Genomic DNA, 57,024 nt, shown 5'->3' with positions numbered 1-57,024 from the left:
CACTGTTGCAAGGTAGTCGGGTTTTTGAATGCCCGTTCCGGTGTAAATTGCAATCGTGTAAAGCAACTTCTCCCGAGGTGCCTCGATCGCCGCTGCCGGCGATGCATAACCCGGTCCGCAACATTCCATGCGCTATCCTCCCAATGACTGCCATGTTGGCGCGCGTTTTTCTATGAAAGCGCCAATGCCCTCTTCCGCGTCTGGTTTCATCATATTAGCGACCATAACACGCGATGCATAATCGTAGGCATCTTGTAGCGGCATCTCGGCTTGTTGGTAGAATGCCTCTTTGCCGATCCTCACGGTAGCTGGCGCCTTTGCGGCAATCTTGCTGGCCATGGCGTCCGTGTCTGCCGCCAATACCTCGGGCGCGGTAACTGTGTTGATGAGGCCGAATTCTACAGCCTGTTGCGCGGAAAACATGTCACCCGTCAACAGCATCTCCATCGCGTGTTTGCGTGACACATTGCGGCTGAGCGCCACCATCGGGGTTGAGCAGAACAGGCCAATGTTGACGCCCGGTGTGGCGAACCTGGCGTCCCGCGAGGCAATCGCAAGATCGCAGCTTGCGACAAGCTGGCAACCCGCAGCGGTGGCGATGCCGTGAACCTGGGCAATCACCGGCTTCGGGCAGGTCACAATCGTCTGCATCAACCGGGAACACAGATCCATGGTTTTTTCGAAAAACCCGCGTCCTGCGTCCTCGGTCGTACGGGCGGTTGTCAGCTCTTTCAGGTCGTGGCCTGCGCAAAACGCGGGACCGTTACCGGCGAGGATGATGACATGAATACTGTTGTCCGATCCCAGAGCGCAAATCGCGCTGTGCAGCCTTTCCAGCATCGCCATAGACAGACTGTTGCGTGCAGACGGTCGGTTCAGTGTCAGGCGCGCAACCTTGTTGGATGTTTCGCAAAGTAAAATATCGCTGCCAAATTCCATGATCTAGTCCTTTAACAATCCCCGTGCGATCACCAGTTTCATGATCTCGTTAGTGCCCGCGTAAATCCTTTCAATTCTATTGTCGCGATACATCCGTTCCAGAGGGTATTCCGCCATCACGCCATATCCGCCGAACAGCTGAAGACAGCGATCAATGATCTTCGCCTGCAAATCGGTCAGCCAGTACTTTGCCATCGAGGCTTTCTGGGTGGTCAACTGGCCAGCGATATGCTCGGATATGCAGGCATCCAGAAAGGTTTTGGCAATTGTCGCTTCGGTGGCGCATTCGGCCAGAACAAATTGGGTGTTCTGGAAATCGGCAAGCTTTCGACCAAAGGCGCTGCGCTCGTTCACATAGTCCAAAGTCACGCGCAGGGCCCGTTCGATCCGACCCATCGCGTAAACGGCAATCAACAGGCGTTCCTGCGGCAACTGTTCCATCATCTGAACAAAACCCTGTCCCTCTTCGGGGCCAAGCATCGCAGAGGCGGGGATACGCATATTGTCAAAGAACAGCTCGGACGTATCGTTTGATTTCATCCCCAGCTTGTCGAGATTGCGACCGCGCCGAAACCCGTCAAGCCCATCGGTTTCCACTAGGAACAGTGAAATGCCGGGCCCGCCAGCTTTGGGGTCGGTTTTGGCGGCAACGATGATCAGATTGGCAAGCGCCCCGTTGGTAATAAAGGTTTTCGAACCTGAAATGCGGTAGTGGTTTCCATCCTTCATCGCCGTGGTCTTGATATTCTGCAGATCTGACCCGGCGCCGGGTTCGGTCATCGCGATGGCGCCGATCAGATCGCCCGAGATCATGCGCGGGAGGAGGCGCTTTTTCTGATCTTCGGAACCGTAATGGATCAGGTAGGGGATCACGATCGAGTTGTGAAGACCACCCCCCCAGCCATCAACCCCAGCAAGATTACCTTGATAAGCAATGACCGCATCATGGGCGAAACTTCCTCCCAATCCACCGTATTCCTCGGGGATTTCGGCACCCAACAACCCCATCTCTCCGGCCTTCGACCAAAGAGCGCGCGGGAAGGATCCCTGGGCTTCCCAGTCGTCATAGTACGGCACGCATTCCCGTTCGTAGAACTGGGCACAGGCATCCGCCAGCAGTGTCAGCTCTTCGTCCATCCAGGGCGATGACGGCAGTTTTAAGTCTGGCATCAGGGGGCGCTCGTTTTCCGGCTCGTTTGTCAAAACGCTACCCAGCACCCATTGGCGAAACAAATTCAATTTGATATGCGAGTCATTCGGAAATCAAATGACCGAGCCAAGCTCATAGAAATTCCGGTTGTGTTTGAGTTGACCTTCGCTAGGCTTCTGGCGCGTAGGATGACAGGAAAATCAGATGAATTTGCGCCAATTGGAAGCCTTTCGCGCAACCATGCGCGCCGGATCGATTACGGAAGCGGCGGAGATGATGCACATCTCTCAGCCCAGCGTAAGCCGGTTGATTTCAGATCTGGAACGGTCGGTGGGTTTCCCGCTTTTCCTGCGCGCTGGGCGCGGCCTGACGCCGACGGTTGAGGCAAATACGTTCTATCATGGCGTTGAAGGCATGTTTGTCGGGGTTGACCGGCTTCAGGAACTGGCCAATTCGATCCGAACCTCAGCCGGCGGAGTGATTTCTATCGGGACCATTCAATCCGTCTCGACCTTTGAGCTGCCAAAGGCGATCAACGCCTTGTACAAGCGCTATGACGATATCCGTTTCATGGTGCACACGCGAAATACGCCGGCCATTCTGGATGAAGTTCAGATGCGCCAGCTTGATTTGGGCATTGTTGGCCGCCAGCCCCCGTATGAAGGTGTCGAAACACATTATCAGGCCGCGGCGCCTTACGTTTGTCTCATGCCCGAAGAGCATCCTCTGATCGGACAGTCCGGTGCAGTCGATCTGGAAGAGTTGGCCGAGAACGAGACATTTGTGACTTTTGGGGGCGCTTTTCCGGATGACATGCTGTCGATAGACAGCGCACTGTCCCAGCGGCTGCAGACAGCATCCAGACTGTCGGCAACCAATATGCACGTTGCAGCCGCGCTGGTCAGGGAAATCGGCGTCTGCGCCATAGCGGACCCGTTTACAGCAGAGCAGGCCGTGCGCATCGGGGGTGTCGCGTTTCGTCCCGTTCAACAGGACCTGACCTACTATGTATCGCTCGTATCGCCGGGAAGGGAGTACCTGTCGCGCTATGCGCTGGAGCTGGTTTCCATCCTGACGGACCGCCTGTCGCACAGGGTCAACACGGTGGAAAACTTCCTGCGCTGAATGGACCGGATTTCTGGCTCTCGGATTCCTGGTCTGGTTGAGGCGGTAGAAAATTCCGCGCTCGATTTCCAACAATTCATATAGTCATTCATCGCGGTTTTAGGCTGATTCATCCGATTTACGAATGAGTGCTGAAAAATTAAGTATTTGTCCGGAATGCGTGCCAGCAGAAATACTGGCGACGAAAGACCGATCAGGACCTGATCCAGATCCACGTGCCGTACTGGACCGTGACGCGACCGTCTTCAAGACATGCGCAAAGGCACCAAAAACAAGATCCGTATTCACAGGACAAAACCAATCAACGGGAGGAACACCATGAAGCACTTGTTTGGAATGACGGCGGCGGTGGCTTTGCTTGCCGCATCAGCAACTCTTGCCGAGCCAAGCGGTACTTTCCGCCAGGCTCATGAATACGGGTTCGGTGCCCAGTCGAGTCTGGACCCCATTTCAAAGGGCCGGGTGTTCCAGATCACCGAGAAGATCATGAACCGGTTGGTGCGGCCCGGGCTTGATGGCAAGCCATCGCCCGATCTTGCCGTAAGCTGGTCGTCGAATGACGATGCCACAGAGTGGACGTTCAATCTGCGTGAAGGTGTCACCTTTCATGACGGCAGCCCCTTTGACGCGGCTGATGTCCTTTATTCGTTGAACCGTGTTCTTGATCCGGACCTTGAGTCTCCTGCGCGCTCGGCCGTTAAGATGGTGCAAGCGGTCGAGATGATCGACGATATGACCGTGAAGCTCACGCTCGACACGCCTTTTGCCGACATGCCACTTCAGCTTATGGACTATCGGTTGCGGATGATCCCCGATGGGTCGGGGGACGATATCGCCTCAACCGGCATTGGCACTGGTCCATTCAAAGTCGAAACTTTTGATGCCGAAGGCACCACGGTGCTGGTCGCCAACACCGAGTATTGGGAGGGCGAACCCGGCGTCGCCCGGATGGAGGTGATCGGTATTCCAGACGGTCAGGCGCGCCTTCAGGCCCTTTTGGGTGGCCAGATCGACATGGAGCGAGGCATCACAGCCCAACAAAAGGTGATGTTGGACAGCAGTGACAAGTTCGCTGTACAGGAAATTCCAACAGGAAACTGGCGCGGCCTTGTGTTCCGCACCGATGTCGAACCCTATAGCGATCCGCGCGTGCGCAAGGCGCTGCGAATGGTCGCCGACCGGCAGGCACTGGTCGATCTGGTTCTGGGCGGTGGCGGTGTTGTCGCTTGCGACGCTCCGGTTGAACCCAATGACCAATACCGTGCCGAAATGACCTGCGAGCAGGATATCGAAGGGGCCAAGGCCTTGTTGGCCGACGCGGGCTATCCCGACGGGCTGGAGGTTGATGTGCATGTTGCAACGCTTGAACCGACCTGGCCCACATTGGCGGTGGCCTATCAGGCGCAAGCGGCAGAGGCCGGTATCCGGGTGAACGTCGTCCAAACCCCAACTGACGGGTATTGGAGCCAGGTCTGGATGCAGAAGGATATCTATGCCACGCGCTGGAATGAACGCCCTGCCGACCAGGTCCTGCACGAGGTGTATCTGAGCACTGCAAAGTGGAACGAATCCTACTTCAAGGATTCAGCCTTTGATCAGATGCTGGCCGATGCCCGTCGCGAGCTGGATTTTGACAAGCGTCGCGACCTTTATGTTGCTGCTCAGGAATACCTGCAGGAAAACGGCGGAACTTTGATCCCCTACCACGTGACACGCACGGTTGGCGTGGGGTCCCGGGTACAAAACCTGGACAATGTCAAGAATGACGCGGTGCGCTGGCACCTGATCACCGTCGAAGAATAGGCGCACAGACCCCCGGTCCTCTGCCCGGTCTACGCCGGGCAGAGCAACCCAACTTTGACAAGGTCCGCCCTCATGCTGCGTATGCTTATCCGAAGACTGTTTCTTGGATTCATCACCGTCGTCATAGTGTCGATGATCATTTTTGTCGGTGTTGAAATCCTGCCGGGTGACGCTTGTACCGCGTTTCTGGAACGTGAAGCCCATGGCAAGCTGCTTGAAAACTGCCGCGCGGATCTGGGCCTGAACCGGCCGGCAGTCGAACGCTATCTCGAATGGTCCGCGAATGCGCTTCGAGGGGATCTGGGTGTCTCGGCCAACGGCAAGGACAGCATCGCCCAACTGGTCGGAGCCCGCTTGGCGAACTCGTTGTTGCTGGCCTTCTGCGCACTGGCGGTTGGTGTGCCGCTGGCAATCACCCTTGGGGCAATTGCAGGTCTGTCGCGGGACAAACCGATTGACCTGTTGGTCTCGACATCAGCCATTTTTGCAATGACGATCCCCGAATTTGTTTCAGCGACCGTTCTGATCCTGATCTTCTCGGCGTGGCTGGGGTGGCTTCCGGGGATTGTCCTTGTCTCGGCAAACGCACCTGTCAGTGCGTTTTTCCCGGAAATCATCCTGCCTGTGGTGGTTCTGGCGATGGTGATGACGGCGCATATCCTGCGGATGGTCCGGTCATCCGTGATCGAAGTCATGAACAGCGACTATATCCAGATGGCGACCCTGAAGGGTGTTCCATACTGGCATATTGTTTTCCGCCATGCACTTCCCAACGCGCTTTTGCCCGCGATCAACGTGGTCGCGCTGACCATTGCCTGGCTTTTGGGCGGGGTTGTCGTGGTCGAGGTCGTGTTCAACTTTCCCGGAATGGGGCGGATGATGATCGATGCGATCTCTGACCGCGACCTACCGGTGGTGCAGGCGCTCGCGCTGATTGTGGCCTCTGTCTATGTCGGCGTGAACCTCTCGGCCGACATCCTGACCATGATCGCCAATCCGCGGCTGCGTACGATGTATACAAGGAAGTGAGTTTCGTGACCGTCACAACCGAAATTCCGCAGAACACCGCGATGGGACGCTTTCGCAGCGTTCTGCGCGATGTTCTGTCCCGCCCGTCCGGCGCCGTTGGTCTTTGCCTTGTCGTCTGTCACGTCGTGATGGCCCTGATCAGCCCTTATATCGCGCCTTACGACTTCAAAGAAATGAACTCGGCAATGATGCTGACAGGTCCTGAAGCCAGTCACTGGCTGGGGACGGATCATCTGGGCAGGGACGTTTTCAGCCGAACAATCCAGGGCGGGCGCGAAGCGATGCTTGTCACCGGTATTGCAACACCGATTGCTGTGCTGTGGGGCGGGATGCTGGGCATTTTCTTTGGGCTGATCGGTGGACGCACGGACGAAATCCTAATGCGGGTCGTGGATGCCTTTCTGTCCTTGCCGTGGATTCTGAAAATGCTGGTTCTGATCGTGACGTTCGGAACCGGTATCGAGGTTCTGATCCCGACGCTGGCATTTTTCTACGGAATACCCGTCATCCGCATTGCCCGTGCCGCAACCCATGATGTGGTGGCCCGCGATTTTGTCTCTGCCGCAAGGGCGCGTGGCCAGACTCGCTTTACCATCATGCGCAAAGAGATCTTGCCCAACGTCCTGGACACCCTGATGGTCGAAGGCGCGATGCGCTGGTCCTGGATGCTACTGGCCTTCTCGTCGCTTTCCTTCCTGGGGTTCGGGGTGTCTCCGCCCACACCTGACTGGGGCCTGATGATCGCAGATGCACGGGGTTTCATGTCCTTTGCACCTTGGGGCGTACTGGCTCCGGTTATTGCGCTTTCGTCGCTGATTATCGGTATCAACCTGACGGCAGATGCCCTGGCCAAGGCGCTTGGAATTGACCGCGCGCAGAAAGCTCCAGTGTAACATGACCAAAGCGCCCATCATTGACATCAGGGATCTGTCGATCGGCTTTACCGGCCGCGGCGGGTGGACCCTTCCGGTTCTGCGGAACATCAATCTGGCGGTGCGTCCCGGCGAAACTGTCGGGTTGGTCGGTGAAAGCGGATCGGGCAAGAGCACATTGGCGTTGGCGGCCATGGGCTATCTCAAGCGCGGCTTGCGCGTCTTGAACGGCAGTTGCCATTTTGAGGGTCAGAACCTTTTCGACCTCGGTCGAACCGAACTCGAAGGGTTACGCGGTGGTAAACTGGGTCTGGTGCCACAGAACTCCGGGCAATCGCTGACGCCTACGTTGCGGATTGGGGCCCAGCTGACCGAAGCGTTGCGGCTGCACAGCAACATAGACGAGGCAGAGCATCGTGACCGCGTACTGGCATTGCTGGCGCAGGTACGCCTGCCTAATCCAGAGGCGATTTTCGCCCGCTTTCCACATGAGCTGTCAGGCGGCCAACAACAGCGTGTCGCAATCGCTATGGCGCTGGCTGGAGAACCTGCCGCGCTTTTGCTGGACGAACCGACAACCGGGCTGGATGTGACCACCCAGGCCCATATTCTGGAACTGCTGCGCGATCTGGCCGCCGAAACCGGGATGGCAATGGTCTATGTCAGTCATGATCTCGGTGCCATCGCCCAGGTGTGCCACCGTGTTGTCGTGATGTATGCTGGCGAGGTTGTGCTGGAAGGGACAGCCCGGCAGGTTCTAAAGACGCCGACACATCCTTATGCCCGCGGGCTGCTCAGTTCGATCCCCAAACTCAGCGATCCACACTTGCCAACCGCGCTTCACGGCAGACCACCTGCCCCCGGCGGAGCAGGGGACGGGTGCGCCTTTGCCGATCGCTGCGTCATTGCAAGCGAGCTGTGCAGAACCACCCGACCCGCGCTTGAAGCGGGCCCCGGCGGGGCGTTGGTCAGATGCCATCATGCCGATCAGGCACACCGGCTGTCGATGGTGTCCGGCGGCAAGATCTCTCGCGGTGCCAAGCCTGATGCCTGCCCGGTGCTGCGTTTGGAAGAGGTTGCGATACGCTATGACAGACCGGGTCTCATTGACCGTTGGCGCGGGCGTGCCCAGACCAAACCCGCAACGGTCGATGATGTTTCCCTTGTGCTGCGCAGGGGTGAAACCCTCGGGCTTGTGGGCGAAAGCGGCAGTGGCAAGTCCACGATCCTGAAAACCGTTGCGGGTTTGCTGCCTCCGACAGAGGGCGTGATCGAATTTGGCGACAGTGAGGTGCTGCCTGCCGAGGTGGAAAGGCGCGAACCCGAGCAATTGCGGCGTATTCAGCTGATCTTTCAAAACCCCGATGAAAGCCTCAATCCTCGCCACACCATTGCTGAAATACTTGAACAGCCCTTAAAGCTGTATTTCGGGTTGTCGGGTCAGGCGCTATCTGATCGCAGCGCCGAATTGCTGGAGCGCGTGCGGCTCGGCGCGCATTATCTTGACCGCCTTCCAAGCCAGTTGTCAGGAGGGGAAAAGCAGCGCGTGGCCGTTGCACGCGCCTTTGCCGCCGAACCGCAGCTTGTCCTGTGTGATGAGGTGACATCTGCGCTTGATGTTTCGGTTCAGGCCGCCGTGCTGGATCTTCTCAATGACCTCAAACAGGATCAGGGCACAACCTATGTCTTTGTCTCCCACGACCTTGCCGTGGTGCGGGCCTTGTCGGATCGGGTTGCCGTGCTTTATCAAGGTCGGCTGTGCGAGATCGGCCCTGCCGAGGATGTCTATGCCGCGCCCTCGCATCCCTATACCGAGATTTTGCTGGGGGCGGTGCTGGAACCGGACCCGGATGTCAGGCCAATACTGAGCGCTGATGACGTCGTCGAACTGGCGCCGCCGGCGCAAGGCTGCCCGTTCCAACGTCGATGTCCGCATAAACTTGGGGCGGTTTGCGACACGGATACCCCGCCATGGCAGCAAAAACGCAATGGCCACGCCATTCGCTGCCATATCGCGTTGGATCAACTTGCGAACATGCAAGACGCTGTTTTGGGGGCAGAAGCGATCAATGGTTGAACCCAAATCACATAAACCGGATGAAAGATGGCTTTCCATAGCATTTCCAGATGTGTTGCAAATGAATTTCGATTGGAGGCGGTTTCGCCATTCCGGCTACAGTTTTTTCAGGCGTGAATTCAGACCGCAGGAGTAGGCAGATTTCGCAGGGCCCCGACATAGATGCCGGTTTCAGCAGGCGAATTTTCTCGACCGAGGATGCCCGGCACAGAGCCCAGCGGCGGCAGCCAAAAGTCATCTTCGATTTTGTCGAAGGCGGGGCAGGTCGCGAGGTCGCGACATCGCGCAATCAATCGCGCTTTGACGACATCACACTGCAGCCACGAGTGATGGAAAATGTTGGAAACAGACGTCTGAAAACCGGGTTTCTCGGGCAGAGCTTTGATCTTCCTTTCGGGATCGCTCCTATGGGGATGTGCAATCTGGCCTGGCCGCATGCGGATCGCGCAATTGCCGAGGCGGCGAGTATGTTCAACATTCCTGTGTGTTTGTCATCTGCTGCCTCAAGTTCGATTGAGGACATGCGCAGCTGGGCCGGAGAGAATGCCTGGTTTCAGCTCTATGTCGGGGGGCCTGTCGAACAGGCTTTCGAGATGGTTGAACGCGCACACGCCGCTGGCTATCGCAACCTGATCCTGACCGTGGACGTGCCGGAAGTTTCCCGCCGTGTGCGAGACCTAAGAAACGGGTTCTCCATGCCGTTTCGCATCGGCCCGAAACTGTTCCTGGACTTCGCCACGCATCCAAGGTGGTCCTTGTCCACGCTTTGGTACGGCGCGCCTAAGCCGGAAAACTTTGCCGCCGACAAGAACGGGACCCGGTTTGACCGCAGCGCCAGCCGGGCCGGTGCGGATTGGGAGTTCCTGGACCGGTTGCGGGCCAAATGGCACGGGAACCTGATTGTGAAAGGCGTCACGTCTGCACCGGATGCCATGCGTATAAAGGCTGCCGGCGTGGACGCGATCTATGTGTCGAACCATGGCGGGCGACAGTTGGACAGCGCTCCTGCGGCGATTGATCTGCTTCCGGCAATTCGAAAGGCAATCGGTTCGAACTATCCGCTTTTGTTCGACAGCGGTATCCGCAACGGCGAAGATATCGTCAAGGCGCTAGCCATGGGGGCCGACTTTGTCATGATCGGTCGACCCGCGCTTTACGCTTTGGGTGCGGATGGGATCAAGGGTTTGAATGCACTGATAAAAATCCTTGCGGACGACGCCAGCCTGACACTTGCCCAGATTGGTTTGAACGATATCTCGGCAGTTTCGGCCAGCATTCTGCATGGCGGTAGCACCAACCCCGTGACCGACAACGTGACCCAGATAAAATCCGTAGCAAAATAACGCCCAAGGCCGAAGGAGGCCGACCCACGAATGACTGCACAAACCAAAATCCGGGGCGGCGCGATACTGGCGCGAGCCTTCAAGGAAAAAGGGGTGGACCATGCCTTCACCCTTGCAGGCGGGTTCTGCAACCCTGCACTGGAAGGATTCATGGAATGCCAGATGCCGGTGATCAACTGTCCGCACGAACAAGTGGCGGGCCATCTGGCAGACGGGCATACACGGATCACCCGAAAACCCGCGCTGTGCCTGGTCGGACCCGAAGGCTTTGCCAACGCAGTGCCCGCGATGCTGGAAGCCTGGGGTGAACGCTCGCCTGTTATCTTTGTCACCGGGTCCTCGACGCTCAAACGGCAAGGGTCTGGCGGGTTCAAGGAAATCGACGACGTCGCAATTGCAGCACCGCTTTGCAAATACTCCGAACAAATTGTCGATGGCGAACGCATCAGCGAATTTGTCGACCGCGCCTGGACGGCGGCAACGACCGGCTACCCCGGCCCGGTGCATCTGGCGCTGCCGGTGGACATTATGTTTTCGTCCTTCGAGGAAGATGTCGGGCGGCAGGAACGCCCCTTTGACCGGTCCAACCGTCCGGCGCCGCGTGCCTGGCCAGACCCCACAGTGCTGACACTCGTGCTGGACACCATAAAAGCCGCCGAACGCCCGCTGATCATCGCCGGGCACGGCGTCTGGTGGTCGAAATCCGAGAACACGCTCGACGCTGCCTGCACGGCGCTGCGGATACCCGTCTTCAACGTTCCCTATCACACCAAGAACCTCGGCGAGGCGTCGGAATGCTATATGGGCCTGGCGGATTTTCACCAATTCCACCCCTCCAAGCCTGCGATACATGAGGCGGATGTGGTGATCATGGTCGGCTGTCGTCTGGACAATCAGATGAATTTCGGCAACCCGCCGTTCATTCCCGAGACCACCAAACTGATCTGCGTGAACGGCAGCCATGAGGAGCTGGAGTACAACTTCGGCGCCGACATGCAGCTTTTGTCCGACCCCGGTGCGTTCCTGGATGCGCTGGCGGGGATCGACAAGCGCTGGCCCAGCTGGTTCGACCTACAGGTTCAGCGGCGAAAGGACTGGGTGAAAGAATGGAGTGATCATCTTGAGACCGAAGCTGCCACCGATCTGGTCGAAGGACGCAAGATGCACCCGTTGCAACTGGGCGTCGATGTTCAGGCTGAAATGAAGGATGGGGACTGGCTGGTCTTTGACGGGGGCAACACCCATTTCTGGAACGAGATCGCCACCAATATCGCCGCCGCGCGCGGTCTCAAGCTTGGCGGTATCATGCATCCCGGCAACTACAGCTTGTTGGGGGTTGGTGTGTCCTTTGCGCTGTCCGCAAAAAACGTTCATCCAGACAAGACTGTGGTTCTGGTTTCAGGAGATGGGGCGTTTCTGTCCGGCGGCCTGTCGATCGAAGCTTGTTTTCAGGAAAACCGCCCCATTGTCGTGGTGATCGACAACAATGGCGGTCTTGATTGTATCAGCCAGCAGCAGGAAAAGCTGTTTTCGAACGGTCGGCACTATGCCACTGATTTTCGGGACATTCCATTCCACGCAATGTTCGAAGGCATGGGCGGGCATGGTGAGTTGGTTACCGAGCGCAAAGAGCTGCCGGGCGCAATTCGACGCGCGATTGCCAGCGGCAAAACGGCGTGTGTGAATGTCAAGGCGCGTGGCGTGATCAGTCCGATTGTGGCTGCCACAGCCGACAAACGTGACAAGGCCTCGATTGAATAATGGCGTTGATCAGTTCTCATACACTCAACGGTGTCGATGGCACCCATGCGGGTGGCATCCCAGTGCGCTTGACCCGGACCGGCGATACCGCCCCACTGTTTGCAATGGAAACGGATGCGGGCGGCCGGCTTTCACAGGAGGTTGAGCTGAGCGGTTCCGATCCGGGTGATATCTACGAGCTCGTCTTTCAAACCCGAGCCTATTGGGCCGCACGTGGCCTGCCAAAAGCGGAGGAGAGGATCATTGGTGAGATTGTACTCAGATTTTTAATGCCGGACCCGCAGGGCAGCTACCACATGCCTGTCATCCTCAACCCAAACAGTTACTCAACCTGGATGTCGGGTTGAAACCAAAGGAAATTCCATCATGGCTGACGGTCTCAACATGTCCCGCCGCATTCGCCGCACGCCCTACACGGACCGGGTCGAGCAGGCCGGTGTGCGGGGATTTTCGGTGGTCAACCACATGCTGCTCCCCAAGGCGTTTCAGCGATCCGTGGAAGAGGATTACTGGCATCTTCGCGCGCATGTGCAGATCTGGGATGTATCCTGCCAGCGTCAGGTTCAGATCACCGGCCCGGATGCGGAACGCCTGGTGCAACTGATGACGCCTCGCAATATCGCCAAAGCCCGCATCGGCGATTGCTACTACATTCCCATCGTCGACCATCAAGGCGGCATGATCAACGATCCGGTCATGCTCAAGATTGCCGATGATCGCTTTTGGTTGTCGATCGCTGACAGTGACGTATTGCTCTACGCGATGGGGTTGGCCATCGGAATGGGCCTGGACGCCAGGGTTGCCGAGCCTGACGTCTCGCCGCTTGCCGTGCAGGGCCCCAAAGCCGAGGATCTGTTGGCCGGTGTTTTCGGAGAAGACATTCGGAAAGTCGGGTTCTTCAAATATGCGCGTTTTGATTTCCGGGGCACCAGTCAGGTGATTGCGCGCTCGGGCTATTCACGCCAGGGCGGTTTCGAAATCTATCTGGATGACGCGTCGCTGGGTCCATCCCTCTGGGACGCGATTTGGGAGGCGGGGCAAGCCTTTGACATCTCGCCCGGATGCCCCAACCTGATCGAGCGGATCGAAGGCGGGCTGTTTTCCTATGGCAATGAGATGACCCGGGACAACAATCCGCTTGAACTGGGTCTTGGCAAGTTCTGCGCGCTGGATGGCAGCGTCGACTTCGTAGGCCTGGAAGCGTTGCAGAAGATCAAGGCCGACGGCGTAACGCGCGAGATTCGTGGCCTGAAATTCGACGGCAACCGCGTTCCGACCTGTTCGACGCCCTGGCCTGTTCTGGTTGGGGATGAACAGATTGGTCAGATCACCTCGGGCATTTGGTCTCCGCGACTTGAGACCAATATCGGTTTGTCGATGATCAAGCGTGGTTATTGGGGTATCGGCCAGGAGGTCAGGATCAAAACACCGGATGGGAGACCGCGTGTCGGAGAGATTGTGGCCTTGCCGATGGCATAGGTCGGGTAATAAAGGTAAAGACCGGCGCTGCAATTGCACAGCCACTGACTAAGCTGGTCCCAAGTTTTCTTGTCAGGTCCTCGACAGCACCCCAGATTCTCGGCGATAGTGTAGCAAGACTTCCACAGCCTGATCACGCGGCGAAATACTCGGCAGTTTCGAATTGGATTCTCGGTTGCCGGACGCCAATGCATCAGGAACCACGGACCGAACGAAACAGAGCCAATCATCGGCAACGTAAGCCATGCCTCTGACTATCCGACACGCCGCGTTCGACGTACTGTTGTTCGTATCGCAAGACTGGAATCAGTGCGTTGCAAGCGGCGAGACTTAAAACCGTGGTCGCCTGACGCAAGGTGTTGCACGGCGAACTAACCCGCGCTTGACGAATTGTGATGACGTTTCAAACAACACTTAAAATTGCAAATACTCGTCGCAATCGATCATCAAAAGCAAGTTTTCAGCCAATCCTGAAAAACACGGGCAGCACGTTTCTCTGCCGGATCGCTATTGTGCTGGACGATGTAGTGGGATTGGCCCGTTTCAATTGGGTCACCCACAATCCTAATCGGGCGGCCGCTTTTGATGGCTTGCTCAGCAAAACGCTCGACTATGATCGCGCAGCCCCCCTCCGCAGCAGCCAATTCACATGCGGCGACCGAGGTATCTACTACCAGGCAGGGTGAATTGGACGCGTGAGGCAGACCATGGGCTGACAAATAGCGGGCCCAATGATCATCAAATCCCAAAACATGGATTGTCTTGCACCTTGTCAATTCTTCGGGCGCATTGACTGCTTCGGCGGTTTGAATACCACATACCGGAACAATGCACTCGTCCGACAGCCTTACCATTTGGGCGTTCGACTGATTTTGCGATGCTAGCAGAATCTCGACATCCACAGGGTGCTTTTCCCGGTCGTTTTGCCAGAGCGACGTGACAAGTTTGATGCCGATGCCTGGATGTTCAATCTGAAATTTCGGCAGCTTCGGAGACAGCCAAATGATCATCGCTGCCGACGCACGCACAATGATCATTGTATCGAGGGCTGGTCCAAACAGGCCGTTCGTCGAAAAGTCTATGTGCGCAAGAGAGTCTCGGACGGAGACCACATAAGCTTGGCCAACTTCTGTCAATTGCAGGCTTTTTGCCCGACGAATGAACAACTTCTGCCCCAGCGTGCCTTCCAGCGCTTTGATATGTTGGCTGACTGCGGATTGGGTCAGCCCAAGTTCCCTGCTGGCGACAGTAAAGCTCAGGTGACGCGCGGCGGCTTCAAATGTTCGAAGCCAGTTCAGGTTCAGGTTGCTCTTCATTGCTCATTAATAAGTTTCTTATGTTCATGGCGGCAAATTATTTCGTTTTTCTTCGCTCCAAGTGACGCTTATCAAGACTGCATGCTCACCGAGAACGGCAGTTCATCGACAGGAGGAACCAGTGCTTCAAACTGAATTGGATTCAGAAACCGACCTTATTTCGGAGCTGGTAGACCTGTCGCGCTACCCCATCACGGATCTGGATAACGTCAAAGGGGCTGCGTTTCTCAAAAACTGTCAGATCCAGATGGAGGAACACGGGTGGTGCAATCTGGACGGTTTTATCCGCCCCGAGGCGCTCGCGGCCTTGACTCAAGAGGTCAACACCCTGCTGCCAACCGCAGAGGTTCTGACCATCCGGCGGAATATCTACCAGGGGCCAATAGACCCGACGCTGCCGAAAGATGACCCGCGCCGACGGGAATATGTACATGTCGCCACGCAACTGGCAGACGACCAACTGCCTCGGGAAACTCTAATCCAGCGCCTTTATCAATCAGAGCTTTTGACAGACTTTGTCCGACGCGTACAAAGGAAGCAGGTTCTGCATCGTTGCGCCGATGAGTTTCAAGCACTGAACGTTGTCGCCCTGCACCCTGGAAGCTGGCATGCTTGGCACTATGACACGACCGAATGCACGGTGACCCTGCTGTTGCAGGCGGCGGAAAATGGGGGTGATTTCGCGTTCCTGCCGAATTCGCGCACCGATGAATCCGAAGACCATGTAGCCGTAGACCGCCTGCTGTCAGGAGACATGTCCCACGCCCAGACATTTGATCGTGGCGCAGGTACATTCACGCTCTTTCGGGGGGGCTATTCCTTGCATGGCGTTACAGAGGTTCTGGGGTCGATCCCTCGCGTCACCGCGATTATGACTTACGACGAACAGGAAGGCCGTGTGATCAGCGACGATATCAACGTGCGTATCTATGGAAAACGGGTTGAAAAGATACTTGCGGATCGTGCCGCATCTCGGGCCGAAGCATAGAGGAAACAGAATGAAAACCGCACTCCTAGTAATTGATGTTCAAATGGCGCTGGCCCATGACGACGCGGCGGGGGCGGCACGATCCTGCCCGGAAGCCTCTGGAAACATTGAACGCCTGTTGACCCTGTTCCGCACAAAAGGCGACAAGATTATCCACGTCCATCACCATGGAACAGACCCGAAGGACCATTTCCATGCAGATGCACCCGGTGCAGCGGTTCAGCCCTTTGCGGCCCCCAAAGACGACGAGCAGGTGATCATAAAACACGTCTCAAGCGCCTTTGCAGGCACCTCGCTTGAGGCGGATTTGCGACAGGCAAACATAGACCGTGTGGTGATTTGCGGCGCGACCGCCAACCACTGCGCCGAATCTGCGGCGCGCGCCGCAAGCAGTCTGGGCTTTGATATGGTTTACGTTTCTGATGCCGTTTGGGCCTATGAGGCGACCGGACCGGACGGTGTAACCCACAGTGCCGATCAGGTTCACTCTGTTACCCTAGCCAACCTGCACGGCGAGTTTGGCGCAGTGCAGTTCACTGATGACATAGTCGCGGCCTAAGTGCCGCAAATAGCCAACAGCATTAGGATTCCTGACACATGTATCGGATTGACCGGGCGGAGCACCTTGGGCTTACCCACCGCATTGATCCTGATCTGTCCGTTGTCACAAAATCTGAAGGGCGGGGCTATCCCTGTCCTGAACCTTTACAGGAAAACCTCAAGCCGCCGAGAGTATACTACGCACTCGGGTAGCGAGACAAGATTACGGGTTTTTGCAAAAGCACGACAATAACGGCAGGTTCTAGAATAGGATCAGAATTCGCTGTCGCATTGGGTCAAAGTCAGATCGGCTTTCCGACTGTCTCTGAGGATTAGTTCGGCATTGGGCAAGTCGTTCATGGTCGCGCGTTGCAGTGCCGATTTTGGATCGAATCCGTGCTTGATCCAGCGATGTTGCAACCTGGATTTCAGTTCTTCCAAATCAGGGCTCACAAACACGGTTACAGTAAAGACATCTGCCAGTCCTTCCCATGGGGCGCTGTCCATCAGAAGATAGTTGCCCTCAACGACGACAGTTGGAGTATCAGGGTGAACGGCAATCGCGTTTGCGATGGCCAAATCCATCTGCCGGTCGAATCTGGGGTGAAAGGATTCATGTTGCGCTGATTGAAAGTCTTTGATTGCAGTGCAGAATCCGACCGCATCAAACGTCTCGGGCGCGCCTTTTCTGGTGAGCAATCCCCGCGGTTCAAGGATGCGGTTGTCCAGATGATAGCCATCCATGGGCACCAAAGTGGCCAAAGGAACCGCCGAACTCTGTTGCGCATTGAGTGACAACACAACGGCTTCCGCCAGGGTCGATTTGCCGGATGCAGGCGGACCAGCGATTGCGACAATCGTCCGAACGCCAACCTGCCTGCGGGACGAGATCAGGTCGCAAACGCGCTCTACATCCCGCTCGATCACACTGCGTCCTCTTTCGGGGGCTCTTTGGCTCCGGTCATGAAGGCCACGGCATCGGACATTGTGTAGTCCTTGGGATCGATCGTACAGAGCCGTTTGCCCAGTCGATGCACATGGATACGGTCAGCGACTTCAAATACATGCGGCATGTTGTGGCTGATCAGGATGATAGGAATGCCACGCGACCGCACATCCTGGATCAGTTCCAGCACTTTGCGGCTTTCTTTCACCCCCAAGGCGGCTGTCGGTTCGTCCATGATGATGAATTTGGTCGCAAATGCAGCCGCACGTGCAACGGCGACACCCTGGCGCTGACCGCCGGACAGCGTCTCAACCGCCTGATTGATCGACTGTACGGTCATCAGCCCAAGCTCGGTCAGTTTTTCCCGTGCGAAGGTCTCCATTGCCGGTCGGTCAAGCTGACGCAGGTACTTGCCCATGAAACCCTGTTTGCGAATTTCGCGCCCCATGAACATGTTGTCCGCAATCGACAGGGCAGGGGACATAGCCAGCTGTTGGTAGACGATCTCGATGCCCATGTTCCGGGCGTCGATCGGAGAGGTGAAGTTGACCTTTTTCCCCTCGATCAGGATGTCACCTTCATCGGGGATCGTGGCGCCGCAGATCGCCTTGACGATAGATGACTTGCCCGCGCCGTTATCTCCGATAACCGCAAGGATTTCGCCCTGACGCAGTTCAAAATCCGAGTGGTCGATGGCGGTGACGTGGCCGTAGCGCTTCACGATCCCCCGGCCCTGGACGACTGGTGTTGTATCTGTCACTAGCCCGATACCTTTCTGATCCACTGGTCAACGGCGACCGCTGCGATGATGAGAAGCCCGATGAGCAGGAAGGTCCACTGTGCATCTGCGCCCAGCAACCTTAACCCGAGGGTAAAGACACCCACGATCAGCGCGCCGAACAGCGATCCAAGTATCGAACCGCGCCCGCCGAACAGCGAGATACCTCCGATCACAACCGCCGTAATGCTTTCGATATTGGCCAATTGGCCGGAAGTCGGCGACACCGAACCGATACGCCCGATCAGAGCCCATCCGGCAAAGGCGCAAATCAGGCCGGATAGCATGTAGACCGACATCAGTGTTTTGTGGACGTTGACACCGGACAGTTCAGCGGCCTCAGGGTCATCTCCGACGGCATAGACATGCCGCCCCCAGGCCGTGTGTTTGAGCGCATAGGCCAACACGAAGATCAGGACCAGCATGAACATGACGCCAACAGTAAAGGTCGCTCCACCGATGCTGAACTTGGTTCCAAAAAACTGAAGGAACGGGGCGTTGGCCTCGATATCCTGACTGCGGATCGTCTCGTTTGCGGAATACAGGAAGTTTGTTGCCAGAACGATCTGCCACATCCCGAGTGTGACAATGAACGGGGGGAGCTTGACGCGGCTGACAAGCCATCCGTTCAGCGCGCCTATCATAGTTCCCATGGCCAGACCGCACATGACCGCGATAGGCACAGGAATGCCGTACCGGAAGGTGAACTGCCCCATGATAACAGAGGAAAAAACCATGATTGCGCCGACACTCAGATCAATGCCGGCGGTCAGGATAACAAGGCTCTGCGCAGCAGCCACGATGCCGACAATCTGAACCTGCTGAAGGATCAGGGTCATCGCGAAAGGCGAGAAGAATTTTGAACCCAGAAGCAGGCCAAAGATCACTATGGCACCGACCAGCACGATCAGGGGCACAAAGGACGGATTGACATGGAGAAGATGCTGCAACTTCCCCAATACGCCACGCCGATGGTCTTCAAACTCGGCAACGGATTCTGCCCTGCTGGCGGCGGTTTCGAATTCCTGGGCGCCTTGATTTGCGTCAGACATATCTTCCCCTTTTCGTGGTTGGCGTTGCGCCCACGAGATCAGTTTACCGGAATTTTCGATTTACTGGTGAAAGGAATGATGAGGCGCGCATTCACGCCTCATCCAGTTGGTCTTTGATCAGCCCCAGCAGAGCTCCAAGCCTTCTGCAACCGAAATCGAGTCTACGCCATCAACTGGTTGGTCAGTGATGAGGGCAACACCGGTATCATAGAAGTCTTTTCCCGGAGTGTTTTCGGGCTTTACGCCTTCCTCGGCCCATTTCTTAACGGCTTCCACGCCAAGCGATGCCATCAGAAGCGGATATTGCTGACTGGTCGCGCCAATCACTCCGGCCTCGACATTTTGTACGCCAGGGCATCCGCCATCGACCGAAACGATCAGAACGTCGTTTTCGCGCCCGATGGATTTCAGTGCCTCATAGGCACCTGCGGCGGCCGGTTCGTTGATCGTATGCACAACATTGATCGCGGAATCCTTGGCGAGAAGGTTTTCCATGGCGCGGCGGCCACCTTCTTCATTGCCGTCGGTCACATCACTGCCAACGAGCCGTGCATCGGTTTCATCTCCGATCACATTGGGATCTGCCAGTTCCACTCCAAAGCCGTCGAGGAAGCCTTGGTTGCGCAACACGTCCACCGTCGGCTGGCTGACGTTCAGATCAAGCGTGGCGATTTTTGCGTCCGCCGCGGCATCACCCATCTTTGCCTTCGCCCATTGTCCGATCAGCAAACCGGCTTTGTAGTTGTCCGTGGCAAATGTCGCGTCTGCCGAGTCAATCGGGCTTAGCGGTGTGTCCAGCGCAATGACCAGAAGGCCGGCATCCCGCGCCTGCTGAACAGCCGGAACAATCGAGCTTGTGTCGGACGCCGTCAGCAGAATGCCCTTGGCTCCGTCAAGGATGCAGGTCTCAATCGCCTGAACCTGGGTCTCGTGGTCGCCATCTATTTTACCGGCAAAGGCCTTGAGGGTCATGCCCAGCTCTTCCGCCTTGGCCGTCGCGCCTTCCTTCATTTTCACGAAGAATGGATTCGTGTCCGTCTTCGTGATCAGGCAGACGGTTTCGCCAGCCGCGTAGGCAGATGCAGCGACCATCGTCAGCGCGGTCGCAGATGCGGCGATCTTGAATAGATTTCTCATATTCTCCTCCCAGAATAATGTTGTTGCCCCACACGGCATGCCAAAAGGGGCCTGCCCTCATCCTCCAATGAAGGTCCTTGTCAGGAAACGGTGATTCTGGTCTCGCTGTCAATAAATAAATAAAGTTTATTTATTAATTTGCCCGGCTATCTTTCCATAAGAAAACAAGGTGGTTATGTTCAAACTTATGGAGAAAGAGGCGCTAAAAATATTGACCGGCGGCGTAAGTCAAAGCGGGGTTCGCGATCACAACGAACGTCTTATTCTGACGGTTTTACAACGGCATGGACCCGCCGCAGGGGCCGATGTGGCGCGGCTGACCGGTTTGTCTCCTCAGACGGTATCCATCATTTTGCGCAAGCTCGAAAAGGATGAGATTCTCAAGCGCGGAACGCCTTTGCGTGGAAAAGTGGGAAAGCCCTCGATCCCTATGGAGCTGAATCCGGACGGCATCCTGTCGGTTGGAATGAAGATCGGGCGGCGCAGTGCCGATCTGCTTTTGATCGACTTCAAGGGAACGCCACGCCGCCAACTTTCCACGACCTACGACTATCCGCTGCCGGATGTCATTTTCGGGTTTCTGGAGTCGGGTTTGGAAACGCTTCTGTCTCATGAGCCGCAGAGGTTGCGCGACCGCGTTTGCGGGATCGGAATTGGAACTCCGTTTGAACTCTGGAAGTGGCACGACCTGTCCGGTCTTGCGGCCAAGAAATTCAGCTCATGGAAAAACGTGAACTTCTTTTCCGAAGTTGCCAAATTCAGCGACCTGCCGGTTTTTGTGGTCAACGACGCGACGGCTGCATGTCACGCAGAGCATCTTTATGGTCGTGGCGCAGAATACCGAGACTATTTCTATTTCTTCATTGGCTCGATGATCGGCGGGGGTGTTGCATTGAACGGAACCGTGTTCGAAGGCAACCAAGGCAATGCCGGTGCGCTGGGCGCAATGCGAACGACAGGCCCATTGGGTGAAAGTCAGCAACTGATCGACACGGCTTCGCTGTTTCTGCTCGAAGACAGGCTGATCGAAGCGGATGTTGATCCTGCAATTCTCTGGAAGAAACCACAGGATTGGAACAGCATTTCGCGCTACGTTGAACCATGGATCGGGACAACTGCCCAGGAATTGGCCAAGGCGGCGCTTTCCATCTGTGCCGTTATCGATTTCGAGGCCATTTTTATCGACGGGGCATTTCCGCCAGATGTGCGCGATGAATTGGTATCCCGGGTGCGCCGGTATCTGGCCAATCAGGACAAACGCGGATTAATTCCTCCGGTCGTGGAATCCGCGGCGGTCGGAGAGAACGCGCGTGGCATTGGGGCGGCAAGCAGTCCGATTTTCCGCCAGTTCCTGTTGAACACAAACGCAGGGCTTTCCGGGATGTAGTCATCGGCCGGTTTGGTCTGGCGCGTGTGAGCCGGGCCTCAAACCACCCCGTGCTCGACAATCTGTTCAGGATGCGCTTCTGCCCAGTCGGCAAGAAAGGCTGACATCTCGGGAACCGTCGCGAATTGGGGGGCTTTTTGCGGAAGCGCAACACCCTTTTCCAGCGCCATACGCGCGCATTCGATGTGGTCGCGGCGCGCTTTATGCGGGCAGTTTTCTGACCCGTGGATGATAGTTGACAGCAGTGTGCCGCCGAAGGCGTTGGTGTGGCCGAGGTTCGGGTGCTGCTCAAGAAAATACGACATCACGTCGGACATCCCTTCCCATCCGGCAAGGTGCAGGGGCGGCATTCCCATTTCATCCGGCAGATTGGGATCAAACCCCATCCCTACCAGACGCTGCATATGAGGCAGGGTGCCTTCGCGCCAGACGAGGCGGCACAGAAGGAATTTCATCTCTTCCGATAGGGTATCCATGTCGATCCGATCATCCGGATTCGGTATTCCGTCTGCTGCCTGCGCAAGCACTTGCTCTGTCAACGAAAGCTGCGTGGAGCCACCTGCCTGTTCCAAAACGGTCGCCACATCCCGGTTTCCGAAAATGCGGGCAAAGGCATAGGGCGTATGGCCCCGACTGACGGCGTTTGGATTCGCGCCGTGCTCCAGCAATAGCTGTGCAATTTCGCCAGATGCCAGACGCCGGGCCGCTTGATGCAGGGCCGGGATCACCAAGGATGGTTCACCCGAGGGGTGCGGCGCAATGCCTTCATTTGGGTCCGCACCATAGTCAAGCAACAGGCGAACAGCTTCAATACTGTTGAAATCAATGGCTCGCGGCAAAGCATTGGTGCCTTTGGGGTTGGCGCCATGCTCCAGCAACAACCGAAGGCCCTTGGTTTGGCCGAGTTCGGTCGAATGGTAGAGAGATTCATTGTCGTCTGGAGACGCGCCATGATCCAAAAGCCATTTGGCCAATGGCATATTGTTGGCATGACCAATGGCTCCGTAGAGCGCGGACAGTCTGTGATCTGCGTCCGGTTCGAATGCAAAACTGTCGTTCACGTCCGCCCCGTGCGCCACAAGCAGGTCCGCCATGGCCAGCATGTCAGCCTCCTTGCCGGGCTCTGCCTTGATGTGTCTCGAAAATGCCAAATGGCACATGGGCCGTCGCGGAGGATATTCACGCGTCGCGGCATTTGCATCCTGCGCCAATATCTGTTGCATCGCCTTGGTATCGTACAGCGCCACGAGCAGGGGAACCTGACCTTCGGCAAGGTCTGGATCTTTCTCAAGCAGGTAGGCGACTGTCTCTGATGAGCCGTTGAACAGGGCCCAACGCAGGCGACCCTGTTTTTGTGCGCGGTCCATTCCTTCGGTTTCAACAGCCAGCTTCAGGGCAGGCCACGAGGCATAACCTGTCTCACGTGCGATGACATGCAGGCAATCGGCGTGTTTGTAGACCCCGTCTCGGGGCGCTGGAACAATGCCATGGACGCGCAGGATCGCGCCTGTGTCTCCCGCAGTCAGAGCTTTGCCCAGAGCCTTGGCATCACGGCGCAATTGGTCGAGTGATTTGGTCATCGGTCTTTCCTCCGCTGCCCGACGGTCCGCCAATCCGGGCTGAAAAACCGATGTGGTTTTCATACGTTCTCTCAGAGGCGCCGATGACAGCTTTCCGCGGACCGGGTGGCCGCCTCAAACGGCCTGCCACCAGAATATCGCTCGGCAACGCTTCTCGCAAGCAGGATGGCGTTGGGAATCAGATCCAGAACCAGAGTGGAACGTGCTGTCCTTGTGCGGTGGAAAAGAGCGATTTATCATTTCAGGCCATATGTTTTGCATTTCTGGCCAAAGGTTCTTTGTTGCCATGCGCAGGGTCCATTTTCGCATCGTTGTCACACCCAACTTCAATCTTGCAGCAACACTGGGCTTTGTAGATCCGTTTCGGGCGGCCAATTATCTTGAAGGTGTTTCTCATTTCAGTTGGGATATTGCATCCGAAGCAGGTGGGGCGTGTCTTGCCAGCAACGGCCTATGCGTTCAGACGGAAACACTCAAAGACGTGTCGCAAGGCCAGATGGATTTCCTGGTCGTATCGTCAAGCTGGACCCCCGAACAGCATGCGACCCCTGCAGTTCAGGCCGCATTGCGGCAGGCGGTTCTGCGCAAGGTGCCGATTGCCGGATTGGACACAGGGGCATTCATCATGGCCGAGGTGGGCCTGCTAGAGGGTCGTCGTGCCACCGTGCATTACGAACACATAGACGCCTTTCGTGAACTTTATCCCAATGTGGACTGCACCGAGGCCGTGTTTGAATTTGACGAGGACAGGATCACATGTTGCGGTGGGGCGGCTTCGTTTGACTGTGCGCTACAAATCCTGCGGGGTCTGAAAGGAAACGACCTGGCCAATGCGGCGGCACGATATGTTTTCCACGCCAACATCCGTGAGCCTGGAACACCGCAGAATCCGCAGGTTGTCGAACCACTGGGCGCAAAGGTGCCGGATGCTGTGCGAAATGCGATTTTGGCAATGGAACAGAACCTGGAAGAGCCGCTGCCCATACCCGAGATCTGCGCCGCTGCGAAAATCTCGCATCGTCAGCTCAATCGTCTGTTTGCACAGTATCTGAGGAAGACTCCGGCGTTGTACTATCGGGACATTCGGCTGGACCGGGCTCGGGGGTTGGTCACGCAAACCTCGCTTCCCATGTCCGAAATTGCCTATGCCTGCGGGTTTTCGAGCCAGGTGCATTTCAGCAGAGCTTACAAAGAGCGGTTCGGCCTGCCCCCGATCAAAGACCGAGTCGAGGGCCGCATACCATTTGAATTCCGTGCCTGGCCGATGCATCGGAAACGGCGCATATCCACATAATGACCATCCAGGTCAAACGGGCGGCGACTGAAGTAAAGCACAACGTCTCATTGACCGGCACAGTGATCGTATCCAGTGGGGCCATGCAAGCGCCCGCTTTGAATATGGATGAGGATCACGATGACGGAATTGCCATCGGTTCAGGCTTTTGCGGAAATCTCTCGGGGCTATGAGGAAAATGCTTCGCGGTCGCTGTCCTTGCGCAAGGAGGCCTATGTCGAGAACGCCTGGCACAATGTTGATCTGCAAGCGATCATTGCAAGGACTTGGCAATGGGTCTGCCATGTCGAAAAACTGCGTGAGCCGGGCTCATATGTGACTATCGACATCGCCGGTCATCCGATCGCGGTTGTGCGGGATGGCAAGGGGGTTCTGCGCGCTTTCTACAACGTTTGCAAACACCGTGCGCATGAATTGCTAAAGGGTGAGGGCAACACCACGCGCATCATGTGCCCCTATCATGCCTGGGTCTACAAACTGGACGGCAACCTTGTCCGCGCGCCCGAGACTGAGAATCTGGAGGACTTTCAGACCAGAGATATCTGTCTGGATCAGGTGCAGGTCGAAGAGTTCTGCGGCTTTGTATACGTGAATCTCGACGCTGCTGCACAGTCCTTGGCGGATACCACCGGTGATCTGGCGACCGAGATCAGGCACTGGGCCCCGGATATCGAAGACCTGACCTTCGCCTACCGTTTGACCTATGACATCCAGTCGAACTGGAAGAACGTGGTCGATAACTTCCTTGAATGCTACCACTGCCCGACCGCGCACAAGGATTTCTGCGATCTGGTCGATATGGACACCTACAAGGTGACCACGCATGGCATCTATTCCAGTCACATGGCAGATGCGGGCAACAGCGCCAACAGCGCCTATGATGTCTCGAACGCGACGGTAAGAACGCATGCTGTGTGGTGGCTCTGGCCGAACACCTGCATCATGCGCTATCCGGGGCGGTCTTCGATAATCATACTCAATGTGATCCCCGCCGGACCGGACCGGACGCTTGAAACCTACGACTTTTTTCTTGAGGAAAAGTCACCGAACGCCGCTGAACTGGATACGATCCGTTATCTGGATGAGGTGTTGCAGGTCGAAGACATCAACCTCGTCGAAAGTGTTCAGCGCGGCATGAACACACCGGCCTTCACGCAGGGACGGATCATCAACGACCCGGACGGCTCGGGCAAATCCGAGCACGCGGTGCATCACTTCCACGGTCTTGTGCTGGACGCCTATCGAGCGGCGGCTGAGTGACGGTTGTGTACGGTCTGCCCTGCCCAGCAGTTAAGAAGATGCGGTTCGAGCCCCCTCCCGGTTCGGACGGCGTATGATCAGCTGAATCCGGTTCGGAAAACGGGGAGGAAAAAGCATGCCAAACACACCCAATATCGTGATCATCATGGCCGACCAACTTGCCCCGCATTTTACCGGGGCCTATGGCCATAAGGTCGCCAGAACCCCTCATATCGATGCACTGGCCGCGTGTGGGATGCGGTTTGATACGGCCTACTGCAATTCGCCTCTTTGTGCGCCTTCACGCTTTGCGTTCATGTCGGGGCAGTTGATCAGCCGGATCGCTGCCTATGACAATGCTTCCGAGTTCAAGGCCTCCGTCCCCACCTTTGCCCATTACCTGAAAGCGCTGGGCTACCGCACATGCCTGTCCGGCAAGATGCATTTTGTCGGGCCGGATCAGAAACACGGGTTCCAAGACCGTGTGACCACGGACATCTACCCTTCGGATTTTGCCTGGACCCCGGATTGGGAGGCGCATGATGAGCGGATCGACAAGTGGTATCACAACATGCAGACGATCAAGGAAAGCGGCGTCGCCGTGGCCACTTTTCAGACCGACTATGACGATGAGGTTGGCTTTGCTGCGCGGCGCTGGCTGATCGACCGAGGCAGGGATCGGGCCGTTGGGGATGAAGCGCCTTTTGCCATGGTGGCCAGTTTCATCCACCCGCATGATCCTTACGTGGCCAAACCCGAATTCTGGGAGCTTTATTCCGATGATGAGATCGACATGCCGGAATTCGTGCTTTCACCCGAGGATCAGGACCCGTTCTCGCGCCGGGTGATGGACGGGATCGAGGCCAGCTACGTTCCGTTGACCGAGCAAGAGGTTCGTCGCGCGCGCCGCGCTTATCTGGCCAATGTCAGCTATTTCGACAGCAAGGTGGGCGAGATTGTCACAACGCTGAACGAGATAGGCGAGTTGGACAGCACAATCATCATGGTCACAGCCGATCATGGCGACATGCTGGGCGAGCGTGGGCTGTGGTACAAGATGAATTTCTTCGAACACTCTGCCCGTGTGCCGCTGATCATGGCAGGCCCCGGGGTGGCGCAGGGTGTCGCCTCGAACGCCTGTTCACTGATCGACATCCTGCCCACCGTGATCGATATCGGCGGAGGGGATCAGGCCATGTTGGGCGAACCCGTGGACGGGCGCAGTCTGATGCCTTTGGCCCGAGGCGAAGCCGACCCGGTAGACGAAGCCATCGGCGAGTATTGCGCTGAGATGACGCCCTATCCGGTCTTCATGATCCGTCGCGGCCCGCTGAAATACATCCACTGCGACCCCGATCCACCACAGCTTTACGATCTGGAAAAGGACCCCTTGGAAAAGGTCAATGTGGCTTCGGACCCGACCTATCACACTGCTGCACTGGCCTTTGCCGCCGAGGTGGCCGCGCGCTGGGACAGTGAGCGGTTGCGGGCGGATGTGATCGCCACACAGAAATCCCGCCGCGCGTTGCATGCGGCAATGGAGGCCGGTGCCGGCGAACATTGGGACTACACCCCGCCCTCGGATGCCAGCCAGCAATATGTGCGCAATCACATGGACTGGACGGTAGCCGCACATCGCTACCGCTTTCCACCTTTTGAAAACGGAGAAGACAGGTGATGCTGGATGGGAAAATCGCTCTGGTCACCGGCGGGCGCGGCGGCATAGGGCGCGCCGTTGTGGCGCGGTTCCTGCAGGAAGGGGCCACGGTCTATGCGGCTGACCTTACGGAACAGGGATCGCTGGCGGAACATGACGACGACGGCAGCCGGTTTGTAGAAATGAATGTTGCGGATGAGAAAGCCGTAAGGGCCGCCATGGCGCAAGTTCATCTCGACTGCGGCAAGTTGGATATTCTGGTCAACGCCGCCGGGATCGAGATCGAAAAGACCATCGAGGACACGACGCTTGAAGAATGGAATCGATCCTTTGCAGTCAACTGCACTGGCACCTTCCTGACGTCCAAACACGCCCTGCCGCTGCTTCGCACTGCTGCCAGTTCTGGTGCCAGCGCATCGATCATCAACTTTGGGTCGTATGACGGGTTCATCGCCGATCCCGGTCTGGCGGCCTATTGCGCCACAAAGGGTGCGGTGCATGCCCTGACCCGCGCCATGGCCTGCGATCACGGCCCCGAGGGTATTCGCGTGAACGCCATCTGTCCCGGCTACATCGACACGCCGATGTTGCAGAGCTTCTTCGCCGGTGACGGTTCGGGTGGTGGGGGCAAGACCATAGATCAGTTGCAGCAGGCGGTGCGCAACGTCCACCCGATGCGCACCTACGGCACGCCCAAGGACATCGCCAATCTTGTGAACTGGCTGGCCAGCGACGAGGCGCGTTACGCCTCGGGCCAGCTTTGGGTTCTGGATGGGGGGCTGTCTGCGCAAGTGCAGCAGATGAAACTTTGAAAGCCCTGAGCGCCAAAGATCAAACCTCAATCGGGGCTCCCGGTGGCTTGAATCTTGGGCGACGCTCTGAAGGGAGGGGAGAGTGCAGACAAACATGCTGATCAACGGTGAACTGGTCGAAGGGCAGGGCGATCCGACGCGCGGTTCAGTGATGAGGAAGAGGCTTTGCGGGTCGCAAATACCGGGTCGTTTGGCCCTGCCTTCGCCCGTCTGGACCAGCAACACGGGCCGCGCGATGCAGATGACGGCGAACTTGCGCTATGGCTTCACTGGGGTGAACACACATGGCGTCGCCACCCCCGAGATGCCCTGGGCGGCGATGAAATCTTCCGGCACCGGGTGTGACATGAGCGTGTTTGCGCTGAATGCCTTTCCTGCGGTCAGACATGTGATGACCGCCCATGGATAACCAAACAGCCATTGTGACCGGTGGTAGTCGGGGTATCGGGCGGGCCATTGTCGATCAGTTGGTCTTGGACGGGTACAGCGTTGCGACCTGTGGTCGAGGTGGGCGGCCTGACAACCTGCCCGAGGCGGTACAGTGGGTGACGGCGGACGTGTCGAAAACGGCAGAGGCTCAGCACCTGTTTGGCGCCGCCAAAACAACCCTCGGTCCGGTCACCTTGTTGGTCAACAACGCGGGTGTGCAGGTTGAAAAGACCCTTGCCGACAGTGACGATTTCGACTGGGATCTGGTGATGAAAGTCAACTGCAAGGGCGTGTTCAACATGTGCCGCGCGGCGCTTCCGGACATGGCTGAGCATGGCGGAAACATCATCAACATAGGCTCAATTTCCGGTCAGGCCGCCGATCCGTCGATGGCGCTTTACAACGCGTCTAAGGCGTGGGTGCATGGGCTGACGCGCTCCATCGCGGTGGATCACGGGCCGAAAGTGCGCTGCAACGCGATCCGGCCCGGCTGGATCATGACTGAAATGGCCGAAGACGGGTTTGCATTGGCGGCGGACCCCGACCGTGCCAGGGCTGATGCACTGGCTCGCCATCCGGTGGGCCGCTTTGGTCAACCTCAGGACGTTGCCAATATGGTGTCTTGGTTGGCCTCGGACAAAGCCGCCTATGTCAGCGGAGAATGCGTCACGGTGGATGGCGGCATGACTGCGGCCTCCCCTCTCAATCCGGGATTGTTCTGATGGATTTTCAGCACACCGCCTGTCTGGGCGGCGGCGTCATTGGTGCCAGCTGGGCCGCCCTGTTTCTGGCCTCGGGTCGCTCTGTTGCGATGTTTGATCCCGCCCTGGAGGTCGAGAAAACGGTTCGGAACTATGTCGAAATGGCCTGGCCCACGCTGACCGAGCTTGGCCTGACCCAACACGGCACCCCAGATGCGATCCGATTTCATTCCAGCGCCGCAGAGGCCGTGGACGGCGCTGATTTCGTTCAGGAAAACGTTCCCGAACGCGTTGCAATCAAACACGCCACATTCGCCGAGATCGAACCGGTTCTGACGTCTGACGCTATCGTGGCCAGCTCGGCCTCGGGCCTGACGCTGGGCCAGATGCAGGAGGGCTGGGTCAACCCGGCGCGGTTTGTGTTGGGCCATCCGTTCAATCCGCCGCATCTGATCCCGCTGGTCGAGGTCATGGGCAACGAAAAAACCTCGGCCTGTGCCGTGGACGAGGCCGAGCGGTTCTATGGCGCCGTCGGCAAAGTGACGATCCGGGTCAACAAGGAAAAGCCGGGTCACGTTGCCAACCGATTGCAGGCCGCGATCTGGCGTGAAGCGATCAGCCTTGTCATGGAAGGCGTTGCTTCGGTCGAGGATGTGGACAAGGCGGTTTGGGCCGGTCCGGGGTTGCGATGGGCAGCGATGGGTCCAACCATGTTGTTCAACCTGGGCGCGGGCGAAGGCGGTCTTCGGGCGTTTTGCGATCATTTCGCCGAAACCTTCAACGGTTGGTGGGACGATCTGGGACAGGTTCATCTGGATGAAGTCGTGGCCCAAAAACTGATCGCCGGGGTCGATGAGGCGGCCCAGGGACAAAGCCCGGCAGAATTGTCCGCCCAACGCGACGCTCTTATTCTGGCGATGCAAAAGGCGACCAGTGAGCTTCGTAAAAACGATTTGATCTGAACGTCCGTTGACGCAAGTTCTGCCAAAGAACGGGATTGGCTGACCAAAGGGACAATTCGCTTGTCGAACCATGGTACGCCGGAGGACCGTGATATGGCGCTGGGCGTCTCTAGGTTCAGAAACTGTTCTGGGCTAAGGCCCAGCCGGCCGGTACATCCCCCGTAGCAGCGAGGGGGTCAGGTACATCGGAATCTGGTAGGCTCCGATGAACACCAGAATGGGGGCGATGATCTCGGGCGGCAAGGCAACGAAGAACAGGGCGATGTTGCGGTTGCCGGCGATCAGCGACATGGCGGTGACTTGCGCGGCAGATCCGCGGCCACGCAACAGAAGCAGTGTCAGAACCTGGGCCCCGAAGTTGATCAGGAACGCCAACGCGATCCAGAACAGCGCGGTACCGGGCGCGCTCAGCGCAGTTGCGCTGAGCGACGGCATCAGGCCTATGACAAAGACCGCCAGTGTGATCACACCAAGCCCTTCCAGATTTCCAAGCGTGGTTTGAGACGGCTGGCGCAGGATCGTAAGCCTCAGCGCAACAGCTGCGGCTGTCGCAAGCGCGATCGTCAGAAACAGCCGGACCGACGCCAGGATCACGGCTTGAATATCCTCCAGCTCGGGCATGAACCAGAAGACGGGCAGGGCGGTCAGCGGCAAAAGCGCCGTTCCGACCACCATCAGCCGCATGGCATGTTCCGCGGGGTGCCCCATCATGAGGCACATGTTCGGGCTGCCGGAGATCGACGGTGCGGCGGCAACAATCAGAAATGACAGAAAAACAGGCGACGACATCCACCCGGAGGAGTATCCGACGATCAGCAGGAACATGGGGACCAGAAATTGAAAAGCGGCAACCGTGCCAATCACGCGGCCCAGATCGGACAGAGAACCGACCAGAGCCAGCGGGTCCATCCTCAGGACTGTGACAAACAGCAACAACATGACCAGCGGCGGGAGCAGTGGTCGCATCGGCTCGGCGAGACCGGGCAACAACACACCTGCAAGCAGACCCGCGACCAGAACCAAAGGTCCGTTTCGGGCGGCCAGATGCAGCGGGTTCAAACCGGACTACCCGCCAGGGCTCTGTCGCAGGTTTTCGGGCAACCAGGTGGCCAGCTCCGGGAACCATATGAGAACAAACACCATCAGCACCATGATCAGGAACATCGGAATGGCGGCGCGGGCGATATAGCTCATCTCGTGGTTGGTCATGCCCTGCATCACGAACAGGTTGAACCCGATAGGCGGCGTGATCTGCGCCATCTCGACAACGACGACGATGAAGATACCAAACCAGATCAGGTCAATGCCTGCATCGCGGATCATCGGCTCGACCACGGCCATGGTCAGCACGACCGAGGAGATGCCGTCCAGAAAGCACCCCAGAATGATGTAAAAAACCAGCAGAACCATGAGCAGCTCGAACCGCGTCAGCTCCCACCCGGCGATCAGGTCAGCGAGGCCTCGGGGCAGGCCGGTGAAGCCCATCGACAGTGACAGGAAGGCCGCGCCTGCAAGGATCAGGGCAATCATCGCGCTGGTGCGCGTTGCGCCCATCAGGCTTTCAGTGAAGGTCTTCCAATTGAGCGAACCTTGACCTGCTGCCAGCAGCAGCCCGCCGATCACACCAAAAGCGGCGGCCTCGGTCGCGGTGGCATAGCCCAGATACATCGAGCCGATCACCACCGTGATCAGCAGGATCACGGGCAGCAAGAAACGAGAGTTGTTTATTTTTTCCCTGAAACTCAGCTTGGCTTCTGTGTTCGGGCTCCAGTCCTTGCCCAGCTTGGAATAAATCGCCACATAGCCCATGAACATCGAAGCCAGCACAAGGCCGGGCAAGATGCCGGCAAAGAACAGTTTGGTGATCGATTCATTGATGGTGACGCCATAGACGATCAGGGTCAGCGAGGGCGGGATCATTAGTCCCAGGGTTGCAGCCCCGGTCAGGGTGCCAATGATCATGCGCTCGGGATAGTTGCGCTTGCGCAGTTCCGGGATCGACATCTTGCCAACTGTCGTGAGGGTGGCCGCAGACGAGCCGGATACAGCGGCAAAAACAGTACAGCCGACGATGTTGGTATGTACCAGCCCGCCGGGCAGGGGGGCCATCCAAGGTGAGAGGCCCTTGAACATGTCCTCGGACAATCGCGTTCGATACAGGATTTCGCCCATCCAGATGAACATGGGCAGGGCCGTCAAGGTCCAGGACGAGGACGCGGACCAGATGGTGGTGATCATGACGTCACCGACGGGCCGCGTCGTAAACAACTCCATCCCGACCCAGGCGACACCCATCAGGGCCAGACCGACCCAGACGCCGGTGCCCAGCAGAGTAAACAATACAAAGATAAACAAGATGATGATCGACAGGTTTTCCATGCGCCTATTCTCCGTGACTTTGATCGGCCAAATCACGGGTGATACGGTGATCCCCCCGGAACAGGACGTGGAGCAGATGATCAGTCAGGGCGATGGCAAGGATCACCGCCCCGAACAACATGGCGGATTGTGGAATCCACAGCGCTGTCTTGTCCTGCCCCTGGCTGATATCGTTGAACTTCCAGCTCCAATAGACAAAGCGGTAGGCGTACCAGCAAAAGTACCACATGACTGCGGTGCCGATGGCAAAACACCAGATTTCCAGAATACGCCGGAACCCGCCCGGAACGGCATTCAACAGTATGGAGACCCGGATATGGCTGCCCCGGTTCAGCGCGTTTGCAAACGCCAGAAATGATGCGGCAGCCATGGCGTATCCGGCATAATCTGGCGCGCCGGGGAAGACCTCTCCGGTCCAGCGGGCCAGCATTTGCACTACGATCAGCAGCAAAATGGCGATCAAGCTCAGCGCGGCCAGCACTCCCGCTGCCTGATAGATGAAGTCCAGAACGGACCGAAGCCCACGCATAACCGCCATACCGTCCCCGCTTTGTTTGTTTTTGAAAGTGGTGAGGGCGACAGAGTCACCTGCCGCCCGTCCTGTTGGGTTTACTGCGAGGAGTTGAACGCATCGACGATGGCTTTGCCTTCGTCGCCCGCAGCTTCGAGCCATTCATTGGTCATGGTGACGCCGATTTCTTTCAGCTCACCCACCATCTGATCTGACGCTGGGCCAACCGTCATGCCGCCGTCGCGTAGTCCTTGCAGGGTAAAGCCGGTATATTCCTTGGCGCGCCAGTTGCCGGCATATTCCGCCAGGTCGGCACAGGCTTTGATGACATTCTTGTTGGCATCGGACACGCCTGACCAGACATCCGAGTTCACCATCACGTAGTTGCGGGGCAACCAGGCGTCGACCTCGTAGAAATAGTTCAGGCTCTCCCAAACCTTGCGGTCGTAGCCGGTCGATCCCGATGAGACCATCGAATCCGCAACTCCGGTGGCAAAGGCCTGACTGATTTCGGCAGCTTCAATCGTTACCGGCAGCATGCCTGTCAGCTCGGCCAGACGCGAGGTGGCGTTGTTGTACGAGCGGAACTTGATGCCTTTCATATCGGCCACCGAGTTCACCTCGTCCTTGAAATACAGGCCTTGCGGCGGCCATGGCACGGCATAAAGCAGAGTCAGGTTCTGTTCGGCCAGAAGATTCTCGATTGTCGGTCTGGCTGCTTCCCAAAGCTTGGCGCTGTCATCAAACGACGTGGCCAGGAAGGGGATGGAGTCGAAGCCGAACAGGGCATTCTCGTTCTGGTGGCCGGACAAGAGGCGTTCGCCAATCGGGGCCTGTCCGGTCTGGATCGCGCGCTTGATGTCGGCCCCCTTGAACAGAGAGCCCGACGGGTGAGTCACGATCTCGATCTCGCCACTGGTTCCGGTGGTTACGCATTTGGCAAACTCAGCACCTGTGGCTGAATGGAAGTTCGAGGCCGAATAGGCCATCGGCATGTCCCATTTCTCGGCCATTGCGGGGGCCGCTGCCGCCGCGGTCAGTGCGGTTGCAGCGAGAAGGCTGGTCAGTTTCTTCATGGTATTCTCCCTATTGTTGTGCGTTGGTCCGGCGTTTTCCGCCGAATTCGTTCAGGTTGCAAAGCGCGCCGGTGCATAGACGCTTGTATCCGTATTTGGGGTTCGTCCTCCGATCATCTGGGCCAGTAGGCGGCCGGTTTTGGGCCCGCCGGTCAGGCCGATATGGTGGTGCCCAAAGCCCAAGTACGCACCGGCTAGCCCGGGAACCTCACCAATGATCGGGATCGAGTCCGCAGGGGCGGGTCGGTGCCCCATCCATTCGACTTCCTCCTTCCATGTTACACCGGGAAAGGCGGCCCGGGCGTTTTTGCGCATCAGATCAAACGGGGCGCGTGAGGGCGGCGCGTCAAGCCCTCCGAATTCGACAATGCCTGCCAACCGTATGCGCCCATCCATTGGTGTGGCAACAAATTTACCAGACGAAACCATCACGGGGCTGCGGGGCATGGCCGAGGGCTCGACCAGTTCGAGATGGTAGCCCCGTTCGCTTTCCAGCGGAACCGAGATGCCCAGCCGTCTGGCCAGAGGGCCGGACCAGACACCGGCGCTGACAATCGCCGTATCGCAGGCAATCGTATCGCCACCTGCGCGGACCCCGGTGACGTTTCCTGCGGTGCGGACGATGTCGTCCACCTCGGCGCAAACTATGCGTCCGCCACTGGATTCGACATGGGCGGCAAGGTCTTTCACATAGCGTCCGGGGTCGGTGATATGCCCATGATCCCCAAGCTTTGCAGCAAACCCGATATCCTGGCTGAACACCGGGTCATAGTCGTGAAAAGCCTGCCCTTCGAGTTCGTCCCACTGGAAACCGTGTTTGCGCCGGATATTCCAGCCGAACGCGTCCGTTTCAAAATGCGCGCGGTCGCGGTACAGGAACAGGTAGTCCGACGGCACAATCCATTTTTCGGCGCCCGTACCTTCGGCCAGAGCTTTGTGGTCATTCAGACTATCGCCAATGATAGGCGTCAGCGCAGCGGCGATCCGGTCCACCTCGTCCGCTTTTGCATGGCCGAGATAGCGCGCCAGCCAAGGCACGAGCTTTGGCAGATAGCTCCATTTCATGAACAGGGGCTCGGAAGGGCTGAGCAACATTCTGGGTGCTTTGCGCAGCAGCCCCGGTACGGTAACGGGCACAATCGAGCAGGAAGCCAGAACACCGCCATTGCCATGCGATGCCCCTTCGGCCGGACCTGCCTTGTCGATCAAGACGACCTTGTGACCGTCCCGCTGCAGCCAGACAGCCGCCGAGACGCCAACAATTCCGGCTCCGATGATGGCTATGGTTTTCTTTTCGCTCATGACACCCTCGATTTGGCAACCGCGTAGTGATCAAGCTTGTTCAGATCGGGCCTGCCACCCAGCCCGGGATCATCGGGCACGACAACCTGACCATTCTGCACCTTGAATGGGGTTTCGAGAATATCTTCTTTGAGAAAATAGGTGGCCTGATAGAATTCGCAGCCCAGGGTGATTTCGGGCGTGGCTGCGATCATATGAGTGCCAGCCAGATGGGCCAAACCAGCCTCGAACATGTCGCCGCCATAGGCGCTCAGCCCATGCGCGGCTGCCATGCGGGCAACAGTTTGGCCCCGCGTCAGCCCCCCGGATTTCATGATCTTGACCGAGACGCCGTCGCAAATCCCTTCGCGTGCCGCGCGCTCCATGTCTTCCGGGCCAAAGACGCTTTCGTCTGCCAGCAGAGGTATGTCGATCATCTGTCTGAGCTGGGCCATCAGGCCATAGTGATGGGCCCGAACGGGTTGTTCGATAAACTCCGGCTTGAACTGAGCCACATCGCGGACCCGTGCGGGGGCGTCCTCGAGGCCCAAACCCTGATTGAAATCCACACGTACCGCCAGATCGGGGTGGTTCTGTGCCAGGTATTCCAGCCGCATGATGTCGAAGGCATGATCCTTGAACCCGGTCTTGAGTTTTACGATCCCGACCCTGTCTTCCTGCAATTGCGCCAGCAGGTCGACGTCCTTCTCAAAATCAGGATTCGCGATCGAACAGCTGAGCGGGATGGTCTCGCGGTGTTTTCCTCCAAGCAGGGCCCAGGCCGGCACGGAAGAGATTTGGCCCGCAAGATCCAGCAGCGCGGTTTCAAGCGCGGCCTTGGCTTCGGTGCAATGGGCCACCGCATATGCCGCCCGCGCCATGATCGCGGCACGGTCGCTGACACGGGACCCCATCACCAATGGGCGCAGATATCGATCCAGCGCGGCAAAACTGGCCTCGGGCGTGCCGGTAAAGACCGACCACGGTGAAGCCTCGCCAAACCCATGGCGCCCGTCTTCAGAGGTCAATCTGAGAATGACGACCTCGCACACCCCTTCGACCGAGCCGATGCCGTGATCCCGGCGCGAAGTTACCGGCAGCGCCAAATGCCACAAATCATAGCCCGTTATCTTCTGATTCAGGTCGGTCATTCTGCCTCCGGCCAACGGACAGAAGCCTGCCTTGACCAGTGCATCAGTTCAAATACTATATCTTACTGAGTTCATCAGAAAAAATGATGGTGCCATGTCGCTTCGATTTCGTCAGCTGCAAGCTTTTCATGCAATCATGGAAACTGGAACGGTGACCGGCGCGGCGTCGGTCCTTGGTATATCGCAACCGGGCATCAGCAACCTTCTTGCGCAACTCGAACGTGAGGCACGCCTGCCGCTTTTTGAGCGCACCAAGGGGCGCCTTCTGCCGACCCCCGAGGCAGAGCTTTTGTACCACGAAGTGGATACAGTGGTGCGGGGTTTGGACCATGTGGCGCAGGCGGTCACGGATCTGCAGAACAAACACCCGGGTCAGTTGCAGGTTGCCGCACCGCATATGCTGTCCTTCGGGTTCATGCCGCGTGAAATTGCCCGTTTTGCCCAATCCCGCCCGAACCTGTCGGTCAGTTTTCAGTCGCAGTATTCCTCAAAAATCCAGGAATGGGTGATCTCGGGCCTGTTCGAAATCGGCATTGTCGAGATGCCTATTCTGCATGATACGCTGAACCATCAGGTCTTCCATTTCGAAACGTTGGCGACATTTCCAGATGGCAGCCCCCTGGCCAAACATGACGTTCTGACCCCGGAAATTCTCGAAAACGAACCCTTCATCGTGATGGGGCCTGAACATCAGACGCACCGCCGGACCCGGGACATTTTTCAAAAAGCCGGGTGCAACTGGCGCACGCAGATACATACCCATCTGTCAGAAAACCTGCTGAGTTTCGTCAAACAGGGTATGGGTGTTGCCATGATCGACCCTTTCACGGTTACGTTCGACGCCGAAGCCGGATACCAGACCCGTCCGTTCCAACCTGCCGTCATGCTGGACCTTGCCATCATCACCGCCAAAGGACGTCCCCTGTCATCCATTGCGCAAGAATTTCTGGTCCAATTGAAGCAGTCGATTGCGAGTTTTGCCACTGACCCGGAGATTGACTCAGCCTAGGGCGGGATGCGCTGTGCGGCGACTCCTTCGGTTGGGGCGTGGCAATTTGGGCACCGATGTGGAACTGTCCGGTCGACTCTCGGGCCAACACACAGGAGGCATGCCGGATGATCGCGCAAGGAGGCAAGTCCATATACGGGGCGTCAGTGGGTATTTTGATGCTCGACGCCCGTTTTCCGCGAATTCCGGGCGATATGGGCAATGCCGTGACATGGCCTTTTCCGGTTTTATACCGGATCGTCCGAGACGCCTCGCCCGATCTTGTTGTGCGCCACGGTGCCGAGGGCATGCTGGGTGCTTTTGTAGATGCGGCACGCGATCTCGTCCGTGACGGGGCCGATGGGATTACGACAAATTGCGGTTTTCTGTCTCTGTTTCAGCAGGAACTCGCCGAGGCTGTTCCGGTTCCGGTCGTGACATCTTCGCTGATGCAGGTCGAGATGGTGAATCGTACACTGCCTGCCGGGAAACGCGCGGGCATCCTGACCATTTCTGCCTCGACCCTCACCAACGACCATTTGCTGAAGGCGCAGGTTCCTCAGGGAACCCCGATCGGCACCACAGAAGGCGGTACGGAATTCACCCGGGCCATACTTGGCAACGAAGAAACCCTGGATGTGGACGCGGCCCGCAAAGACAATTTGGACGCCGCCTTGAGCTTGCAATCAGCCAACCCGGATCTTGGGGCGATTGTTTTGGAATGCACCAATATGTGCCCTTACGCTGCGGACATTCAGGTTGCGACAGGACTGCCGGTTTTTTCAATTGTCAGCTTGGTGACATGGTTCCAGTCCGGGCTTCTTCCACCTCGGTTTTAAGGACAAGGTTCAGGGGTGGCGCTTACAGAACTGCGTCGCAGAAAGGGGCTGTTCGCTGCTGGCATGCAAATCTGAAGATACGCAATTGAATTTATTAAAGTAATGAAATACAATAAGTTAAATAGCCTTCGGTTGAACTTTTCCTCAATTACTAAATTTTTAGTTTGACACATATGCAAAAAATCGCTGATGCTGTTCGCTATCCGGTTCGCGCCGGAAACCATAATCTTTGGGAGGAGACAGATGCGGAGACATCTACTTTCCGCAGTGGCGGCGGCTGCCGTCATTGCGGGGCACGGCCCCGTTTGGGCCGACGAAGCCGCAGCACAACGTTGGATCGACGACGAATTCCAGCCATCAACCCTGTCGAAAGACGAACAGATGGCCGAGATGCAATGGTTCATCGGAGCTGCACAACCCTATGCTGGGATGGAAATCAACGTCCTGTCCGAAGGCATCCCCACCCACTCGTATGAATCCGAGGTCCTGACCAAGGCGTTCGAGGAAATCACCGGAATCAAGGTCAACCACCAGATTCTGGGTGAGGGCGAGGTGGTTCAGGCCGTTCAGACCCAGATGCAGACCGGACGGAACCTGTATGACGGCTATGTCAACGACAGTGACCTGATCGGTACGCACTCGCGCCTGCAACTGGCCTATAACCTGACCGAGCAGATGGGCGGTGACTGGTCAGCGACAACGTCGCCTACACTGGATCTGGATGATTTCATGGGCATTCAGTTCACCACTGGCCCGGATGGCAACCTGTATCAGCTTCCCGACCAGCAGTTTGCGAACCTCTATTGGTTCCGCAAGGACTGGTTCGATGATGAGGACAACAAGGCCGCGTTCAAAGAGAAATACGGCTATGATCTGGGTGTCCCGGTCAACTGGTCGGCCTATGAGGACATCGCCGAGTTCTTCACCAATGACGTGAAAGAAGTCGATGGTGTCGCGATCTATGGCCACATGGATTACGGCAAGCGCGCGCCTGACCTTGGCTGGCGGATGACCGACGCCTGGTTGTCGATGGCCGGAGCTGGCGACGTCGGTGAGCCAAACGGCGTTCCCGTCGATGAATGGGGCATCCGCATGGAAGCGGGCACCTGTAACCCTGTTGGCGCGTCCGTTTCGCGCGGTGGGGCTGCCAACGGCCCGGCTGCGGTCTACGCGATCCGCAAATGGGATGAGTGGCTGCGGAACTATGCGCCTCCGGGGGCGGCGTCTTATGACTTCTACCAGTCGCTGCCGGCGCTCAGCCAGGGCAATGTGGCCCAGCAGATCTTCTGGTACACCGCCTTTACCGCCGACATGGTCAAGCCGAAATCCGAAGGCAACAACACCGTGGATGACGAAGGCACGCCGCTGTGGCGGATGGCGCCCAGCCCGCATGGCCCGTACTGGGAAGACGGCCAGAAGGTCGGCTATCAGGACGTGGGGTCCTGGACCTTCCTGAAATCGACCCCCTCGGATCGGGCTCAGGCGGCCTGGCTTTATGCCCAGTTCGTGACGTCCAAAACGGTCGATGTGAAGAAGTCCCATGTGGGTCTCACCTTCATTCGCGACAGCTCGGTCAATCACGAGTCGTTCACCGAACGCGCGCCCAAGCTGGGTGGTCTGGTCGAGTTCTATCGCTCGCCCGATCGTGTGGCATGGTCGCCGACCGGCATCAACGTGCCGGACTATCCGAAGCTGGCCCAGATCTGGTGGCAGCAGATCGGTGACGTGAACTCGGGCGCCTTCACCCCGCAAGAGGCGATGGACCGTCTGGCCGAAGAGATGGATATCACCATGGCCCGGATGCAGGCCGCGGATGAAAGCGCCGGTGTTTACGGTGGCTGTGGTCCACGTCTGAACGACCCGCAGGATCCTGCCTTCTGGCTGGAAAAAGCGGGCTCGCCTAAGGCCAAGCTTGAGAACGAAAAGCCGCAGGGTCAGACCGTCAACTATGACGAACTGGTTCAGCGCTGGCAGTCTCAGTAAGCGTTTGAAACCGGGGGTGCCGTTCTCGGCATCCCCACCCCACGACCAGTGCGATGCACTGAAGGACCGGAATCCACGGACATGATCGAATTTCAAGATGCCACCAAACGGGTTGGCAACACCCTGCATATCAAGCCCACAAACCTGACGCTGCACACCGGCCATTTCAACGTGCTGCTTGGCGCGACCGGATCGGGCAAGACCTCTCTGATCAAGATGATGGCCGGTCTGGACCCGATTGCCTCGGGCAAGGTTTTGATGGATGGGCAGGACGTCACGCGGCTGAACACGCAAAAGCGTCAGATCAGCCTCGTGCACCAGTTTTTCGTGAACTACCCCCATATGACCGTTTACGACAATATCGCCTCGCCTTTGCGCGTCGCGGGCATGGCGAAGTCCGAAATTGAGGGCCGCGTGGAAGAGGCCGCCGACCTGCTGCAGCTGCGCCCGATGCTGCACCGCCGCCCGCACGAATTGTCAGGCGGTCAACAGCAGCGCACCGCATTGGCCCGCGCCATTGCTAAGGAAAGCCGCGCGGTTTTCCTGGATGAACCATTGGCCAATCTCGACTACAAGCTGCGTGAGGAACTGCGAGAACAGCTACCCGATCTGTTTGCAGGACGTGGCGCGGTGGTGGTCTACGCCACTTCGGAACCCGAAGAGGCGCTGTTGCTGGGCGGTCATACCGCCCTGATGGAAGATGGACGCGTAACGCAGTTCGGCCCCACGGCTGATATCTATCGTAACCCTGAAAACCTGGCCGCCGCGCGGGTGTTCTCGGACCCACCGATCAACGTGGCACGTGTCACCGTGGCAGGCGCGCGGGCGCAACTGGCAGGTGGCGGCGATTGGACCGCACCCGACATGGCCGATGGCGAATACATGGTGGCGGTGCGCCCCCACCGGGTGACGCCGTTCCGCACCACTGCTTCGGATGTTGAGCTGACCGGCCGCGTGATCGTGACAGAACTCTCGGGCTCGGATTCCAGCGCGCATTTCCGGCACGGTTTGGATGACTGGGTCTCTTTGGCGGCAGGGGTTCATCCCTATCAGGTGGGAGAGGATCACAGTTTCTACATGAACCCGGCCCATTGCCGGTATTTCGACCAAGATGGCCAAAGGGTAGCCTGACATGGCACAAATCAAGCTTTCAAATCTGCGACACAGCTATATGCCAGCGCCGAAAGGTCCCGAGGACTATGCGCTGAAAGAAATCGATGTGACCTGGCGCGATGGTGGGGCTTACGCTCTGCTCGGCCCGTCTGGATGTGGCAAGTCCACACTGTTGAATATCATCTCGGGCCTGCTGACGCCGTCCGAGGGACAGATATTGTTCGACGATCGCGACGTGACCGCATTTCCGCCCGATCAGCGCAATATTGCCCAGGTTTTTCAGTTCCCGGTGATCTACGACACGATGACAGTGGGCGAGAACCTTGCCTTTCCGCTGAAAAACCGCGGTGTCGACGCCGCGACGATCAAGCGCCGCGTCGATGAGATTGCCGAGATGCTGGATGTGACAGATATGCTGGGCACGCGCGCCTCGGGTTTGAGTCCGGACAACAAGCAGAAGATATCCATGGGGCGCGGATTGGTCCGCGACGACGTGAACGCGGTGATGTTTGACGAGCCATTGACCGTGATCGACCCGCACCTGAAATGGAAGCTGCGGTCCAAGCTCAAGGAACTGCACCAGCGGGTCAAAGCGACGATGATTTACGTGACGCACGACCAGACCGAGGCGTTGACCTTTGCCGATGAGGTTGTGGTGATGCAGGATGGTGAAGTGGTTCAGATCGGAACGCCGGTGGAACTGTTCGAACGTCCTCAGCACACGTTTGTCGGGCATTTCATCGGCTCGCCCGGCATGAACGTTTTGCCCTGCGAGGCGAAAGGCGACCGCGCCATCTTTGAAGGGCACGAGGTTGCACTGGAAGGTCCAACCCTAGGCGATGGCGGTAAAACCGATCTGGGTATCCGCCCCGAATATGTTGGCTTTGGCGACACCGGTATTCCTGCGCATGTCACCAAGGTGTCCGACATTGGTCGTCACTACGTCGTCAGTGCGAGGGTTGGCGACACTGCCCTCAAGGCCGTGACGGAACACAGCGTGCCTGAACCCGGATCACAGGTCTTCCTGCAATTCAAACCTGAACAATCGCGCGTCTACCGCGACGGCTGGATCGCAACCGAGGAGCGCAGCAGATGAGAACAGAAAACCAAAAAGCATGGTTCTTTGTCCTGCCCGTGCTGGCACTGGTCGCGTTCAACGCGCTGGTGCCGATGATGACGGTGGTCAATTATTCGGTGCAGGAAACCTTTGGCAACAACCAGTTCTTCTGGGAAGGGCTTGGCTGGTTCGAACAGATCCTGCGGTCTGACCGGTTTCAAGCCGCGTTGGGCAGGCAATTCCTGTTCACTTTCATGATTCTGATCATCGAAGTGCCGCTGGGCATTATCGTCGCCCTGTCTATGCCGCGCAAAGGGTTTTGGGTCCCGGTATGTCTGGTGTTGATGGCTTTGCCGATGCTGATCCCGTGGAACGTGGTGGGGTCGATGTGGAACATCTTCACCCTGCCCAAGATCGGCCTGATGGGATACTTCCTGAATGACGTTCTGGGCATCAACTATGACATGACCCAACAGCCCCTGTCGGCCTGGATCACCGTCATCGTCATGGATGTTTGGCACTGGACCTCGCTGGTCGTTCTGTTGTGTTATGCGGGCCTCGTGTCGATCCCGGACGCCTATTATCAGGCCGCCAAGATTGATGGCGCCAGCCCGTGGTCGGTGTTCCGCTATATCCAACTGCCCAAGATGAAAACCGTCCTGACCATCGCGATCCTTTTGCGGTTCATGGATAGTTTCAACATCTATACCGAGCCCTTTGTTCTGACCGGCGGCGGCCCCGGCAACTCGACCACCTTGCTGTCGATCGACCTGGTGAAGATCGCGCTGGGACAGTTCGACCTTGGCCCGGCGGCGGCGATGAGCCTGATCTATTTCGCCATCACGCTGCTGGTGTCGTGGCTCTTCTACACTCTGATGACGAAGGACGACGCAGAATGAAAAAGCGTTCCATCATCCCAATCCTGTACATCGCGTTCCTGATGCTGCCGATCTATTGGCTGGTGGCGATGTCCTTCAAGACCACGAATGAGATCCTGTCTGGCTTTTCCCTTTTTCCCCAGACCTTTACGCTGGAAAACTACGTCACGATCTTCACCGACCCGACCTGGTATTGGGGCTATATCAACTCGATCACCTATGTGACGCTGAACACGGTGCTTTCCGTCTGTGTCGCGCTGCCTGCGGCCTATGCGTTCTCACGCTATCGGTTCCTTGGGGACAAGCAGCTGTTCTTCTGGTTGCTGACCAACCGCATGGCGCCTGCTGCAGTCTTTGCCCTGCCGTTCTTTCAGCTTTATTCGTCGATCCAGCTGTTCGACACATATCTGGCGGTGGCGCTGGCACATACGCTGTTCAACGTGCCGTTGGCGGTGTGGATACTCGAAGGTTTCATGCGCGGCATCCCGAAAGAGCTGGACGAAACAGCCTATGTCGATGGCTATTCCTTCCCGCGCTTTTTCGTGACGATCTTTCTGCCCAACATCAAAGCAGGCGTGGGTGTCGCGGCGTTTTTCTGCTTCATGTTCTCATGGGTGGAAATGCTGCTGGCCAAGACGCTCACTGCGGTCGAGGCAAAACCTATCGCCGCCGTGATGACCCGCACAGCATCCAGCGCGGGGTATGAGCTGGGCCTGCTGGCCGCTGCCGGAACCCTGACCATCATCCCCGGCGCCATCGTCATCTGGTTTGTCCGCAACTACATCGCGCGCGGTTTCGCGATGGGACGCGTGTGAGGTTCGATATGCGCAAGTTTATTTTCATCCTTCCTTTCCTGCCCACAATGGCATTTGCCCAGCAGGCCGGATGGGGCAGTGTCGGCCAACAAGAGGATAAAGGGTTCTCGTGGACAGACCCTTTGTGGCCCGATTTCTGGATGGCCTGGACCCCGGCCACACTGGCCCTGTTCGTCGGCATCTTCTCGGCCATCGCCTTGATCGGAGTGTTGGAAGGGTTCAAGTTTCGCGACGGGATCGAGCGGCGCGGCGTGTTGGGTCTGACCACCACGCTGGGCGACCGGCTTTTCATTACCCTGTTGGGTTCGGCCTATATCTTCCTCGCCTGGCTTGGGTTGGTTGGCCAACCGGTCTGGACGCCTTTGTTCCTGTCCATCGGATGGGGGATTTTCGTCTTCTGGAAAGTTTAGGCTTTGCGAAACAGCGAAAGGATGCTTGTCTGACAGGCAGACCAATCATGACGACACCGAGATCAATGCGTAAGAAAAAGACGACAAACCTGCTGACCGAGGTTGAACTGGAGTTCATGAACGAACTTTGGGCCTTGGGGCAAGGCTCGGTGCGTGATGTGTTGGACCGCCTGCCGCCGGAACGAAATCTGGCGTATACGTCAGGCGCTACGATCCTGCGTATTCTCGACGAAAAAGGATTTGTCGAAAGCCGCAAGGACGGCAAGACCCTGATCTACAGGCCGCTTCTGGACAAGGACAGATATCAGGCGCGCTCGCTTCAGAACCTCTCGCGGACGTTGTTCGACAACACACCGGCTTCGCTGGTGGCACGGTTGGTCGACGATGCGGGGCTCAGCGATGCGGATCTTGAGGAAATTCGAGCACTGGTAGAAAGGAGACTGCAAAATGACAGCGGTTAAGCCGGTTCTCGATGCCTATCTCGAACTGAACTTTGTTCTGATCTTGTCGGTCGCGCTGTGGTTCACGGCCCGAATTGTCCTGTCGCACACTGCGTTGCGACTGTCCTTCTCTGACCAGTTCCGACTCTTACGGGCGTTGGTCCTATGCCTTTTGCTCAGCCCCGTGCTGGCATATGGCGCGACGTCCCTGTTCGAGCTTCTTTGGCCCGGTCAACCTGTCGCCATCGGCGATGTAGCCGTTGCCGCATATCTAAGGGGTGAGATCGCCTTGCCCGCGATCCAGTTTGAAACACTGCTGAACACCCGGCAGCGCTGGGTCGAATCCGTTCTGGACGGCAGCTCCGTCGGAGTGCTTGTTGCGCTTGCTGCGTTGACCACCGTGGCCGTATCGCTGGCCCTTCGGGTCATTTGGGCGGCGTTGCGCATTCGACAGACTGTGCAGAATAGCTTTCTTTGGAAACGCTCGGCCAAGGTCGATGTGCGCCTGTCCGATCACATCATGGTTCCGTTTGCCGTGCGCGGCCTGCGCCGTCGCCATGTCATATTGCCCAGTCATCTGCTGAACGACCGGCACGAACTGCGCTTTGCCATTGCGCATGAGTTTCAGCATGTCCGGTCAGGCGATGTGGAATGGGAACTGGTATTGGAGTTCTTGCGTCCACTTTTCTTCTGGAACCCGGCCTATCACATTCTGCGCTACCAGTTCGAGCGCCTGCGGGAACTGGGTTGTGACCAGATGATTGTCGACCGGCGCAGATTGGATACTGTCGATTACGCCAATTGCCTTCTGGACTATTGCGCCCGCACCGTTTCGCGCGAACGTCCACAGGTTCTGAATGTTGGACTGGTCAACGGCAGCAAGGCCAAGAAGGTTTTGCGTCAAAGGGTCCTGGCACTGGCCGAGGGGCCTTCGGGACGTCACCCGCTGCCTGCGATGGTGATGTGCTGTAGCCTGATCTTCGCGGTTGTTCTGGCCTGGGGGTCTGCGTCACTGCGCCAGACAGACGGGTGGAGCCATGACCGGCTTATGCTGTCGACCGTGGTCAATCTCGAACGGCTGGAGCGCCTTAACAGCGGCAACTAGTTCAGCAAGCGATCCGGTCAGACAGATACGCCTTGCAGCACTTGCTCTCTTGAAACCTCGTTCTTGCGGCCTTCCAGCAGGATTTCACCCCGGCGCAGCACCACAAACCTGTCGGCCAGATCGTAGGCAAAGTCGAAATACTGCTCGACCAGCAGGATCGCCATCTGGCCCTGATCGCGCAGGTGGCGGATCACTTCGCCGATTTGCTGGATGATATTGGGCTGAATGCCTTCGGTGGGTTCGTCCAGCAGTAAAAGCCGGGGTTTCGTGATCAAAGCCCGGGCGATCGCTAGTTGTTGTTGCTGGCCGCCGGACAAATCTCCACCGCGCCTATGCTGCATCTGGGCCAGTACCGGAAAAAGATCAAAGATCTCATCCGGCACAAAATGCTCGGTAGCGGGCAGGCAGGCGAACCCGGTTTCGAGGTTCTCGCGCACGGTCAGCAAGGGAAAGATCTCGCGCCCTTGCGGGACATAGGCGACACCTTTCCACGCCATTTGATGCGCCGGCAGCGGGCCCAGTGTCTCGCCATCCAAGGCCAGTGTGCCGCCTGAACGCGGATGGGTGCCCGAGATCGCCTTGATCAGGCTGGTTTTGCCAACTCCATTGGTGCCCATGACGCAGGTGACTTCACCCTTAGCGGCCTCCATCGAGATGCCGTTGAGAATTTGTGAATGGCCGTAATGCAGGGTCAGATCGTTCAGTTTTAGCATCGCTCAGCGTCCCAGATAGACGTCGATAACGTCCTGATTTGATGTCACATGGTCCAGGGACCCCTCGGCCAGAACCGAGCCTTCGTGCAGCACGGTGACCTTGCAGTTCAGGCGGCGGACAAATTCCATATCATGTTCGACGACCACAACGGCGCGGGTCTTGGCGGCCTGTACCAGCAGATCGGTCGTGTGTTCGCGCTCTTGCGGGGTCATCCCGGCGGCGGGTTCATCAACCAGCAACAGACGCGGTTCCTGCGCCAGTAGCATCCCGATCTCGAGCCATTGTTTCTGCCCGTGGCTCAACTCGCCGGACTTGCGATCAAGTTCGTCCTTCAGGCCGATCTCTTCGGCCAGCTCCTTGACCTTTTCCAGATCGCTGTCTGTGGGTCGATAGAATAGGACACCCAGCCAACCGCGTTTGTTCTTGAGGGCCATCAGCAGGTTTTCTCTAACGCTTTGGTCCTCGAACACGGTGGGTTTCTGGAATTTTCGGCCGATCCCGGCTTGTGCGATCTTTGCTTCGCTCATCCGTAGCAATGAGACGGACTTCTCGCCCCAGATCACACGGCCTTCGTCTGGCCGTGTCTTGCCTGTGACTATATCCATGAAGGTCGTCTTTCCAGCCCCGTTTGGGCCGATCACGGCGCGCAGTTCGGCCTCGCCGATCTGGAAGGACAGGTTGTTGATGGCGCGGAACCCGTCGAAGGTGACCGAAACGCCGCTAACCTCTAGCAGAGTGCTCATTCCGTTGCCTCCTTTTCGCGCAGGGCGCTGTCGTCGGGGCCAAGCGGCGCACCATGGCGCTGCGGCGCGCGGCGGTTCGTCCAGAGGTCGAACAGACCGCCGATACCCTTTGGTGCGAACAGCGTGACCAGCACGAAGGACACGCCCAGCAGCACCTGCCACCAGTCGACCCATTTGATCGTGTAGGACCCCAGAGGGATATCCGGCGCTTGTCCACCAGTGAACCAAGTGCTGAGCAGGCTGACGAATGCCGCCCCGATCACCGCACCATACAGGCGACCCCGTCCACCGATGGCGACCCAGACGGCCAGATAGATCGAAGCAATGGGGGCCATTTCCTCGGGGTTGATGATGCCCGCCTGCGGGTAGTAGAGCGCGCCCGCGATGGCTGCGATGCAAGCAGTCAGTGTGAAGACGGCTAACTTGTAAACCTCGACCGAATAGCCAAGGAACCGCACCCGCGCCTCATTGTCTCTGATGCCACGGATGACCGAGCCGAACTTGCCCGACACAACCCACGCCGCGAGTACATAGCCCAAGCCAAGTGCCAGCGCCGAGGCCCAGAGGAACCAGATCGACACTACGTCCTGCGAGGCGGTCACACCCGGCAGGTTCTGCAAGCCCGACAGGCCATTGTTGCCGCGCAATCCGCTGTCGTTCTGGAACAGGTAGAGGGCCAGCGCCAGCGTCATGGCTTGGGTCAGGATCGAGAGGTACACACCCGTCACCCGGCTACGGAAGGCCAGCCAACCGAAGATCAGCGCCAAAAGTCCGGGCACCAAAACGACCAGTATCAGCTGTAGGGTCAGGCTGTGGGAAAAGGCCCAGATCAGCGGGAAGTCCGAAGATCCGACCACGCCGAAAATCTGCGTCCCGATGGCGTCCACGACCTCGGACGGGGTAGGGGGGATTTCGGCTTGCGACAGAGACTCGACCACGATCAGGCGGGTGCGTTCGTACATCAGCCACATGCCGATCATGTAGCCTCCTAACCCGAAGAAGGCGAAATGGCCCAGAGAGAGGATGCCGGTAAAGCCCCAGATCAAATCCATCGCCACGGCGATCAGGCACAGGCACAGGGTCTTGCCCAGCGTCTTGACGAAACTGGTTGAGATCACGCCGATCCCGAACCCTTCTGACAGAACGGTCACGCCCAAGGTGAACAGGGACAGTATGGCCAGAAAGACCAGCACGGATGGGTTTTTGGCGACAAAGCTGTGTTCCATGGCTCAATCCCCCGCCGCGCGGCCTTTGAGGGCGATGATGCCCCTTGGCCGGAACTGGATGAAAATGATGATGAAGATGATCATGTAGGTTTGGGCCGCAAGGGTGTTCGACGGGTTCATCCACTCGATGCCCTTTTGCAGGAAGCCGATCATGCCTGCCCCTGCCAACGCGCCCCAGATGTTACCGACGCCGCCGACAACCACGGTCATGAAGCTTTGAACGATATAGTCGCTGCCCAGATCGGACGTGACCTTAGCGAACAGACCAATCGCAACCCCGGCGATCCCGGCAATGCCCGAGCCCAAGCCGAAGGTCAGCATATTCACGCGTCCCGGATTGATCCCCATCGACCCCGCCATACGCGGGTTCTGCGTCACCGCGCGCATCTCAAGCCCCAACCGGGTGCGTTTCATGATGTAGAGGAACAGTCCCAAAAAGATCATCGCCAGAACGAAGATCGCGATGCGGATATAGCTGATCGATACCACATCGTTCAGCACCCATGCCCCGTCCAGCCAGCCGGGCGCGGTCAGCGGTCGGGCCTGCGTGCCAAAGATGTTCTTAGCCAACTGTTGCAATGCGATCGAGATGCCGAACGTCGCCAGCAGCGTTTCCAACGGGCGCGAATACAGCCAGCGGATCACCAGCCGCTCCATCGCAACGCCCATGGCGAAGGTGACGGCGAAGGCCATCGGGATGGCGACGATGATCGAGAGCGTATGGTCCGGGATGAACTGCTGCACCACATAGCCGGTGTAAGCACCCATCATGATGAACTCGCCATGGGCCATGTTGATCACGCCCATCACGCCGAAGGTGATCGCCAGACCAATGGCAGCCAGGAAATAGATCGACGCCAATGAGATTGCGTCCAACGTCAGGTCGAGGGTCTGGTTCAGGCCGACCTTCAACTCGATCTGCTCAAGCGCCTTTTTGGTTGCAGCGGTGACCTCGGGCGAGGGTTCTGCATAGGTCTCAAAGAAGACATGCGTTTCCAATGCAGATTCGATGTCGGCCTCGGTGATCAAAGCCGGAACCAGGCCGGCTTCGGCCAGAGCAGCGTAAGCCTGAGCACGCGCGGCGTCAGAGTTCAGTTGCGCGACAGGAAAGTCCCCCACACGCCCACCGTCGATATTGGCGGCCAGTGCGGCGCGTATGTCATCGGGCGACGTGCGCGGTGCGGCAAGGTCATTGGCGACCAACAGGTCATAGGCCTCGTCCCGCGACAGGGCTTCCGATCCGGGGTTTAAAATGGTGGCGATATTCGCGTCAGGAGGCAGTTCAGTGCCCGTCCGTCGCTTCGTCACGACCAAAGGGTTCAGAGCCGCGCGGACGTCCACCCCCAGATCGTCGGACATCTCCTCGATCGCGGCCACACGGGCCGCCGTGTCCTCGTCATACCCGATGGTCAGCAACCGCTCGAGGCGTTGCTTCTGCGCTTTCAGATCGGCATCGGGCTCGTCCTCAATCGAGGCGCGCAGCGGCTCCAGCAGAGCGCCTTCGGGATCGCGTTGGATAGATGTCAAAGCGGCCAGACGTTTTTCGCGATCCGGGTCGGTCAGTTGGAACTGGACCAAAGCCGTTCCAATCATCGCGCGTATGCCGCTGTTGGGTTTCAACTGCTTCAGGTCGGATTTCTCGAACGTTCCAACGACCTCTCCGGTGTCGAAATCGGTCAGCTCATACGACCGCCCCTCGGCCTTTTTGCCTGCAAAGAACAGGCCGTCCGACTTGCGCATCCACACGTTTTTGGCGGCCCATGTCTCAAGCATCACCTGCGCTTGCGGTAAACCGCTGCTTGCAATCGCATCAATCGCCGGTTTGATTGTCTTGCGAGAGCTTTTGGCGAAGATCTCCTGATGCTCTTGCAGGATCGGCTGCAGACCGGCGTCTTGCGCGTTGGCAGTCAGGCAGGCGCACAGGATTGCGAGGCCCGCAAGGAAAAGTCTTAGCATGTGGTGAAACCCGAGGTGTCTTTAGGGCAAGGCGGGCGATGACACCCGCCTTGCGAGGAGATTAGTAGTTCGACAGGGTCTGAACGCAGGTCTCGGTCTCGGTGTTGTACATACCGCAACCCAGCTCTTTCCAATCCGAGATCAGAACCGCCGATTCAGGCAGGAAGTCGGTCCAGGCGTCGCCCGGCACAACATCGGTCTCGCTGATGATGTCAAACTGACCGTCTTCCTGAATCTCACCGATCAGAACCGGCTTGGCCAGGTGGTGGTTGGGCAGCATGACCGCCGTGCCACCGGTCAGGTTCGGGAATTCCTGCCCGTACATGGCGGCGCGGACCGCGTCGACCTCGGTCGAACCTGCCTCGGTCGCCGCATTCACCCACATGTTGAAGCCGATGTAATGGGCCTCCATCGGGTCATTGGTCACGCGCTCGTCGCCCATGGTGGCTTTCCACGTTTCTACGAATTCGGCGTTGGCCTCGGTATCAGCCGATTGGAAATAGTTCCACGCTGCCAGATGGCCGACAAGGTTGCCGGTATCCAGGCCGGACAGCTCCTCTTCTCCGACCGAGAAGGCCACGACCGGGATGTCGTCCGCTGAAACGCCCGCTGCGGCCAGTTCCTTGTAGAAGCCGATATTGGCGTCGCCATTAATTGTCGAGATCACGCCGACTTTCTTGCCATCGGCACCCAAGGCAACCACGTCAGCCACGATCTTGGACCAGTCCGAGTGGCCAAAAGGCGTGTAGTTCACAAAGATATCGCCATCTGCGATACCCTTCTGCTTCAGATAGCTTTCAAGGATGTTGTTGGTGGTTCTTGGATAGACATAATCTGTCCCGAGCAGCGCGAATTTCTCGACCCCCAACTCGTCCAGGAAATAATCGGTGGCAGGGATCGCCTGTTGGTTCGGCGCAGCACCGGTGTAGAATACGTTTTTCGAGCTTTCTTCACCTTCATACTGTACCGGATAGAACAGCAGGCCGTTCAGTTCTTCGATCACGGGCAAAACCGACTTGCGGCTGACCGACGTCCAGTTGCCGAATATCACGTCGACTTCATGCACGGTCAGCAGCTCGCGTGCCTTTTCGGCAAACAGGGGCCAGTCCGAGGCCGGATCGACCACAACCGCCTCAAGCTGTTTGCCCAACAGACCACCCTTTTCATTCTGCTGGTCGATCAGCATCAGCATCGTGTCTTTCAGCGTGGTTTCCGAGATTGCCATCGTGCCCGACAGCGAATGCAGCACTCCGACTTTGATGGTGTCTTCCTCGGCCAGCGCGGCAGTGGCCATGGCAGCAAAGACAACTGATCCGGCGAGCGTGGATTTAAGGGTTTTCATGTAATCCTCCTGACGGGGCCGGGAGAGAGGGCTTGCGCAAATGCACACTCTTCTTCTACCTGATCCCCGCAACTGTTGTTGCATTTCGTGTGGCGGTTGTGATCGAGGTCCAATTCGCGCAGCCGTCACACACCTCTGGCGATGTTTCCGCACCGGGCAGTGATACGGTTTCTGCATCGCAGCAATCTTGGCAACCTGCCGGCGTGACATTCCGAAAAATCAGCTGGATATGCCTGTTTTTTCATCTACTGTACTGGACTGCGCCTAAAAAATAGTCATTCAATACGGAAAGCCGTTGGTTTGGGGCGGTGCGGAATAGTGTTCAGGCGCGCCTAAAGGAAAACAAGGGCACCAACCGACGATTTTCAGGTGTGCCATCACTCAGCTTTCACCCATATCATCCGACATGAGCGCCGCACCACCCCGCGCGATCGGGAGTGTTGGTCTGAGTACAAAACGGTTGGGCGAACGCTCGGTTCTGGACAAGTTCCGGCAATCTGGTTCGTTCAAGTGCCTGTTTCCAAGGCCGGACCCACAAGGTTTGGACGCGGTCCTGCTGAACACGGCCGGGGGCGTGACAGGTGGCGATTCATTCCGGTTCTCGGGCAAGGCGGCAGCAGGTACGACGCTGACGGTAACCACACAGGCCTGCGAACGCGCCTATAAAGCCAAGCCCGGCGCCTTTGGGCAGGTAATCAACCATTTGTCCGTCGCATCAGGGGCCAGGATAAACTGGTTGCCGCAAGAGACTATCCTGTTCAACGGAAGCGCATTGGACCGGCGGCTGAAGATCGAGATGTCTTCGGGTGCGGAAATGCTCATGGTCGAACCGCTGGTATTCGGGCGCGCGGCGATGGGAGAGACCCTGACCAATACGCGCCTGCGCGACCGCATCGAGGTTTGGTGCGACGGGGTCCCGGTATTTTTTGATGCGATGCGGTTTTCCGGCGATCTTCACGCCCACCTGTCGAAACCGCACATCGCCAACGGGGCAGGGGCCATGGCGCTGGTCGTCTTTTCGTCCCCAAGGGCCGAGGGCCAGTTGCACGCCGTTCGTCAGATACTGCCAAAGTCGGCTGGGGCCACATTGATTCAAAGCGACCTGCTGGTGATCCGAATATTGGCCGAGACAAGCTTTGCGCTGCGCCAATCCCTGATGCCGGTTCTGCGCCACCTGAACACCGATACCTTACCCCGATGCTGGACGATCTGATATGAACCTGACCCCCCGAGAAAAAGACAAGCTGCTGGTCGCGATGGCCGCCGAAGTTGCCCGCAAACGGCTGGCGCGCGGCGTCAAGCTGAACCACCCCGAGGCGATTGCCCTGATCACTGACGCCGTGGTCGAAGGCGCGCGTGATGGGCGCTCGGTCGCGGATATGATGCAGGCCGGGGCCGAGGTGATCACCCGCGACCAATGCATGCAAGGCGTGCCCGAAATGATCCACGAGGTTCAGGTCGAGGCCACCTTTCCCGACGGCACCAAACTGGTCACCGTCCACAATCCCATTCGTTGAAAAAGGAACCCAATATGACACGTATGCTTTTCCCCGCTCTGATCCTTGCTGGCCCCGCAGCGGCCCATACCGACACGCACATACATGCCCATGGCACCGATTACGCCGCGCTGGCGGTTGGGTTGGCGGTGTTCGCGGTGGCTGCTCTGGTCCTGTTTGCAAAGCTGCACAAATGATCCCCGGAGAGCTGTTCCCGGCCGAGGGCGAAATCGCCCTGAACGCAGGCGCCGAGGCGATCACCCTGATGGTTGCCAATACCGGCGACCGCCCGGTTCAGGTCGGCTCGCACTATCATTTCGCCGAGACCAACCCGGCGCTGGATTTCGACCGCACCGCCGCGCGCGGTATGCGCCTTGATATCGCACCGGGGACGGCTGTGCGGTTCGAACCCGGTCAGGCGCGCGAGGTTTTGCTGATCCCGATCAGCGGCGCGCGCAAGGTCTACGGCTTTAATCAAAAGGTCATGGGGGCGCTCTGATGCCAGCAAAAATCAAACGCGCTGACTACGCCGCTATGTTCGGCCCCACCACCGGCGACAGGTTGCGGCTGGCCGATACCGATCTGGTGATCGAGGTCGAACGCGACCTGACCACCTATGGCGAAGAGGTCAAGTTCGGCGGCGGCAAGGTAATCCGCGACGGGATGGGGCAGTCTCAGGCCACCCGTGCGCAAGGGGCCGTGGACACGGTGTTCACCAATGCGCTGATCCTGGATCACTCGGGCATCTACAAGGCGGATGTGGGCCTGAAAGACGGGCGCATCGCCAAGATCGGTAAGGCTGGAAACCCCGATACTCAGCCCGGCGTCGATATCATCATCGGGCCGGGAACCGAAATCATCGCAGGCGAAGGGCGCATCCTGACCGCCGGTGGCTTTGACAGCCACATCCATTTCATCTGCCCGCAACAGATCGAGGACGCGCTGCATTCCGGCCTGACCACCATGCTGGGCGGCGGCACCGGCCCGGCCCACGGCACGCTGGCGACAACCTGCACCCCCGGCCCCTGGCATCTGGGGCGAATGCTGCAGGCGGCGGACGCCTTTCCGATGAACCTGGCCTTTGCGGGCAAGGGCAACGCCTCATTGCCTGCCGCGTTGGAGGAACAGATCAAAGCCGGGGCCTGCGCGCTGAAACTGCACGAGGATTGGGGCACCACCCCGGCCGCCATCGACTGCTGCCTCTCGGTCGCGGACGCGATGGATGTGCAGGTGATGATCCACACCGACACGCTGAACGAATCCGGGTTTGTGGAACATACTGTGGGCGCCATGAAAGGCCGGACTATTCATGCCTTCCACACCGAGGGCGCAGGGGGCGGCCACGCCCCGGACATCATCAAAATCTGCGGCGAGAACCACGTTCTGCCCTCGTCCACCAACCCGACACGGCCTTTTACCGTGAACACGGTCGAGGAACATCTGGACATGCTGATGGTGTGCCATCACCTCGACAAATCCATCCCCGAGGACGTGGCCTTTGCCGAAAGCCGCATTCGGCGCGAGACAATCGCGGCGGAAGACATCCTGCATGACATGGGCGCGTTCTCGATCATCGCGTCAGACAGTCAGGCCATGGGCCGGGTCGGCGAGGTGCTGATCCGCACCTGGCAGACCGCCGACAAGATGAAGAAACAGCGCGGCCGACTGCCCGACGAAACCGGCGAAAACGACAATCTGCGCGTCCGCCGCTATATCGCCAAATACACGATCAACCCCGCAATCGCGCATGGTCTGAGCAATGAGATCGGCAGTATCGAAGAAGGCAAACGCGCCGATCTGGTGCTGTGGAACCCGGCCTTTTTCGGGGTGAAGCCCGAAATGGTCCTGCTGGGCGGCACAATCGCCTGCGCCCAGATGGGGGACCCGAACGCCTCGATCCCGACACCGCAGCCGGTCTATAGCCGCCCGATGTTCGGGGCCTATGGCCGCTCGGTCGAGCATTCGGCGATCACTTTTGTCTCAGAAGCCGCGCAGGCGGATGGGATCGGTAATACGCTGGGTCTGGCCAAACAGACCGTCGCCGTGCGCAATACGCGCGATATCGGCAAGCAGGACCTGCTGCTCAACAACGCCACACCGCAGGTGGAGGTTGATCCCGAAACCTATGAGGTCCGCGCCGATGGCGAGTTGCTGACCTGCCAGCCCGCCGAAGTGCTGCCGATGGCGCAGCGCTATTTCATGTTCTGAGACGAAAAGAGGCCCAGATGACCCCGGAAATAAAAACCGCCCGTATCTATCACGATCACACGCATGCGCCGGCCCATGCGCAGGTCTCGTTGGACTATGACGGGCGGTTCCTGCGTCGCAAGATGCTGGCCACCGATGATGGTGAGAGCTTTCTGGTCGATCTGGCGCAAACGCTGTCACTCGACCATGGTGGCGTACTGGTTCTTGAGGATGGGCGCGAGATCGAGATTGTGGCCGCACCAGAGGAATTGCTGGAGGTGACCGGAGACAACCTGTTGCGACTGGCTTGGCATATCGGCAACCGCCACACGCCCTGTCAGATTGAACAGGATCGTCTGCTGATCCAGCGCGATCATGTAATTCGCGACATGCTGAATAAATTGGGGGCCAAGACGCGTGACGTTGTGGAACCCTTCACGCCTGAGGGTGGCGCATATGGCCACGGCAGGACCCATGGCCACGCTCACTAGCGCCGATATTCTAACCCTGACGCAGTGGCTGTCTCCGGCCTATCCAGTTGGCGGGTTCGCCTATTCGCACGGTTTGGAATGGGCGATCGACAGCGGGGATGTCCGAACGGCAGGTGATGTCAAAGCCTGGATTTCTGATGTCCTCTCGTTCGGCTCAGGGTGGTCGGACAGCGTGTTTCTGGTGGCAGCCTACGGGGCGCAATCGCCCGGGGCCGTGCAACAGATCGATCTGCAAGCCCGCGCGTTTTGTGCCTCGTCAGAGCGACTGAAGGAATCGCAACTGTTGGGGCAGGCATTTTGCGACGTGACCGCAGCCATATGGTCTCTGGATCTGGCATCGCTGACCTATCCGGTGGCTGTTGGTCATGCGGCCCGGTTGCGGGGATTACCTGCTGAACTGACCACCCAGATGTTCTTGCACAGCTTCATGTCCAACCTTGCCGCTTG

The 57,024-nt window shown here is 58.0% G+C and carries 56 protein-coding genes (2 of these 56 running past the window's edge); 36 read left to right on the top strand and 20 right to left on the bottom strand.

Features of this window, described 5'->3' with window-relative positions; all coding sequences use genetic code 11:
* The 3 genes in view from ACR0L4_RS12680 to ACR0L4_RS12670 are tightly spaced (at most 3 nt apart) and all read right to left on the bottom strand, a layout consistent with a single transcriptional unit that may run on beyond the window.
* On the bottom strand, window positions 1-129 hold the 5' portion of the coding sequence (locus ACR0L4_RS12680) for a selenium-binding family protein (RefSeq protein ID WP_480513384.1). It extends 1,221 nt beyond the left edge of the window; only the first 129 of its 1,350 coding nucleotides appear in the window; the start codon lies at window positions 127-129; the stop codon falls past the left edge of the window.
* Window positions 130-132: 3 nt separating this feature from the next.
* Window positions 133-939, bottom strand: a complete 807-nt coding sequence (locus ACR0L4_RS12675; protein ID WP_170749618.1) for an enoyl-CoA hydratase — start codon at window positions 937-939, stop codon at window positions 133-135.
* A gap of 3 nt (window positions 940-942) precedes the next feature.
* Window positions 943-2,109 carry an acyl-CoA dehydrogenase family protein gene (locus ACR0L4_RS12670; RefSeq protein ID WP_170749617.1) on the bottom strand — a complete coding sequence of 389 codons (1,167 nt, stop codon included), beginning with the start codon at window positions 2,107-2,109 and terminating at the stop codon, window positions 943-945.
* 184 nt (window positions 2,110-2,293) lie between these two features.
* Between ACR0L4_RS12670 and ACR0L4_RS12665 the strand changes: the two genes are divergently transcribed.
* The 9 genes from ACR0L4_RS12665 (at window position 2,294) to ACR0L4_RS12625 (ending at window position 13,578) form a co-directional block, all read left to right on the top strand.
* Entirely contained in the window at window positions 2,294-3,214 is a 921-nt protein-coding gene (locus ACR0L4_RS12665) for a LysR family transcriptional regulator (RefSeq protein ID WP_170749616.1), read from the top strand.
* 318 nt (window positions 3,215-3,532) lie between these two features.
* Complete coding sequence (locus ACR0L4_RS12660; RefSeq protein ID WP_480513382.1) at window positions 3,533-5,017, top strand: ABC transporter substrate-binding protein; 1,485 nt, start codon at window positions 3,533-3,535, stop codon at window positions 5,015-5,017.
* Window positions 5,018-5,089: 72 nt separating this feature from the next.
* Entirely contained in the window at window positions 5,090-6,046 is a 957-nt protein-coding gene (locus tag ACR0L4_RS12655) for an ABC transporter permease (protein WP_480513380.1), read from the top strand.
* 5 nt (window positions 6,047-6,051) lie between these two features.
* On the top strand, window positions 6,052-6,939 hold the full coding sequence (locus ACR0L4_RS12650; protein ID WP_480513378.1) for an ABC transporter permease: 888 nt from the start codon (window positions 6,052-6,054) through the stop codon (window positions 6,937-6,939).
* Between the two features lies 1 nt (window position 6,940).
* On the top strand, window positions 6,941-8,995 hold the full coding sequence (locus ACR0L4_RS12645) for a dipeptide ABC transporter ATP-binding protein (protein WP_480513376.1): 2,055 nt from the start codon (window positions 6,941-6,943) through the stop codon (window positions 8,993-8,995).
* A gap of 140 nt (window positions 8,996-9,135) precedes the next feature.
* Window positions 9,136-10,338: an alpha-hydroxy acid oxidase gene (locus tag ACR0L4_RS12640; protein WP_480513591.1), complete on the top strand. Its 1,203-nt coding sequence runs from the start codon at window positions 9,136-9,138 to the stop codon at window positions 10,336-10,338.
* 30 nt (window positions 10,339-10,368) lie between these two features.
* On the top strand, window positions 10,369-12,099 hold the full coding sequence (locus tag ACR0L4_RS12635) for a thiamine pyrophosphate-binding protein (RefSeq protein WP_480513374.1): 1,731 nt from the start codon (window positions 10,369-10,371) through the stop codon (window positions 12,097-12,099).
* Complete coding sequence (locus ACR0L4_RS12630) at window positions 12,099-12,446, top strand: hydroxyisourate hydrolase (RefSeq protein WP_480513372.1); 348 nt, start codon at window positions 12,099-12,101, stop codon at window positions 12,444-12,446. Before ACR0L4_RS12635 ends, ACR0L4_RS12630 begins: the two co-directional genes overlap by 1 nt.
* Window positions 12,447-12,465: 19 nt before the next feature.
* On the top strand, window positions 12,466-13,578 hold the full coding sequence (locus ACR0L4_RS12625; protein ID WP_480513370.1) for a dimethylsulfoniopropionate demethylase: 1,113 nt from the start codon (window positions 12,466-12,468) through the stop codon (window positions 13,576-13,578).
* A gap of 446 nt (window positions 13,579-14,024) precedes the next feature.
* Here ACR0L4_RS12625 and ACR0L4_RS12620 read toward each other — a convergent pair whose 3' ends face one another.
* Entirely contained in the window at window positions 14,025-14,894 is an 870-nt protein-coding gene (locus ACR0L4_RS12620) for a LysR family transcriptional regulator (protein WP_480513368.1), read from the bottom strand.
* A gap of 121 nt (window positions 14,895-15,015) precedes the next feature.
* Between ACR0L4_RS12620 and ACR0L4_RS12615 the strand changes: the two genes are divergently transcribed.
* Complete coding sequence (locus tag ACR0L4_RS12615; RefSeq protein WP_480513366.1) at window positions 15,016-15,882, top strand: HalD/BesD family halogenase; 867 nt, start codon at window positions 15,016-15,018, stop codon at window positions 15,880-15,882.
* Between the two features lie 10 nt (window positions 15,883-15,892).
* On the top strand, window positions 15,893-16,441 hold the full coding sequence (locus ACR0L4_RS12610) for an isochorismatase family protein (protein ID WP_480513364.1): 549 nt from the start codon (window positions 15,893-15,895) through the stop codon (window positions 16,439-16,441).
* 254 nt (window positions 16,442-16,695) lie between these two features.
* Here ACR0L4_RS12610 and ACR0L4_RS12605 read toward each other — a convergent pair whose 3' ends face one another.
* The 4 genes from ACR0L4_RS12605 to ACR0L4_RS12590 all read right to left on the bottom strand — a co-directional run bounded on the left by ACR0L4_RS12605 (window position 16,696) and on the right by ACR0L4_RS12590 (window position 20,335).
* Window positions 16,696-17,349, bottom strand: coding sequence for a nucleoside/nucleotide kinase family protein (locus tag ACR0L4_RS12605; RefSeq protein WP_480513362.1), 654 nt, complete (start codon window positions 17,347-17,349; stop codon window positions 16,696-16,698).
* Window positions 17,346-18,152, bottom strand: coding sequence for an ATP-binding cassette domain-containing protein (locus ACR0L4_RS12600; protein ID WP_170749606.1), 807 nt, complete (start codon window positions 18,150-18,152; stop codon window positions 17,346-17,348). Before ACR0L4_RS12600 ends, ACR0L4_RS12605 begins: the two co-directional genes overlap by 4 nt.
* Complete coding sequence (locus ACR0L4_RS12595) at window positions 18,128-19,198, bottom strand: ABC transporter permease (RefSeq protein ID WP_480513360.1); 1,071 nt, start codon at window positions 19,196-19,198, stop codon at window positions 18,128-18,130. Before ACR0L4_RS12595 ends, ACR0L4_RS12600 begins: the two co-directional genes overlap by 25 nt.
* A 117-nt stretch (window positions 19,199-19,315) precedes the next feature.
* Complete coding sequence (locus tag ACR0L4_RS12590; RefSeq protein ID WP_170749604.1) at window positions 19,316-20,335, bottom strand: sugar ABC transporter substrate-binding protein; 1,020 nt, start codon at window positions 20,333-20,335, stop codon at window positions 19,316-19,318.
* A gap of 187 nt (window positions 20,336-20,522) precedes the next feature.
* Here ACR0L4_RS12590 and ACR0L4_RS12585 point away from each other — a divergent pair, with 187 nt between their 5' ends.
* Window positions 20,523-21,722, top strand: a complete 1,200-nt coding sequence (locus ACR0L4_RS12585; protein WP_170749784.1) for an ROK family transcriptional regulator — start codon at window positions 20,523-20,525, stop codon at window positions 21,720-21,722.
* A gap of 38 nt (window positions 21,723-21,760) precedes the next feature.
* Here ACR0L4_RS12585 and ACR0L4_RS12580 read toward each other — a convergent pair whose 3' ends face one another.
* On the bottom strand, window positions 21,761-23,302 hold the full coding sequence (locus tag ACR0L4_RS12580) for an ankyrin repeat domain-containing protein (protein WP_480513358.1): 1,542 nt from the start codon (window positions 23,300-23,302) through the stop codon (window positions 21,761-21,763).
* 286 nt (window positions 23,303-23,588) lie between these two features.
* Between ACR0L4_RS12580 and ACR0L4_RS12575 the strand changes: the two genes are divergently transcribed.
* The 7 genes from ACR0L4_RS12575 (at window position 23,589) to ACR0L4_RS12545 (ending at window position 30,396) form a co-directional block, all read left to right on the top strand.
* A complete protein-coding gene (locus ACR0L4_RS12575) occupies window positions 23,589-24,596 on the top strand; it encodes a GlxA family transcriptional regulator (RefSeq protein WP_480513356.1) in 1,008 nt (335 codons plus the stop codon).
* A gap of 120 nt (window positions 24,597-24,716) precedes the next feature.
* The gene (locus ACR0L4_RS12570) at window positions 24,717-25,856 is read left to right on the top strand and encodes an aromatic ring-hydroxylating oxygenase subunit alpha (RefSeq protein WP_480513354.1); all 1,140 of its coding nucleotides are present in this window, start codon (window positions 24,717-24,719) and stop codon (window positions 25,854-25,856) included.
* Window positions 25,857-25,971: 115 nt separating this feature from the next.
* A complete protein-coding gene (gene betC / locus ACR0L4_RS12565) occupies window positions 25,972-27,513 on the top strand; it encodes a choline-sulfatase (RefSeq protein ID WP_480513352.1) in 1,542 nt (513 codons plus the stop codon).
* On the top strand, window positions 27,513-28,304 hold the full coding sequence (locus tag ACR0L4_RS12560) for an SDR family NAD(P)-dependent oxidoreductase (protein WP_480513350.1): 792 nt from the start codon (window positions 27,513-27,515) through the stop codon (window positions 28,302-28,304). Before betC ends, ACR0L4_RS12560 begins: the two co-directional genes overlap by 1 nt.
* Window positions 28,305-28,386: 82 nt before the next feature.
* Complete coding sequence (locus tag ACR0L4_RS12555; RefSeq protein WP_480513348.1) at window positions 28,387-28,713, top strand: aldehyde dehydrogenase family protein; 327 nt, start codon at window positions 28,387-28,389, stop codon at window positions 28,711-28,713.
* Window positions 28,706-29,455 carry an SDR family NAD(P)-dependent oxidoreductase gene (locus ACR0L4_RS12550; RefSeq protein WP_480513346.1) on the top strand — a complete coding sequence of 250 codons (750 nt, stop codon included), beginning with the start codon at window positions 28,706-28,708 and terminating at the stop codon, window positions 29,453-29,455. Before ACR0L4_RS12555 ends, ACR0L4_RS12550 begins: the two co-directional genes overlap by 8 nt.
* Window positions 29,455-30,396 (top strand): 3-hydroxyacyl-CoA dehydrogenase NAD-binding domain-containing protein, encoded by a 942-nt coding sequence (locus tag ACR0L4_RS12545; protein WP_480513344.1) that lies wholly within the window; start codon window positions 29,455-29,457, stop codon window positions 30,394-30,396. The genes ACR0L4_RS12550 and ACR0L4_RS12545 overlap by 1 nt, the downstream gene beginning before the upstream one ends.
* A 132-nt stretch (window positions 30,397-30,528) precedes the next feature.
* On the opposite strand, the gene ACR0L4_RS12540 is transcribed toward ACR0L4_RS12545, so the two are convergent.
* From ACR0L4_RS12540 to ACR0L4_RS12515, 6 genes are all read right to left on the bottom strand, one after another.
* Window positions 30,529-31,455 carry a hypothetical protein gene (locus ACR0L4_RS12540; RefSeq protein ID WP_480513342.1) on the bottom strand — a complete coding sequence of 309 codons (927 nt, stop codon included), beginning with the start codon at window positions 31,453-31,455 and terminating at the stop codon, window positions 30,529-30,531.
* Window positions 31,456-31,461: 6 nt separating this feature from the next.
* Window positions 31,462-32,775, bottom strand: coding sequence for a TRAP transporter large permease subunit (locus ACR0L4_RS12535; RefSeq protein ID WP_170749596.1), 1,314 nt, complete (start codon window positions 32,773-32,775; stop codon window positions 31,462-31,464).
* Window positions 32,776-32,779: 4 nt separating this feature from the next.
* A complete protein-coding gene (locus ACR0L4_RS12530; protein ID WP_170749595.1) occupies window positions 32,780-33,313 on the bottom strand; it encodes a TRAP transporter small permease in 534 nt (177 codons plus the stop codon).
* Between the two features lie 71 nt (window positions 33,314-33,384).
* Entirely contained in the window at window positions 33,385-34,362 is a 978-nt protein-coding gene (locus ACR0L4_RS12525; protein ID WP_170749594.1) for a TRAP transporter substrate-binding protein, read from the bottom strand.
* Window positions 34,363-34,413: 51 nt separating this feature from the next.
* The gene (locus tag ACR0L4_RS12520) at window positions 34,414-35,664 is read right to left on the bottom strand and encodes an NAD(P)/FAD-dependent oxidoreductase (RefSeq protein ID WP_480513339.1); all 1,251 of its coding nucleotides are present in this window, start codon (window positions 35,662-35,664) and stop codon (window positions 34,414-34,416) included.
* Window positions 35,661-36,794 (bottom strand): enolase C-terminal domain-like protein, encoded by a 1,134-nt coding sequence (locus ACR0L4_RS12515; protein WP_480513337.1) that lies wholly within the window; start codon window positions 36,792-36,794, stop codon window positions 35,661-35,663. The genes ACR0L4_RS12520 and ACR0L4_RS12515 overlap by 4 nt, the downstream gene beginning before the upstream one ends.
* A gap of 94 nt (window positions 36,795-36,888) precedes the next feature.
* Here ACR0L4_RS12515 and ACR0L4_RS12510 point away from each other — a divergent pair, with 94 nt between their 5' ends.
* The 10 genes from ACR0L4_RS12510 (at window position 36,889) to ACR0L4_RS12465 (ending at window position 46,422) form a co-directional block, all read left to right on the top strand.
* The gene (locus ACR0L4_RS12510) at window positions 36,889-37,803 is read left to right on the top strand and encodes a LysR family transcriptional regulator (RefSeq protein WP_480513335.1); all 915 of its coding nucleotides are present in this window, start codon (window positions 36,889-36,891) and stop codon (window positions 37,801-37,803) included.
* Between the two features lie 107 nt (window positions 37,804-37,910).
* A complete protein-coding gene (locus ACR0L4_RS12505; protein ID WP_170749590.1) occupies window positions 37,911-38,621 on the top strand; it encodes an aspartate/glutamate racemase family protein in 711 nt (236 codons plus the stop codon).
* Window positions 38,622-38,864: 243 nt separating this feature from the next.
* Window positions 38,865-40,604 (top strand): ABC transporter substrate-binding protein, encoded by a 1,740-nt coding sequence (locus ACR0L4_RS12500; RefSeq protein WP_170749589.1) that lies wholly within the window; start codon window positions 38,865-38,867, stop codon window positions 40,602-40,604.
* An 81-nt stretch (window positions 40,605-40,685) separates the two neighbouring features.
* Complete coding sequence (locus tag ACR0L4_RS12495; RefSeq protein WP_480513332.1) at window positions 40,686-41,735, top strand: ABC transporter ATP-binding protein; 1,050 nt, start codon at window positions 40,686-40,688, stop codon at window positions 41,733-41,735.
* 1 nt (window position 41,736) lies between these two features.
* Complete coding sequence (locus tag ACR0L4_RS12490; RefSeq protein ID WP_480513330.1) at window positions 41,737-42,813, top strand: ABC transporter ATP-binding protein; 1,077 nt, start codon at window positions 41,737-41,739, stop codon at window positions 42,811-42,813.
* Window positions 42,810-43,673, top strand: a complete 864-nt coding sequence (locus tag ACR0L4_RS12485) for a carbohydrate ABC transporter permease (protein ID WP_170749586.1) — start codon at window positions 42,810-42,812, stop codon at window positions 43,671-43,673. The genes ACR0L4_RS12490 and ACR0L4_RS12485 overlap by 4 nt, the downstream gene beginning before the upstream one ends.
* Window positions 43,670-44,467 (top strand): carbohydrate ABC transporter permease, encoded by a 798-nt coding sequence (locus ACR0L4_RS12480; RefSeq protein WP_170749585.1) that lies wholly within the window; start codon window positions 43,670-43,672, stop codon window positions 44,465-44,467. The genes ACR0L4_RS12485 and ACR0L4_RS12480 overlap by 4 nt, the downstream gene beginning before the upstream one ends.
* Window positions 44,468-44,607: 140 nt before the next feature.
* On the top strand, window positions 44,608-44,877 hold the full coding sequence (locus ACR0L4_RS12475) for a DUF2160 domain-containing protein (protein WP_480513588.1): 270 nt from the start codon (window positions 44,608-44,610) through the stop codon (window positions 44,875-44,877).
* A gap of 65 nt (window positions 44,878-44,942) precedes the next feature.
* Window positions 44,943-45,338, top strand: a complete 396-nt coding sequence (locus ACR0L4_RS12470; RefSeq protein WP_170749583.1) for a BlaI/MecI/CopY family transcriptional regulator — start codon at window positions 44,943-44,945, stop codon at window positions 45,336-45,338.
* Window positions 45,325-46,422 (top strand): M56 family metallopeptidase, encoded by a 1,098-nt coding sequence (locus ACR0L4_RS12465; RefSeq protein WP_480513328.1) that lies wholly within the window; start codon window positions 45,325-45,327, stop codon window positions 46,420-46,422. Before ACR0L4_RS12470 ends, ACR0L4_RS12465 begins: the two co-directional genes overlap by 14 nt.
* 17 nt (window positions 46,423-46,439) lie before the next feature.
* Here the strand turns inward: ACR0L4_RS12465 and urtE are convergent, their stop codons facing one another.
* From urtE to urtA, 5 genes are all read right to left on the bottom strand, one after another.
* On the bottom strand, window positions 46,440-47,135 hold the full coding sequence (gene urtE, locus ACR0L4_RS12460; protein WP_480513326.1) for an urea ABC transporter ATP-binding subunit UrtE: 696 nt from the start codon (window positions 47,133-47,135) through the stop codon (window positions 46,440-46,442).
* 3 nt (window positions 47,136-47,138) lie between these two features.
* On the bottom strand, window positions 47,139-47,879 hold the full coding sequence (gene urtD, locus ACR0L4_RS12455; protein ID WP_480513324.1) for an urea ABC transporter ATP-binding protein UrtD: 741 nt from the start codon (window positions 47,877-47,879) through the stop codon (window positions 47,139-47,141).
* Window positions 47,876-49,105, bottom strand: coding sequence for an urea ABC transporter permease subunit UrtC (gene urtC / locus ACR0L4_RS12450; protein WP_480513322.1), 1,230 nt, complete (start codon window positions 49,103-49,105; stop codon window positions 47,876-47,878). Before urtC ends, urtD begins: the two co-directional genes overlap by 4 nt.
* A 3-nt stretch (window positions 49,106-49,108) precedes the next feature.
* Window positions 49,109-51,061, bottom strand: coding sequence for an urea ABC transporter permease subunit UrtB (gene urtB, locus ACR0L4_RS12445; RefSeq protein WP_480513320.1), 1,953 nt, complete (start codon window positions 51,059-51,061; stop codon window positions 49,109-49,111).
* A gap of 61 nt (window positions 51,062-51,122) precedes the next feature.
* Complete coding sequence (gene urtA, locus ACR0L4_RS12440) at window positions 51,123-52,403, bottom strand: urea ABC transporter substrate-binding protein (protein ID WP_480513318.1); 1,281 nt, start codon at window positions 52,401-52,403, stop codon at window positions 51,123-51,125.
* 406 nt (window positions 52,404-52,809) lie between these two features.
* On the opposite strand from urtA, the gene ACR0L4_RS12435 reads away from it, so the two are divergent.
* The 7 genes in view from ACR0L4_RS12435 to ACR0L4_RS12405 are tightly spaced (at most 17 nt apart) and all read left to right on the top strand, a layout consistent with a single transcriptional unit that may run on beyond the window.
* Window positions 52,810-53,616, top strand: a complete 807-nt coding sequence (locus ACR0L4_RS12435; RefSeq protein ID WP_480513316.1) for an urease accessory protein UreD — start codon at window positions 52,810-52,812, stop codon at window positions 53,614-53,616.
* A gap of 1 nt (window position 53,617) precedes the next feature.
* Window positions 53,618-53,920, top strand: a complete 303-nt coding sequence (locus ACR0L4_RS12430) for an urease subunit gamma (RefSeq protein WP_170749575.1) — start codon at window positions 53,618-53,620, stop codon at window positions 53,918-53,920.
* Between the two features lie 14 nt (window positions 53,921-53,934).
* Complete coding sequence (locus ACR0L4_RS12425; RefSeq protein WP_170749574.1) at window positions 53,935-54,096, top strand: hypothetical protein; 162 nt, start codon at window positions 53,935-53,937, stop codon at window positions 54,094-54,096.
* Window positions 54,093-54,398, top strand: a complete 306-nt coding sequence (locus tag ACR0L4_RS12420) for an urease subunit beta (RefSeq protein ID WP_480513313.1) — start codon at window positions 54,093-54,095, stop codon at window positions 54,396-54,398. Before ACR0L4_RS12425 ends, ACR0L4_RS12420 begins: the two co-directional genes overlap by 4 nt.
* Window positions 54,398-56,107: an urease subunit alpha gene (gene ureC, locus ACR0L4_RS12415; protein ID WP_480513311.1), complete on the top strand. Its 1,710-nt coding sequence runs from the start codon at window positions 54,398-54,400 to the stop codon at window positions 56,105-56,107. Before ACR0L4_RS12420 ends, ureC begins: the two co-directional genes overlap by 1 nt.
* Window positions 56,108-56,124: 17 nt before the next feature.
* Entirely contained in the window at window positions 56,125-56,577 is a 453-nt protein-coding gene (ureE, locus tag ACR0L4_RS12410; RefSeq protein ID WP_480513309.1) for an urease accessory protein UreE, read from the top strand.
* Window positions 56,561-57,024: the 5' portion of an urease accessory protein UreF gene (locus ACR0L4_RS12405; protein ID WP_480513307.1), read on the top strand. The gene runs 190 nt beyond the window's last position; 464 of the gene's 654 nt are visible here — the first part of the coding sequence; the start codon lies at window positions 56,561-56,563; its stop codon lies off the right edge, out of view. Before ureE ends, ACR0L4_RS12405 begins: the two co-directional genes overlap by 17 nt.

It is taken from the genome of Ruegeria sp. AB5 (assembly GCF_056542645.1).
This window is presented reverse-complemented; position numbering and strand designations above follow the sequence as displayed.

Coding starts and splice junctions, on each gene's coding strand:
- ACR0L4_RS12675 (WP_170749618.1), bottom strand. CDS start 939: ATGGAATTTGGCAGCGATATTTTACTTTGCGAAACATCCAACAAGGTT.
- ACR0L4_RS12670 (WP_170749617.1), bottom strand. CDS start 2,109: ATGCCAGACTTAAAACTGCCGTCATCGCCCTGGATGGACGAAGAGCTG.
- ACR0L4_RS12665 (WP_170749616.1), top strand. CDS start 2,294: ATGAATTTGCGCCAATTGGAAGCCTTTCGCGCAACCATGCGCGCCGGA.
- ACR0L4_RS12660 (WP_480513382.1), top strand. CDS start 3,533: ATGAAGCACTTGTTTGGAATGACGGCGGCGGTGGCTTTGCTTGCCGCA.
- ACR0L4_RS12655 (WP_480513380.1), top strand. CDS start 5,090: ATGCTGCGTATGCTTATCCGAAGACTGTTTCTTGGATTCATCACCGTC.
- ACR0L4_RS12645 (WP_480513376.1), top strand. CDS start 6,941: ATGACCAAAGCGCCCATCATTGACATCAGGGATCTGTCGATCGGCTTT.
- ACR0L4_RS12635 (WP_480513374.1), top strand. CDS start 10,369: ATGACTGCACAAACCAAAATCCGGGGCGGCGCGATACTGGCGCGAGCC.
- ACR0L4_RS12630 (WP_480513372.1), top strand. CDS start 12,099: ATGGCGTTGATCAGTTCTCATACACTCAACGGTGTCGATGGCACCCAT.
- ACR0L4_RS12625 (WP_480513370.1), top strand. CDS start 12,466: ATGGCTGACGGTCTCAACATGTCCCGCCGCATTCGCCGCACGCCCTAC.
- ACR0L4_RS12620 (WP_480513368.1), bottom strand. CDS start 14,894: ATGAAGAGCAACCTGAACCTGAACTGGCTTCGAACATTTGAAGCCGCC.
- ACR0L4_RS12610 (WP_480513364.1), top strand. CDS start 15,893: ATGAAAACCGCACTCCTAGTAATTGATGTTCAAATGGCGCTGGCCCAT.
- ACR0L4_RS12595 (WP_480513360.1), bottom strand. CDS start 19,198: ATGTCTGACGCAAATCAAGGCGCCCAGGAATTCGAAACCGCCGCCAGC.
- ACR0L4_RS12590 (WP_170749604.1), bottom strand. CDS start 20,335: ATGAGAAATCTATTCAAGATCGCCGCATCTGCGACCGCGCTGACGATG.
- ACR0L4_RS12585 (WP_170749784.1), top strand. CDS start 20,523: ATGGAGAAAGAGGCGCTAAAAATATTGACCGGCGGCGTAAGTCAAAGC.
- ACR0L4_RS12580 (WP_480513358.1), bottom strand. CDS start 23,302: ATGACCAAATCACTCGACCAATTGCGCCGTGATGCCAAGGCTCTGGGC.
- ACR0L4_RS12575 (WP_480513356.1), top strand. CDS start 23,589: ATGCGCAGGGTCCATTTTCGCATCGTTGTCACACCCAACTTCAATCTT.
- ACR0L4_RS12570 (WP_480513354.1), top strand. CDS start 24,717: ATGACGGAATTGCCATCGGTTCAGGCTTTTGCGGAAATCTCTCGGGGC.
- betC (WP_480513352.1), top strand. CDS start 25,972: ATGCCAAACACACCCAATATCGTGATCATCATGGCCGACCAACTTGCC.
- ACR0L4_RS12560 (WP_480513350.1), top strand. CDS start 27,513: ATGCTGGATGGGAAAATCGCTCTGGTCACCGGCGGGCGCGGCGGCATA.
- ACR0L4_RS12550 (WP_480513346.1), top strand. CDS start 28,706: ATGGATAACCAAACAGCCATTGTGACCGGTGGTAGTCGGGGTATCGGG.
- ACR0L4_RS12545 (WP_480513344.1), top strand. CDS start 29,455: ATGGATTTTCAGCACACCGCCTGTCTGGGCGGCGGCGTCATTGGTGCC.
- ACR0L4_RS12535 (WP_170749596.1), bottom strand. CDS start 32,775: ATGGAAAACCTGTCGATCATCATCTTGTTTATCTTTGTATTGTTTACT.
- ACR0L4_RS12530 (WP_170749595.1), bottom strand. CDS start 33,313: ATGGCGGTTATGCGTGGGCTTCGGTCCGTTCTGGACTTCATCTATCAG.
- ACR0L4_RS12525 (WP_170749594.1), bottom strand. CDS start 34,362: ATGAAGAAACTGACCAGCCTTCTCGCTGCAACCGCACTGACCGCGGCG.
- ACR0L4_RS12520 (WP_480513339.1), bottom strand. CDS start 35,664: ATGAGCGAAAAGAAAACCATAGCCATCATCGGAGCCGGAATTGTTGGC.
- ACR0L4_RS12515 (WP_480513337.1), bottom strand. CDS start 36,794: ATGACCGACCTGAATCAGAAGATAACGGGCTATGATTTGTGGCATTTG.
- ACR0L4_RS12510 (WP_480513335.1), top strand. CDS start 36,889: ATGTCGCTTCGATTTCGTCAGCTGCAAGCTTTTCATGCAATCATGGAA.
- ACR0L4_RS12505 (WP_170749590.1), top strand. CDS start 37,911: ATGATCGCGCAAGGAGGCAAGTCCATATACGGGGCGTCAGTGGGTATT.
- ACR0L4_RS12500 (WP_170749589.1), top strand. CDS start 38,865: ATGCGGAGACATCTACTTTCCGCAGTGGCGGCGGCTGCCGTCATTGCG.
- ACR0L4_RS12495 (WP_480513332.1), top strand. CDS start 40,686: ATGATCGAATTTCAAGATGCCACCAAACGGGTTGGCAACACCCTGCAT.
- ACR0L4_RS12490 (WP_480513330.1), top strand. CDS start 41,737: ATGGCACAAATCAAGCTTTCAAATCTGCGACACAGCTATATGCCAGCG.
- ACR0L4_RS12485 (WP_170749586.1), top strand. CDS start 42,810: ATGAGAACAGAAAACCAAAAAGCATGGTTCTTTGTCCTGCCCGTGCTG.
- ACR0L4_RS12480 (WP_170749585.1), top strand. CDS start 43,670: ATGAAAAAGCGTTCCATCATCCCAATCCTGTACATCGCGTTCCTGATG.
- ACR0L4_RS12475 (WP_480513588.1), top strand. CDS start 44,608: ATGGCCTGGACCCCGGCCACACTGGCCCTGTTCGTCGGCATCTTCTCG.
- ACR0L4_RS12470 (WP_170749583.1), top strand. CDS start 44,943: ATGCGTAAGAAAAAGACGACAAACCTGCTGACCGAGGTTGAACTGGAG.
- ACR0L4_RS12465 (WP_480513328.1), top strand. CDS start 45,325: ATGACAGCGGTTAAGCCGGTTCTCGATGCCTATCTCGAACTGAACTTT.
- urtE (WP_480513326.1), bottom strand. CDS start 47,135: ATGCTAAAACTGAACGATCTGACCCTGCATTACGGCCATTCACAAATT.
- urtD (WP_480513324.1), bottom strand. CDS start 47,879: ATGAGCACTCTGCTAGAGGTTAGCGGCGTTTCGGTCACCTTCGACGGG.
- urtC (WP_480513322.1), bottom strand. CDS start 49,105: ATGGAACACAGCTTTGTCGCCAAAAACCCATCCGTGCTGGTCTTTCTG.
- urtB (WP_480513320.1), bottom strand. CDS start 51,061: ATGCTAAGACTTTTCCTTGCGGGCCTCGCAATCCTGTGCGCCTGCCTG.
- urtA (WP_480513318.1), bottom strand. CDS start 52,403: ATGAAAACCCTTAAATCCACGCTCGCCGGATCAGTTGTCTTTGCTGCC.
- ACR0L4_RS12435 (WP_480513316.1), top strand. CDS start 52,810: ATGAGCGCCGCACCACCCCGCGCGATCGGGAGTGTTGGTCTGAGTACA.
- ACR0L4_RS12430 (WP_170749575.1), top strand. CDS start 53,618: ATGAACCTGACCCCCCGAGAAAAAGACAAGCTGCTGGTCGCGATGGCC.
- ACR0L4_RS12425 (WP_170749574.1), top strand. CDS start 53,935: ATGACACGTATGCTTTTCCCCGCTCTGATCCTTGCTGGCCCCGCAGCG.
- ACR0L4_RS12420 (WP_480513313.1), top strand. CDS start 54,093: ATGATCCCCGGAGAGCTGTTCCCGGCCGAGGGCGAAATCGCCCTGAAC.
- ureC (WP_480513311.1), top strand. CDS start 54,398: ATGCCAGCAAAAATCAAACGCGCTGACTACGCCGCTATGTTCGGCCCC.
- ureE (WP_480513309.1), top strand. CDS start 56,125: ATGACCCCGGAAATAAAAACCGCCCGTATCTATCACGATCACACGCAT.